The 57,671-nt window shown below is 36.4% G+C and carries 44 protein-coding genes and 1 riboswitch (1 of these 45 running past the window's edge); of the genes, 7 read left to right on the top strand and 37 right to left on the bottom strand.

Going from position 1 to position 57,671, the window contains the following annotated elements; genetic code table 11:
* From BBH99_RS05800 to BBH99_RS05745, 12 genes are all read right to left on the bottom strand, one after another.
* Positions 1–825: the 5' portion of an RtcB family protein gene (locus BBH99_RS05800; protein ID WP_066693221.1), read on the bottom strand. 567 nt of this gene lie to the left of the window's left edge; the window shows 825 of its 1,392 coding nt (coding positions 1–825); its start codon is at positions 823–825; the stop codon falls past the left edge of the window.
* A gap of 11 nt (positions 826–836) precedes the next feature.
* On the bottom strand, positions 837–1,586 hold the full coding sequence (locus BBH99_RS05795; protein WP_066693219.1) for a hypothetical protein: 750 nt from the start codon (positions 1,584–1,586) through the stop codon (positions 837–839).
* A 410-nt stretch (positions 1,587–1,996) separates the two neighbouring features.
* Positions 1,997–2,983, bottom strand: coding sequence for a M28 family peptidase (locus BBH99_RS05790; RefSeq protein WP_083188756.1), 987 nt, complete (start codon positions 2,981–2,983; stop codon positions 1,997–1,999).
* A gap of 44 nt (positions 2,984–3,027) precedes the next feature.
* Positions 3,028–5,148, bottom strand: coding sequence for a methylmalonyl-CoA mutase (gene scpA / locus BBH99_RS05785; protein WP_066693242.1), 2,121 nt, complete (start codon positions 5,146–5,148; stop codon positions 3,028–3,030).
* Positions 5,149–5,286: 138 nt separating this feature from the next.
* Positions 5,287–8,346, bottom strand: a complete 3,060-nt coding sequence (locus BBH99_RS05780) for a reprolysin-like metallopeptidase (protein WP_066693217.1) — start codon at positions 8,344–8,346, stop codon at positions 5,287–5,289.
* Between the two features lie 138 nt (positions 8,347–8,484).
* On the bottom strand, positions 8,485–10,587 hold the full coding sequence (locus BBH99_RS05775) for a prolyl oligopeptidase family serine peptidase (protein ID WP_066693214.1): 2,103 nt from the start codon (positions 10,585–10,587) through the stop codon (positions 8,485–8,487).
* Between the two features lie 104 nt (positions 10,588–10,691).
* Complete coding sequence (locus BBH99_RS05770) at positions 10,692–11,357, bottom strand: hypothetical protein (RefSeq protein ID WP_066693207.1); 666 nt, start codon at positions 11,355–11,357, stop codon at positions 10,692–10,694.
* 82 nt (positions 11,358–11,439) lie between these two features.
* Entirely contained in the window at positions 11,440–12,525 is a 1,086-nt protein-coding gene (prfA, locus tag BBH99_RS05765) for a peptide chain release factor 1 (RefSeq protein ID WP_066693205.1), read from the bottom strand.
* 148 nt (positions 12,526–12,673) lie between these two features.
* Positions 12,674–13,972 (bottom strand): APC family permease, encoded by a 1,299-nt coding sequence (locus tag BBH99_RS05760; RefSeq protein WP_066693203.1) that lies wholly within the window; start codon positions 13,970–13,972, stop codon positions 12,674–12,676.
* A gap of 7 nt (positions 13,973–13,979) precedes the next feature.
* Positions 13,980–16,433, bottom strand: coding sequence for a TonB-dependent receptor plug domain-containing protein (locus tag BBH99_RS05755; protein WP_066693200.1), 2,454 nt, complete (start codon positions 16,431–16,433; stop codon positions 13,980–13,982).
* A 94-nt stretch (positions 16,434–16,527) separates the two neighbouring features.
* Positions 16,528–16,633: riboswitch (SAM riboswitch) on the bottom strand.
* Between the two features lie 100 nt (positions 16,634–16,733).
* On the bottom strand, positions 16,734–19,568 hold the full coding sequence (locus BBH99_RS05750) for an alpha-amylase family glycosyl hydrolase (protein WP_066693240.1): 2,835 nt from the start codon (positions 19,566–19,568) through the stop codon (positions 16,734–16,736).
* Positions 19,569–19,768: 200 nt separating this feature from the next.
* Positions 19,769–20,800, bottom strand: a complete 1,032-nt coding sequence (locus BBH99_RS05745) for a T9SS type A sorting domain-containing protein (RefSeq protein ID WP_066693197.1) — start codon at positions 20,798–20,800, stop codon at positions 19,769–19,771.
* A 144-nt stretch (positions 20,801–20,944) separates the two neighbouring features.
* On the opposite strand from BBH99_RS05745, the gene BBH99_RS05740 reads away from it, so the two are divergent.
* Positions 20,945–21,817 carry a helix-turn-helix transcriptional regulator gene (locus tag BBH99_RS05740; protein ID WP_073300570.1) on the top strand — a complete coding sequence of 291 codons (873 nt, stop codon included), beginning with the start codon at positions 20,945–20,947 and terminating at the stop codon, positions 21,815–21,817.
* Positions 21,818–21,909: 92 nt separating this feature from the next.
* On the opposite strand, the gene BBH99_RS05735 is transcribed toward BBH99_RS05740, so the two are convergent.
* Together BBH99_RS05735 and BBH99_RS05730 are read right to left on the bottom strand one after the other, a co-directional pair.
* Positions 21,910–22,194, bottom strand: coding sequence for a hypothetical protein (locus BBH99_RS05735; RefSeq protein ID WP_174715423.1), 285 nt, complete (start codon positions 22,192–22,194; stop codon positions 21,910–21,912).
* A 171-nt stretch (positions 22,195–22,365) separates the two neighbouring features.
* Positions 22,366–23,973: a fumarate hydratase gene (locus BBH99_RS05730; RefSeq protein WP_066693187.1), complete on the bottom strand. Its 1,608-nt coding sequence runs from the start codon at positions 23,971–23,973 to the stop codon at positions 22,366–22,368.
* Positions 23,974–24,168: 195 nt separating this feature from the next.
* Between BBH99_RS05730 and fumC the strand changes: the two genes are divergently transcribed.
* A complete protein-coding gene (gene fumC / locus BBH99_RS05725) occupies positions 24,169–25,563 on the top strand; it encodes a class II fumarate hydratase (RefSeq protein WP_066693184.1) in 1,395 nt (464 codons plus the stop codon).
* A 194-nt stretch (positions 25,564–25,757) separates the two neighbouring features.
* Entirely contained in the window at positions 25,758–27,740 is a 1,983-nt protein-coding gene (locus BBH99_RS05720) for a T9SS type A sorting domain-containing protein (protein WP_066693181.1), read from the top strand.
* Between the two features lie 102 nt (positions 27,741–27,842).
* Here the strand turns inward: BBH99_RS05720 and BBH99_RS05715 are convergent, their stop codons facing one another.
* From BBH99_RS05715 to BBH99_RS05680, 8 genes are all read right to left on the bottom strand, one after another.
* Positions 27,843–28,559, bottom strand: coding sequence for an ABC transporter ATP-binding protein (locus BBH99_RS05715; RefSeq protein ID WP_066693179.1), 717 nt, complete (start codon positions 28,557–28,559; stop codon positions 27,843–27,845).
* 3 nt (positions 28,560–28,562) lie between these two features.
* Entirely contained in the window at positions 28,563–30,029 is a 1,467-nt protein-coding gene (locus BBH99_RS05710; RefSeq protein ID WP_066693177.1) for a DUF5687 family protein, read from the bottom strand.
* 50 nt (positions 30,030–30,079) lie between these two features.
* Complete coding sequence (locus tag BBH99_RS05705; RefSeq protein WP_066693175.1) at positions 30,080–31,729, bottom strand: DNA repair protein RecN; 1,650 nt, start codon at positions 31,727–31,729, stop codon at positions 30,080–30,082.
* A gap of 605 nt (positions 31,730–32,334) precedes the next feature.
* Complete coding sequence (gene porD / locus BBH99_RS05700) at positions 32,335–33,240, bottom strand: type IX secretion system protein PorD (protein ID WP_066693172.1); 906 nt, start codon at positions 33,238–33,240, stop codon at positions 32,335–32,337.
* Positions 33,241–33,276: 36 nt separating this feature from the next.
* A complete protein-coding gene (coaBC, locus tag BBH99_RS05695) occupies positions 33,277–34,482 on the bottom strand; it encodes a bifunctional phosphopantothenoylcysteine decarboxylase/phosphopantothenate--cysteine ligase CoaBC (protein WP_066693169.1) in 1,206 nt (401 codons plus the stop codon).
* A 123-nt stretch (positions 34,483–34,605) separates the two neighbouring features.
* A complete protein-coding gene (locus BBH99_RS05690) occupies positions 34,606–34,929 on the bottom strand; it encodes a DNA-directed RNA polymerase subunit omega (protein ID WP_039370228.1) in 324 nt (107 codons plus the stop codon).
* Between the two features lie 42 nt (positions 34,930–34,971).
* A complete protein-coding gene (locus BBH99_RS05685; protein WP_066693167.1) occupies positions 34,972–35,967 on the bottom strand; it encodes an outer membrane protein assembly factor BamD in 996 nt (331 codons plus the stop codon).
* Between the two features lie 103 nt (positions 35,968–36,070).
* Positions 36,071–36,700, bottom strand: coding sequence for a TetR/AcrR family transcriptional regulator (locus BBH99_RS05680; protein WP_066693165.1), 630 nt, complete (start codon positions 36,698–36,700; stop codon positions 36,071–36,073).
* 96 nt (positions 36,701–36,796) lie between these two features.
* Here BBH99_RS05680 and BBH99_RS05675 point away from each other — a divergent pair, with 96 nt between their 5' ends.
* The 4 genes from BBH99_RS05675 to BBH99_RS05660 all read left to right on the top strand — a co-directional run bounded on the left by BBH99_RS05675 (position 36,797) and on the right by BBH99_RS05660 (position 39,512).
* Positions 36,797–37,423 (top strand): TatD family hydrolase, encoded by a 627-nt coding sequence (locus BBH99_RS05675; protein ID WP_066693163.1) that lies wholly within the window; start codon positions 36,797–36,799, stop codon positions 37,421–37,423.
* The gene (locus BBH99_RS05670) at positions 37,416–38,141 is read left to right on the top strand and encodes a tRNA threonylcarbamoyladenosine dehydratase (RefSeq protein WP_066693161.1); all 726 of its coding nucleotides are present in this window, start codon (positions 37,416–37,418) and stop codon (positions 38,139–38,141) included. Before BBH99_RS05675 ends, BBH99_RS05670 begins: the two co-directional genes overlap by 8 nt.
* On the top strand, positions 38,141–38,512 hold the full coding sequence (rnpA, locus tag BBH99_RS05665) for a ribonuclease P protein component (protein ID WP_066693158.1): 372 nt from the start codon (positions 38,141–38,143) through the stop codon (positions 38,510–38,512). Before BBH99_RS05670 ends, rnpA begins: the two co-directional genes overlap by 1 nt.
* A gap of 394 nt (positions 38,513–38,906) precedes the next feature.
* A complete protein-coding gene (locus tag BBH99_RS05660; RefSeq protein ID WP_066693155.1) occupies positions 38,907–39,512 on the top strand; it encodes a DUF4126 domain-containing protein in 606 nt (201 codons plus the stop codon).
* Between the two features lie 52 nt (positions 39,513–39,564).
* Here BBH99_RS05660 and BBH99_RS05655 read toward each other — a convergent pair whose 3' ends face one another.
* From BBH99_RS05655 to BBH99_RS05585, 15 genes are all read right to left on the bottom strand, one after another.
* Positions 39,565–41,652, bottom strand: a complete 2,088-nt coding sequence (locus BBH99_RS05655) for a tetratricopeptide repeat protein (RefSeq protein ID WP_066693153.1) — start codon at positions 41,650–41,652, stop codon at positions 39,565–39,567.
* Between the two features lies 1 nt (position 41,653).
* On the bottom strand, positions 41,654–42,205 hold the full coding sequence (locus tag BBH99_RS05650) for an LptE family protein (protein WP_066693237.1): 552 nt from the start codon (positions 42,203–42,205) through the stop codon (positions 41,654–41,656).
* Positions 42,195–42,899 (bottom strand): hypothetical protein, encoded by a 705-nt coding sequence (locus BBH99_RS05645; RefSeq protein ID WP_066693151.1) that lies wholly within the window; start codon positions 42,897–42,899, stop codon positions 42,195–42,197. Before BBH99_RS05645 ends, BBH99_RS05650 begins: the two co-directional genes overlap by 11 nt.
* 16 nt (positions 42,900–42,915) lie before the next feature.
* Entirely contained in the window at positions 42,916–44,205 is a 1,290-nt protein-coding gene (locus tag BBH99_RS05640) for a sigma-54 interaction domain-containing protein (protein ID WP_066693148.1), read from the bottom strand.
* A 36-nt stretch (positions 44,206–44,241) separates the two neighbouring features.
* Positions 44,242–45,039, bottom strand: coding sequence for a tetratricopeptide repeat protein (locus BBH99_RS05635; protein ID WP_066693145.1), 798 nt, complete (start codon positions 45,037–45,039; stop codon positions 44,242–44,244).
* Positions 45,011–45,460 (bottom strand): hypothetical protein, encoded by a 450-nt coding sequence (locus BBH99_RS05630; protein WP_083188755.1) that lies wholly within the window; start codon positions 45,458–45,460, stop codon positions 45,011–45,013. The genes BBH99_RS05635 and BBH99_RS05630 overlap by 29 nt, the downstream gene beginning before the upstream one ends.
* 70 nt (positions 45,461–45,530) lie before the next feature.
* Positions 45,531–46,967: a tRNA (N6-isopentenyl adenosine(37)-C2)-methylthiotransferase MiaB gene (miaB, locus tag BBH99_RS05625; RefSeq protein WP_066693141.1), complete on the bottom strand. Its 1,437-nt coding sequence runs from the start codon at positions 46,965–46,967 to the stop codon at positions 45,531–45,533.
* Between the two features lie 170 nt (positions 46,968–47,137).
* Complete coding sequence (locus BBH99_RS05620; RefSeq protein ID WP_066693138.1) at positions 47,138–47,548, bottom strand: energy transducer TonB; 411 nt, start codon at positions 47,546–47,548, stop codon at positions 47,138–47,140.
* 18 nt (positions 47,549–47,566) lie between these two features.
* Positions 47,567–48,316 (bottom strand): hypothetical protein, encoded by a 750-nt coding sequence (locus BBH99_RS05615; protein WP_066693136.1) that lies wholly within the window; start codon positions 48,314–48,316, stop codon positions 47,567–47,569.
* Positions 48,317–48,325: 9 nt separating this feature from the next.
* Positions 48,326–48,805 (bottom strand): energy transducer TonB, encoded by a 480-nt coding sequence (locus BBH99_RS05610; protein ID WP_066693133.1) that lies wholly within the window; start codon positions 48,803–48,805, stop codon positions 48,326–48,328.
* A 136-nt stretch (positions 48,806–48,941) separates the two neighbouring features.
* Positions 48,942–50,675 carry a thiamine pyrophosphate-dependent enzyme gene (locus tag BBH99_RS05605; RefSeq protein ID WP_066693131.1) on the bottom strand — a complete coding sequence of 578 codons (1,734 nt, stop codon included), beginning with the start codon at positions 50,673–50,675 and terminating at the stop codon, positions 48,942–48,944.
* A gap of 226 nt (positions 50,676–50,901) precedes the next feature.
* Positions 50,902–52,104 (bottom strand): diaminopimelate decarboxylase, encoded by a 1,203-nt coding sequence (lysA, locus tag BBH99_RS05600; protein WP_185111048.1) that lies wholly within the window; start codon positions 52,102–52,104, stop codon positions 50,902–50,904.
* Positions 52,105–52,363: 259 nt separating this feature from the next.
* Positions 52,364–53,587, bottom strand: a complete 1,224-nt coding sequence (locus tag BBH99_RS05595) for a 3'-5' exonuclease (RefSeq protein WP_066693126.1) — start codon at positions 53,585–53,587, stop codon at positions 52,364–52,366.
* 153 nt (positions 53,588–53,740) lie between these two features.
* The gene (locus tag BBH99_RS05590; RefSeq protein ID WP_066693123.1) at positions 53,741–56,173 is read right to left on the bottom strand and encodes a delta-60 repeat domain-containing protein; all 2,433 of its coding nucleotides are present in this window, start codon (positions 56,171–56,173) and stop codon (positions 53,741–53,743) included.
* Positions 56,174–56,179: 6 nt separating this feature from the next.
* The coding region (locus BBH99_RS05585) for a T9SS type A sorting domain-containing protein (protein WP_123873024.1) at positions 56,180–57,671 on the bottom strand (1,492 nt) is incomplete at its 5' end.

Below are 57,671 nucleotides of genomic sequence, written 5' to 3'. Positions count from 1 at the left end.
GCATTGCTCTACTGCTACTCTTGAATAGTATTGGGCAATCTCAGCTCCCAATCCGCGTGAGCCGCTGTGTGAAAGAATTCCAAGGTATTTACCTTTCGGTAAGCCGATTTGTTCATCTTCCTCAGTAATTTCCACTTCTCCAAATTCCACAAAGTGATTTCCGCCTCCTGAAGATCCCATCTGTTTGATAGCTTTTCCTTTTAATCTTCTCAGAATAGGAATCATATCAAAGGTATCTCTCTCGAAGATTTCGTGGTCTATATGAGATTTATGGGTCTCATACATCCCGAATTTTGTATGTTCGGCAAGGGCTTTTTCATATTTATCCCTCGCCCCATTCAGATATGAAACGGGGGTATCCAAAATACTCAGGCTCATTCTACAGCCGATGTCCATTCCTACTCCATAAGGAATTACTGCATTTTCTACGGCTAAAACACCTCCGATCGGAAGGCCATAGCCGCTATGAGCATCAGGCATCAATGCGCCCTGAACAGAAACCGGAAGCTTTAGTGCGGTGTACAACTGATTTTTCGCTTCTTCTGAGATATTATTCCCGAAGATATGAAAGTCTGCACGCTGCGGATTCAGCATCCTTTTTTCTGTTTTTTTGGATGAAAGTAAGGTTTCTGCAATCTGTCCGAAAGTCAAATCTTTTTCGAATTGTTCCGGATTGATCAGAATTTCCTTTAAAAGAGATTTCACATAATGGATATTCTTAGTTGCAAAATTTCTCTTCATGACTTCCAGGGCTACGTTTACGCTTTGATTATTTGGATAGCCCAGTTTTAATATATCTTTTCCTTTTAGTTTTAAATTTCCCATTGTTTTTTGTTTTAAATGATGGACTTTTCGTCCAAAAAACTTTCTGCAATCTCTGTTGCAGACATTTTGTAGTGAAAGTATTTTTTACTTTTAATAAGAGGAGTATCTTCTTTTTTTGATTTCCATGAATATGATTTACCATGAATTGTTTTGTTGACAATTCCCACAACTTTATGCTGCCATAAATAAGACTCCAAATCTGCATACTCTTTTTCCAATGCTAAGTCTACCGGTTTGTAATGAGTAATCATATTAGGTCTTATCCGCAGGGTAAATCTCCACGGCTCAGTAAATTCGTAGTATATCTCAGATGTCTTTCTTTTCGGGCAATAGCTTTCGTGTTTCGCAAAGAACTGTCTTTCTCTTGCTGTGAACCCGTATTTTGGATGATCCCATTCCCATGAGTAAATGCGATCAAGCTTCTGTCTTTTTTCTACATATATTCTTCGCCCGAATTTTTTCTTCTTTTGCAAGAATTTTCGGGTCTCGGAAAACATGGAAGTATTTATTTTTTTCAAAATACTTTCAAAAAAATCTCCGTCTTTGGATCGTTTTACATCATCCCTTACGACAAAGAATCTAATAAATCCTTTCTGATAAGGTTGATCTAAGGGAATTAACGGAATGTTTCTTCTTATCTTCCAAAGTTCTTTACTACGTTGATACTTTTTTCTTATCTGTTTTTCTACATCTTTTCTTATTGTTCTTTTTCTGCTTCTCAGGCTTCTCAGCCGATAAGACAGAAGGTTATCATTTTCCATGTAAGACACAGGATATCATATACAAGATCCGGAATTCCAGATTTGTTCTAATCTATTTCCTTAATCAACTAAAATATTAGTTGAATGAATTAATAATGATGAACAGGTATAGTTTTAAGGTTATAGCCTCAACTATTTTGTTCTTAAAAACACTTAAAAAGATTTCGGGGAAACGTGGGTTTGAAATATTGCGCAATAAAAAACCCGAAATTTCTACGACTTCGGGTTTTGATATTGTATTGTACTATTATTCTAAGAATGTACCAAACCGCGAAGCCTTACCACCATAAGGGGTAATCCAACTGTAAAATTCTGATTAGTTCTGAACATTGCTTCGTTGTTTTTAAATGGTTAAACTTGATTTTCAGGTGCAAATATATTAATTTTTCTGATAATCCAAATATTTTTTTTCACTTAAGGTGAATAATACTGAGGAAAATAGCGTCTATAACCTTAGTCATTCTCTTGATATCAAGGGTTTCCAAAGTATCTGTAGTTTTGTGATAGTTTTTGTTTCTAAAGAAGGAGGTATCGGTAATCATGAGTGCCGGAAAATCAAACTTCCAATAATTCAAATGATCGGAATAGTCTACACCACCTACAAACTTTGGGGCCGGAAATGTTTCTGCCTTTATCTGATTTGATTCCTTAAAATGATCTATAAAGTTTCCTACGAACGGCCCTGCTCCACTGAACTTTTTCACTAAAGTAATAAAATCACCTTTGTTTCCATAAATCCAGGAAAGAACACTTATAGGAAAATCCTGAGATCCCTTTTCATCTTTAAAGTAACCGATCATTTCTACACTAGCCATTCCATATACATCAATATTGTTATCTTTTAAATATTTTGCATGAACATAGCTGCCCATGTTTTCTGTTCTGAAATAAGGCGGTTCTTCTAATGTATAAGCAACAAGATCCACTCTATACTGGAGTTTTTGATTTTGAAGCATTCTTGCCAGCTCCAGAAGTGCTGTAACTCCGGTAGCGTTATCGTCTGCTCCCTGCTGGTCTCCACAAACGTCATAATGAGCTCCGATTACTATTCTTTTACTGTTTTCAGTTCCAAAGGAACAGATTATATTTTTGTATTCATTTCCCTCCACCTTATATTTTTGAAAACCAACGCTGTCACTATACATCCCGAATGTTTGATGAATATAATCTGCAACAGCATTTAATTGATCTATATTTTTATGGTTCCGGAATTTTGGAGTCTGGGTAAGTGCTAATAAATGTTGCTTAACCTGTACGCTATCTGCAGGAACAGGTGAATTTTGTACAGTTCGATCCTCTTTCTTTCCAAAAACAAATATCAGAATCCCTGTAAAGAGAAAGCCTACGAAGAAAATCAGCTTTTTCTTCGTAGGCTTTAGTCTATTTTTTAAACCCATAGATATGCTTTTAATTTCCTGATGAAAATTAAAGTTTTTTGGGATTAGTTTTCTAAAAATCTTTCCAGGATTTCCACTGCACATTTTGGCAGATTGGTTCCAGGACCAAAAATGAAATCTGCCCCGTTGGCGTAAAGAAATTCATAATCCTGCTGTGGAATAACCCCGCCTACTACGATGGTAATATCATCTGCACCCAGTTTTTTGAGTTCTCCTACTACTTGTGGAACTAATGTTTTGTGCCCTGCAGCCAGTGAAGATACTCCCAGAATGTGAATATCGTTTTCTACAGCCTGTTTTGCCACTTCTTCAGGAGTCTGGAATAATGGAGCTACGTCAACATCAAATCCCATATCAGCAAATGCGGTTGCTACTACTTTTGCGCCTCTGTCGTGACCATCCTGTCCCATTTTAGCCACCATAATTCTTGGGCGGCGTCCTTCTTCTTCTTCAAACTTTTGAGTGAGATTAAGGGCTTTTTCAAAGTATTCATTTTTACCGGCATTCATAGCGTATACTCCAGAGATTGTTTTAATGTTTGCTTTATATCTTCCGAATGTTTCTTCCATGGCATCACTCATTTCACCAAGAGTAGCTCTTCTTCTTGCAGCTTCAATACAAAGTGCCAGCAGGTTTCCTTTTCCTGTTTTCGCGCTTTCGCGAATTTCGTTCAGGATTTCTGTTACAGCTTCAGAGCTTCTCTCTGCTTTGATGGTATTTAATCGTTCAATCTGCTTTCTACGAACTTCAGTGTTATCAATATCAAGAATCTCGATTTCATCTTGTTTTAAAGATGATTTGAATGAGTTTACTCCAATGATGAATTCTTCCCCACTATCGATCTTAGCCTGCTTTTTCGCGGCAGCTTCTTCAATTCTCATTTTCGGAATACCGGCTTCAATGGCTTTGGTCATTCCACCTTCCTGCTCCACCTCATCAATATACCTCATCGCTTCTTCAATCATCTGCTGTGTAAGGCTTTCTACAAGGCTACTTCCTCCCATCGGATCTACTACATCACAAATTCCGCTTTCCTGCTGAAGGATGATTTGCGTATTTCTTGCAATTTTAGCTGAATAATCAGTAGGAAGAGCGATGGCTTCATCCAGCGCATTGGTATGTAATGATTGTGTTCCTCCTAATGCTGAAGATAATGCTTCAATGGCAGTTCTTGTGATATTATTGAAAGGCTCCTGTTCTGTTAATGACCATCCTGAAGTTTGGGAGTGGGTTCTTAATGCTAAAGATTTTGGATTCTTGGGGTCAAACTGTTTTAAAAGGTTAGCCCATATATATCTTGCAGCACGCATTTTAGCAATTTCCATGAAGTGATTCATCCCGATTGCCCAGAAGAATGATAAACGTGGAGCGAAATCGTCTACGTTCATTCCTGCTTTAATTCCTGTTCTTACGTATTCAAGGCCGTCTGCAAGGGTATAAGCCATTTCCAGTACCGGAGTGGCTCCTGCTTCCTGCATATGGTATCCTGAAATGGAAATAGAGTTGAATTTCGGAATGTTCTGTGAAGTGTATTCAAAAATATCTGCAATGATCTTCATAGATGGTGCAGGTGGATAAATGTAAGTATTTCTTACCATGAACTCTTTCAAAATATCATTCTGGATCGTTCCTGAAAGCAGTTCTTGTTTTACGCCTTGTTCTTCTGCTGCTACGATGTAGAAAGACAAGATTGGAAGTACGGCCCCATTCATTGTCATGGAAACGGAAATCTGGTCTAACGGAATTTCGTTAAAAAGGATCTTCATATCTTCCACTGAATCGATGGCTACGCCGGCTTTTCCTACATCCCCTACAACTCTTGCGTGGTCGGAATCATATCCTCTGTGAGTCGCAAGGTCAAAGGCTACGGAAAGTCCTTTTTGTCCGGCGGCAAGATTTCTTCTGTAAAAGGCATTGGATTCTTCAGCTGTGGAGAAACCGGCATACTGACGGATCGTCCATGGCTTTTGAACATACATGGTGGAATACGGGCCTCTCAGGTAAGGTTCAATGCCTGGAGAAGTCTGTGTTAACGATTCATCTTTTACATCCTTTTTTTCATAAGATGATTTAAGTTCTAACCCGTCTTTTTCAAAGTTATAAATTTCTCTTTGCTGGGGAGATATACTAAAATCGGGCTTTTTCACAGAAATTGTTTTTCGCATTCCAATAATTTTTGTCTCCGTAAAGTTAATTTTTTTGAACGAAAAACGAAACATCTGTTAACATTCAGTTTTTCTGAAGTTTATCTAAAGAAAAAGGCCGGGCATTTGCCCGGCCTTTCTACAATTTATTTAGCTTTATTATTTTTTAATAAGCTTAGTATTGTAAGTGTTTTTGTCATCTTTGATCGTTACCACATACATACCTTTGATTAATGAAGCCACATTAATTCTCTGACCGTCAATCTGACCTTCCTGAACTAATCTTCCGTCAGCAGAGTAGATTTTGTAATCTGCCTTACCTTTAAGGTTTTTCACTTCTACGAAAGTATCTGCAGGGTTAGGATAGATAGAAATTTCTGATGAAGCTTTTGCTCCTTTTACTTCGTCTGTTCCTAATGTCTCTGTGATCTTAACTGAGAAATCTTTGAATGAGCCATAAGAATATGAACCTCCACCTTCTAAGTACACTGGGCTACCACATGGTCCACTAAATGGAACAAAAGAAGAACTCGCCACTCTCATTCTTAAAGTTTTATCACCTGAGTAAGCATCAGCCGGAACAGTAAAGGTTATTGTTCCTGCATGTAAAGAGTTCGGGTCAGGCACGCCACTTTTAGAACCAACTTTCTCTGTACTTTCAAAAACACCATTTCTGTTGTAATCAATCCATACTTCTACAATATCCGGATAGTTTGCATCTCCGATTTCGTTACCAATGTTGATATAAGATAAATTGTATTGTACTCCTTTAATCAGGTTAATCAATTTACTTGCATCTTCACTAAAATCTAAATAGGTTCTAAAAATACTCTTATAAGTAGCATCTAAATACGCTAAATTAGCTATATCCAGCTTAGCCAAACCACTGTTAAGAGCAAAGTTTGCAAAGCTGTTTCCACCACTGCTCATTAAGCAATAATCTGCTCCAGTTTTTAATCCCTTTGTCTTAAATGTATAATTAGGAGAGAAAGTTCCTGCAACGGTATTCACCACTGCTGCAACCTGAACCTCATAGTTGGTTTCATCTTCAAGAGAGCCTAATGACACTGAGTTAACAGGGCTTGTTACGTTCGTCCAGTTTGTAGTACCTGCCTTTCTATAATTAATAGAATACGTAGCACCAGGAACCGAATTCCATCCTATAACAGCTGAATTTTTAGATATCTCTGCAGCAGTAGCAGCCACTCCAGTTGGTGCAGCAGTAGTTGAAGTTGGTGCAGCACCAATAGTTACCTTAGGTGATACAGCATAGAATATATTTCCAATAGCCGAAATTCTCAATTTGATAGCCCCTGTTAAACCTGAAGGCATCTGAGCAGTATAACTTCCTGTATTAGGGGTAGAAGCTACAAGCTCTGTCCATGATGCTCCGTTTGTAAGATCTGTTGTATATTCAATTTTTACGTTAGCTACATTATACGGTGCATTATTTGTATTTACTACATCCCATGAAATGGTGTTGGTGGCATTGTTATATAATACGGAAGCATCTGTAAGACCTTTAAACTTGAAAGGTCCATCTTGCTTAACGTCTACTTTAGTTTCTGCCGAAACTAACATTGGAGTAACGTTTCCGTCTCTAACAGTTACTGCGTAATTTAATAGTCTAGGAACATAGGAAACACTTTCCCATTTGTCTTTATCTGTAAGTTTTCCAGACATTACACTAGGAAGGCTTGGGAAGTATCTTCTACCGCTAGTAGTTCCAAAATAAGATCTTGTTAATGCTCCGTGAGAATTATATCCCCAACCCGTATCTCCTGAAATAGAATGTACTCCATCAACGCTATCGTATTGCTCCCATGTATAATTAAGTGGGTCTGCATCTGTAGCTGTAGCATCTAAATAATATGCCGTTCCTTTAGGAATGCTGTAAGTAGCATTAAGAGGAGAAATTACAGGTGCTGTATTGGTTGTTATATCCTGCCATACTCCGCATGTTGTCTTACTATCCAACTTGTTTAATACCTGGTTTATGGATGAATAATGAAAATAAGCATCTGTGAAAGCCTGTACATTATCACCTGTAATTCCAGCATATCCCATTATAGTAGTACCCCCTCCCGGTTCAATATTTACTCCTGATCCTTCTGAAGTATGAGAGAATGTATGGTTTGCTCCCAGCTGGTGTCCCATTTCATGAGCTACATAATCAATATCAAAGGCATCACCTTTTGGAGTTGTATTCTGTGTAAATGCAGAACCTTTCGCTAAAGAGGTTGAAGTTGCAGGGTTAACACATGTTGTTCCTATTCCTCCAGCATTACCGTTACCTCCTGCGGCATTGAATACATGTCCCATATCATAGTTAGCATTGCCTACCTGTTGAGTCAATGTCTGCTGTAACTGTAGATTTAAGTTACCAGTATAAGGGTCAGAAGTGGGGTTTATAAAGATGATATTTGGAAGATCCTGAATAATTGCTTTAATTGCAAAATCTTTCTGAAAAATTCCGTTTACACGCGTCATTGTATTATTCATAGCAGCAAGTGCCGGAGCTCTTTTTTCATCATCTGTTGCTGTAGCAGGTACTCCTGCCTCGGTCATGAAATATTGAGTATATTCTCCTGTTGCGGAAAGAGCTAATCTATAAGTTCTATATTTTGTACTTGCCGGTCTGTTAGCAATACCTACGTTTATATTAGAAAGATTCTTTTTCCCGAAAGCTTCCAGAGATTTTATATCTATTGGATTCTTTTCTTCTGTTGTACATTCAAAACCATGTTCTCCCTCTGTTCTTTTTGTTTTATAGAAAACCCCATAAACCTGCTTATCAGTAGTAATAGGTTCAATAAATTCAAACTTTCCATCTTTGATAATCATGGATTGCATATCTCTTGGAGAAGTACTGAATCTTAAGTATTTAGAAGGGTCATCTATTCCTGTTCCGATATAAGAACCCAACTGATATTTATCCGCCATAGATTTCTCCATTACAGGATCACTATATACAGCAAATTTTTCAATTTTCCCCTCTGCTGTAGGTAAAGAAATGATCACTGCCTGAGCTCCTTTCCCTGTTTCTACAGCGTTTTTTAAAGTATTTCTAAGAGATTGTAAATCCAATCTGTAAGAATACTGAACTTCTACGTCTTTTCTTACTTCGGACGTTTTTTGTGAGGCTGGCGTCCACCTCTGTGCATTAAAGCTAGACAGCCCAGCTGCCAATGCACAAACTAGTAAAATTCTTTTTTTCATAATTACTTAATCAATATAAGATTAATAAACTTTAAATATCCGCGATAAAAATAAGAATTAAAAACAGAACAATACATAAAAAAAACGACTAATTTTCAACAAATTAGCCGTTCTATTAAAAATTTTACTTATTAACGTCTATTTACTTATTCCCATCTCATATAAAGCAAATGATATCAAATCTGCATTTTCGCCTATTACCTGATCTGTTGATCTTCCGGCTCCGTGTCCTGCATTTTTCTCAATTCTTAACAAAATAGGATTCTTACAGGCTTGTTTTTCCTGAAGTTCTGCTCCAAATTTGAAAGAGTGAGCGGGAACAACCCTGTCATCATGGTCGCTGGTAATGATCATTGTAGATGGATAACATGTTTTTGCTTTCACATTGTGTACCGGAGAGTATGATTTCAGATATTCAAACATTTCTTTACTGTCTTCTGCGGTTCCATAATCGTAAGCCCATCCTGCTCCAGCCGTAAATTTGTTATATCTCAGCATATCCAATACTCCAACTCCCGGGAATGCTACTCTTGCAAGGTCCGGACGTAAAGTCATTGTCGCACCTACCAATAACCCTCCGTTTGATCTTCCGGAAAGGGCCATATATTCTTTTGATGTATAGCCTTTACTCTGCAGGTATTCTCCTGCCGCAATAAAGTCTTCAAAAACATTTCTTTTCTGCATTTTTGTTCCTGCATCATGCCATTTTTTGCCATATTCACCACCTCCACGGATGTTTGGAACGGCATAGATCCCTCCATTTTCCATCCAGATGGCATTGATTACTGAGAAAGAGGGCTGTAAGCTGATATTGAAACCTCCGTAAGAATATAGGATGGTTGGATTTTTACCATCAAGCTTCGTCCCTTTCTTATAGTTAATCATCATAGGAATTTTTGTTCCATCTTTGGAGGTATAGAATACCTGTTCAGACACATAATCATCGGGGTTGAATTTCACTTTAGGTTTCTGATATACCTCAGACTTCCCTGAATCTACATTGAATTTATAAGTAGTTCCCGGTGTAATATAGTTGCTGAAAGAATAATACAATTCCTTCTCTTTTTCTTTTCCACCAAAACCTGAAATATTTCCTTTACCCGGAAGAGTAATTTCTCTGATCAGTTTTCCTGTTTTATCATATTGCTTTACCTGGTCTATAGCATCAACCATATAAGTAGCGAAGAAATATCCGCCTCCTGTAGAAATCCCCAATACGTTTTCAGTTTGCGGAATAACGTCTTTCCATGTTTCAGGAGCCGGGTTGCTGATTGTAGTTTTAACAAGACGCATATTCGGAGCATCTTTATCTGTAGAAATGAAAAGATCATCCCCCTGAGTGTCTACAATGTGGGCATTAATGTCAAATCCTTTGTTAATCTGCACAAAGTCTCCTCCTTTTTTCAAATCTTTGATAAACAATTCGTTTCCATTGGTAGCGTTGGCTGCTGAAATGATTAAATATCTCTGATCATCTGAAACACTCGCCCCCAGATATCTTCTTGGTGTTTTTTCTCCACCGAAGATCAGCTTATCTTCAGACTGCTTTGTTCCCAGTTTGTGAAAATAAACCTTATGCTTATCTGTCATTCCGGAAAGCACTGTTCCTTCTTTCGGTTTGTCATAGCTTGAATAATAGAAACCTTCATCTCCCTGCCATGAAATTCCGCTGAACTTTACATCTACCAGAGTCTCATCAATCTGCTTTTTGGTAATGGCATCAATGATAATGATCTTATTCCAGTCACTTCCGCCTTCGGAAATAGAGTATGCAGCCAGATTTCCTTTTTTGTTGAAAGAAAGATTTGATAATGAAGTGGTTCCTTTTTCTGAGAATTTATTAGGATCTAAAAATACTTCTGTAGCTTTGGTTTTATTATGGGTTCTGTATAAAACAGACTGCGCCTGTAAACCATCATTTTTAGAATAATAGGTGTAGTCTCCTTCTTTGAAAGGGGCTGAAATTTTTTCATAGTTCCAGATCTCCTTCAGTTGGTTTTTAATTTTATCCCTGAATGGAATTTTTGAAAGGTAATTCTGGCTGTACGCTACTTCTTCATCCACCCATTTTTTGGTAGCATCAGAATCATTTTCCAGATCTCTGTACGGATCAGAAACTGCAGTTCCAAAATAAGTATCGGTTTGAGAACCCTTTAATGCTTTTGGATAATTCATTGTTTGAGAATAAAAAGATGCTGAAAACAGAACTCCAGCAGTTAATAACATAGGTTTAAAATTCATACTGAACGGTTTTCTCAAAAATACATAAAGTATGTGAAATAAAAAAAGTCCCTATTTTGGGGACTTTTACTTATTCAATAAGCTATTAATCAGTTCTCCGCCAATTAAAAGCTGTCAAAATAGAAATCGGTAAGATTGGAAACAATTTCATCAGGGCTTCCGTTCCAGTAGTATATTTTACCTTCTTTTTTCAGTTCATATAGACTAAAGTTCTGATCTGTGGTTACTGTTTTATCTGCATTCTTAAAATCTTCAACTACCTGAATTAAATATTTTTTTAACTCTTCAGCCTTTACTTTCTTCGTATCTCCTTCAGGACCATGTGTCAATTTTGATGGCAGCTGAAAACTTACAGTATAGCTTATTTTTGCAATTTTTTCTCCTTTAAGATATTCATTAGGAGTAATTTTCACATTATTAACAGTTACTTTTGCTTTTTTAAAATTTCCGATCATTGCGATAAAATAGTCTTCCGCTTCTTTTTTACATGCTGCAGCTGTGGCTTTAGGAAAAGCAGCAAGGAAATTCTCTACACTGATATTGATCATTTCCTGCGAAGATTCTTTGAAATTGATCTGGTAAGAATCCTGTCCTTCAACGGTAGGTCTTAAATAATCATTAAGCTTATTTAAAGCTCCTTCATCGTTATTTACTAAAGTCTGGAAGAACAGCTCAAAAACTTCTTTAGGCTTTTTTACCTCTGTTTGTGCAGAAACATATTGCCCCATCATGGTAAGCAATAGCAAGAAAATAATTTTGTAGTTTTTCATAATTTATAATTTGAATAATTGTTGTGCTTAAAAGAAAAGCCCCTGAAAAAATCAGAGGCTTTGTAGTATATTTTTGAAACTCTTAGTAGTTTTCTTCTTCTCCCTTCATTTTTTCTGCATTCTCTGCCATAATTACGGCATCAATCATCTCAGAAATATCTCCGTTCATGTAAGCATCCAGATTATACATCGATTTGTTGATTCTGTGATCTGTTACTCTTCCCTGTGGATAATTGTACGTTTTGATCTTTGCGGAACGGTCTCCTGTAGAAACCATAGATTTACGTTGTGCGGCAATATCTCCCTGTACTTTTTGAAGTTCGATATCGTATAGCTTAGTTCTTAGCATTTCCATTGCCAGCTCACGGTTTGCCAGCTGAGAACGGGCCTGTTGACAAACGACTACTAACCCAGAAGGTTTGTGCGTTAACTGTACTTTCGTTTCAACCTTGTTTACGTTCTGACCTCCGGCACCTCCTGAACGGGAAGTCTGCATTTCAATATCAGCTGGATTCAGTTCGAAGTCTACTTCCTCCGCTTCCGGTAAAACCGCAACTGTAATAGCAGATGTGTGAACCCTACCCTGAGATTCTGTTTCCGGTACACGCTGTACACGGTGAACTCCGGATTCAAATTTCATGATTCCGTATACTCCTTCTCCTTCCACCTTCATAATCAATTCCTTGTATCCTTTTGCTGCTTCATTGGAATCTGTTACTTCATGTCTCCATCCTTTTGCTTTAAAATACATGGTATACATTCTGTACACGTCTTCCACAAAGATTGCAGCTTCATCACCTCCGGTTCCTGCACGTAATTCCACGATCACGTTTTTGTCATCGGCAGGATCTTTAGGAATCAAAAGAACTTTAAGCTCTTCTTCTAATGCAGGAAGTTTGGATTGTGCTTCCAGCTTTTCTTCTTTTGCAAGATCCACAAGATCTCTGTCTGAGCCATCCGCAATAATTTCGTCAGATTCTGCGATGCTGTCTAAAGCTCCTTTGTACTGATCGTAAACTCTTACAATTTTACCCAAATCACTATATTCTTTGTTCAAAGAAGAATATCTTTTTTGGTCTGAAATGACATCAGGCTGTATAATAAGGTCTGCAACCTCATTATATCTTTGTTTTATAGCTTCTAATTTTGGAATTAATGATTTAGACATTGTCGAATTTTTGTGGGTGCAAAGATAAGAATTATTAATTCAAAATTAAAGTATAAATTTTTGAGCACTAGGGTTCAAGGGAATAAATCTGTAAAAAGCTCCATTTACAAATTACCTCATCTGCTTTTTTATGTTTCCAATATCTGTTTTAAACTCCTTTGGAAAGTCTTCTGTCTATCCAATATAAGATAAGTCCTACCGCAATAATTCCTAATCCTATTAAGCTTTCTTTAGGATTATGGACAAAGGTAAAGTACAGAATATAAATACTGAACAGTAAGAAAACGGTCGGGAAAATATAAAAAGCATTGGATTTAAATATCTTTCTATCTTTCTTTTTAAGAAAATACACGGTTGAAATTGCTAAACTGGCAAATAACTGAAGGATAAATGCGGTATACACAAAGATTTCCTTGAAGCTTCCTGTTAAAATAATGATCGTAGCGATAATGGCATGAGCAAAGATCGCTCTTACAGGTATTCCTTTTTTATTCCCAACAGAAAGTGGTTTCCAGATGCGGGTATCTTTTGCAAAAGCTTGCGTAAGTCTTGATCCCACCCAAAGATATCCACTGATGGTCGCAATGAGCTGTAATGCAATAAAAATATTCACAATTTTCCCAAAAGAAATCCCCAACATATTCACAGCAGCTTCTCCCATTACATCTTCCTTTCCAGCCAATTGGCTTACAGGAGCATGTTTCAGCATAATATAATTCACAAGAATATAACTTACTGTCACAAAAACGGTTCCAATAATCAATGATTTAGGAAGATTTTTTTGAACATCCTTTATTTCACCGGCAATATAAGACGCTGAATTCCAACCGGTATAGGAATAAGTAACAAAGACCAATGAAGTAGCAAAGGCAGGAAGCATAATTTCATTCTGCCAGCTGTCACTGAAATTTAAACTGTTTCCAATTTCCGGAGAATCCGATAATTCAACCCCAAGAATCACCAGAACAATGATAAAGGCTATTTTGATAAAGGTGAAAAAGTTATGAAAGCGGCTTGAAGTCTTTAAACTGAATGATAAGGTTATTGCTACCAAAAAGATGGCTGCAATGGCAAAACCATTTCCAAATGAGTAATCAAATACGGAAAGGTATTTTGACATCGCCAGTGCTGCCAACGCTACAGGTGATGAAAATCCGATAATCAGGGAAATCCAGCTTATCAGATATCCGAATAAAGGATGATAAGTTTCTTTAAGATAGATAAAATCACCACCGTTTCCTTTAAAATGGGAACCTAATTCTGCATAACAGAAAGCTCCGAACAGAGCTAAAATTCCTCCAATGACCCATAACAGGAAAATACTGTAGGTATTGGTAATATCGGATAACTGAAATCCCAGGGTTGTAAAAATCCCTGTTCCTATCATATTGGAAACTACAATAGCGGCCGCTGTTTTCCAGCCGATCTGATGTGAAGCAGTACTCATTTACCTATTAAAAATTAAAATTAAGCCTTCCAAAGAAATAGCTTCCCAATGTTCCCATCTGAACCGGCGCATATTTAAATACTCCATAATATGAATTTTTATAGATCTGAAGATCAGGGAATACATCAAATACGTTGTTGGCACCTACTGTAAAGTTGATATTTTTTGTAATATCATATCCTACACTAATATCAGTAACCACTTTTGGAGCAAACTCCTGAACTTCTCCGAAAGGATAACCGTCTCTGATTACTTTACCAAAATAGGTATTTCTCACGAGAAAACTGAATTTTCCTATTCCATACGTAAGCCCCAATGATGCTTTTGTTTTAGGAGAAAGGGTTTCTATAATATTGATCTGATCCGGGCCAAAGAATTCTTTCTGCGGAGTTTTTATATTGTCCGGGAAGTGAAAATCTGTAATTTTTGTTTCAGTATAGTTTCCGGCAAGGTTGATATTTAAGTTTCCGCCAGCCAGCCTCCAATCATAGGAAACTACTACATCTATTCCTTTGGTTTCGGTATCAATGGCATTGGCAAAAAATCTGCCGCTTTCCACTGCATTTCCTTCTCCTACTACTTTAGGGTCTGATAATTGCTCATCTGTGATATTGCTGGTAATGACAATTCTGTCTTTTACTTTAATGATATATCCGTCTACCGTAATGAATAGTCCTTTAACGGGCTGTAAGGTAAATCCTGCACTTCCATTAACGGATGTTTCCTGCTTTAATTTATCAAATCCAAGAACCTGTGCAGCCTGGCTGTCATTATTAAAGATTCCTTTTCTTACAATTCCCTCTCCTGAGGTAGAAATATCTGCAAAAGAGTTATTAAAATACTGCTGCTGAAGCGATGGTGCTCTGAATCCAGTTCCGACTGCCGCTCTTACTGCATAATTTTTTATAAATTCATATCTTACCGCCAGCTTCCCGTTCAGGGTGCTTCCAAAGTCTGAGTAGTTTTCAAATCTGGCAGCGGCATCAATATTCAGTTTTTTATCTAAATCATAGGAAAGGTCAGCATATACGGCTGTTGAATGTCTGTCTTTTTTCAAAGCATTATCCGGTGAGAAACCAATAAATGATTGAGAACCTCCTGCTCCAATTACTTTAGAATCTTTTGTTGCCACATTTCCGTTCTCGTCATATTGGGTATAAGAAGCCTCGTCCCCAGCTTTGATCTGATATTGTTCAAATCTGAATTCTCCTCCGAATGCAATATTGAAGTTCTTTATCTTTTTTGAAACATCAAGATTAACGGTATTCTGTAAGAAACTGTGCGCACCAGCATAAAAACGGGTGGGTGATTTTACTCCCAGAGAAGCGTTATTGGTATTGCTTACGTTATAATTGAAAGTATTGCTCCCGAAAGTATTACTTAGATCAATTTGCCAATCATTTACATTATATTTTGCTCCAACAGCGTAAGAGATATCATAGATCTGAGAATTTAAGACTGCCTGAAATCCGTTAGGATAGATTTCTTTTACAATATTAAAGCTTTCACTTGGAAGTCTTCTGAAGCCATATCCTTTTCCTTCTTTAATGCTGAAACCTCCGAAAGAATAGAGTTTAAAGTTATCATTCAAAGGATATTCTGAATTGAAAAATAATTGTCCCTGTCTGATTTGCGCGTCTCCAATCTGGAAATTGAAATCATCTCTTGTTAATCCTCTTTCTTGAATCTTCGCATCATCTGCAGCTCTGGCAGCTTTTACAGCCTCAGCATCTCCTGCAAATTCATAGGCGAAATTGTCTCCGAAAATATCAAGGTCGTGATTTTGAGTTCTCGTTGTTTTCCCTCTGTGACTTAGCTGTAATGAAAGATTGATAAACCCGTCATTTTTCCCCAGAGAAGTTCCATAGTTTACCCCTGCCTGATAGGTATCACCGTCATTTCTTCCACTTAATCCATAGGTTAAGCTTGCAGAAGCCCCTGCATTCTTTTTTAAAATAATATTAATAACTCCTGCAATGGCATCAGAACCATATTGAGCTGCTGCCCCGTCTCTTAAGACTTCAATTTTCTCAATAGCAATTATGGGAATAGTACTTAAATCTGTTCCTACAGACCCGTTTCCTACGGTATTCTGATAGTTGACGAGAGAGGTTGTGTGTCTTCTTTTTCCATTAAGCAATACCAAAACCTGATCCGGCCCCATTCCTCTTAACGTTACGGGATCAATATGCTCCGTCCCGTCAGATGCAGATTGTCTTACAGAGTTAAATGAAGGAATAACATAATTCAATAGATCCTGGGCTGTCATTTGCGGGGAAGATCTCTGAACTTTATCGATATTGATAACATCCACAGGAACCGGAGTTTCCAGTTTTGTTCTTTTAATGTTACGGTTTCCGACGATGATAATATCTTCGATCTGTTTTCCTTTTTCCTCCTGCTCCTGGGCAGCGACCAAAATTGTCCCTAGCAGCAATACAGCTGTACTTAATTTTTTCATCTTTGTTCTTGCCAATTAAAACTATTCTTCCACAGATTATGCTGCAGATACACAAGACTTCAAGAAATGGAATTCATATAAGAAATATTGACTTCACTTATCTCCCCCATCGGGTTGGAATTAGCACCTTTACACTCCTGGAATTGTGTTGGTTGCTAAGGTTTCATTGGGCCAAATCCCTCCACCTTTCTTGATAAATCTAGTGCAAAGGTAGACTTATTTTTCAAATCTGCAAAAAAGTTATATACTTCCCCATAAGAAAAAAGGCAAATCTGCGGGGTTGCAGATTTACCTTTATATTTATTTTACGATCATCTTCTGAATTGCCATTCCGGTTTCTGATTTCAGATGAACCAGATAAGCTCCAGGTGGATAATTTATCTTTAGCTCATAAGTTCCATTTTCTTTATCAAGTTTAAATGAATCCAGCCTTTTACCGCTCATATCGAAGATAACAATCTCTCCGTTTTTAGCTTTGTTAAAAATTAATTTTGCCGAACCATTTCTGATCGGGTTATCTGCAATCTGAAGAGATAGTTTGTTTCCGGCATTTGCATCTGAAACAGACAAAGCTCCGGCATCATTTCCAAAAATCCTGAACTCTCCAGGCTGTAAAGTAATTGGAGCTATTGTAGAGCTAATATTTGAAACCGTATCATCCATCAGGTTCTTCCACTGCCCAACGTAAGGGAAATAGGGAACCACATTTTGTACAGAAGTGGAATAATTAGCAAGAACCACCACGTTTTTCATTCCGTTGATTGTATTGTCATACACATAAATCCTTGTAATCAATCCATCCGGATCATTCGCAAGGTTGTTTGACTCTATGGTGTAGGTCTTTGATTTGAATACCGGATAGGTATTTCTGATACCAATGATTCTTGCCCAAGTATCATAAACGGACTTTCTATTAGCATCCGTATCATATCCTAATGTAAAGGCTACAGGCTTTTCATCAGTTCTGCACCCGTTGTTGATGCTTCCATCTGCACATCTGTTGATGCTGAATTCATAGCCCAGTTCTCCAAACTGCCAGATCATTTTCGGACCAGGAATGGTAAAGAATGTCGCTCCAAATGTTTTCATTCTTTCTAATGCCGTATTCAGATTTTTTACACTGTAACTTCCATTCTCCGCTCCATAAGCCAGGTTTTTAAACATTAATCTTTCTTCATCATGGCTTTCCCCATATCCTACAGCACGCATTCCGGTAAATCCGTGAAGATTGTGATTCATACGGTCATAGTTACTGTTTTCCTTATATCCCATTGTATTCTGGTTGTAAGGTTCTGTCTGCTTGTTCCAAAGCATCACTCCTTTTCCTTCTGCTATTCTGAAATTAGCCCATTGCTGTTCTTCCTGATCTGTTCCCAGATGTTCAAATATCATATAAGAATTCGGATCAAGTGCCCATTGCTTGTCTGCATAGTTTTTCAAAATATCCACCCTGTCCTGCTGATAGGCATTGGTACAGTTTTCATCATTTTCAGAACAGTTTTGAGTGAAGCCTTTTGTTAAATCCCATCGGAACCCATCAATGTGATACTCTTTCAGCCATTGCTGAAGACATCTTTCAACGTAATATTGAGTTGAAGGGCTGGAATGGTTAAAATCATTAAACACATTGTATGAATGTTTCGGTACCTGGTTAAAATAAGGATTATTGGGAGCTACATCACCATAACCGTCCCCATCCGGATCTATATTCCAAAGCCTTACTAATGGAGAACGTCCTGTTGCATGGTTAAAAGCTACATCCAGGATCACAGCAATACCATTCTGATGGCACAGATCAACAAATTCTTTAAATTTTTCAGGAGTCCCATAAGCTTTATCTAAAGCGTAATGGAAAGAAGTATTGTATCCCCATGAAAGATTTCCGTCAAATTCCATTATAGGAAGCAGTTCAATGGCATTGATCTTCAGGTTTTTTAAATAAGAAATTTTATTGATCAAAGACTGCCAGTTTTTCTCTTGCGTAAAGTCTCTTAATAAAAGTTCATACACTATAAGATCTTCCTTTGCAGGCCTCTGGAAATTAGTTACCTGCCAGCTATAAGATGTTTGCCCGGTTTTAAATGTTGAAACCTCAAAACCCTGCCCCGCCGGAAATGCCGGAAGATTAGGATAGGTAGAAGAGGAAATCCACGGATCATCATAAGAAGATAAAATTTGAGGAGAATAAGGATCAGCCACTTTTCTCAGGTCATTAGTTCTGTATTGGAAGGTATACAGCTGTTGTGGAGTCAATCCATTCAGCTCAATCCAATAAAGATCTGGGTTAGCAGTATCTTTTTTCATTAAATAAGTGTCATTCACCGTCCAGTTATTGAAACTTCCGATAACATGAACAAAGTTTTTGTGGGGAGCATACAAAGCCAAGCCAACTTTAGTCGGATCTATAGAATCATAATTGATTCCTTGCTTAATCCAATTCGGAATAGCCTCTGAAATTACATTTCGAGGAACCTGTAGAATGAATGCTGCACTTTTTGAACTGCTTCCCTCTGTAGCAATGAGCTCCATATTGGCATCTTGTGAAACCGTATAATTGTAGGAATAAGATGAAGACGGTGTAGATGTGGAATTTACTACAATGCCATTCGCCTTAAGCTGAAAAGTGGCATTAACATTTGTAGTAGCGGTAATATTAATTGAATTTCCAACAGGAACTGTGGTAAGACTGTTCGGCGCAGGATTTGTCAAATTTAAGTTCAGGACTCCCACATTCACGAAAATATCCGGTGAACTCTGATGTGTTCCGGTTTTATCCTTTAATAAAAATCCAAACCTTCCGATTCCCGTCCTTCCGAAAAAGGTTGTTGGCGTCAATGTTATTGAGTATGTATCTGCTCCAGCGTTGTAGTTAAGTTTATTCAGATCATTAGAATTGTTCCAGCTTCCATTGGTAGGACAATCCTGACTGTTCTGATAATTGGTATCAAAAGACCAGGACCAGATATAAATTGCATTATTGGTTACTCCCCAGGCGGTTTCATCAATCTGATCTCCGGGAACTGTTAGGGTAATGGCATCTGTTTCATTAAACGGATTGGGTGAAATCGTATAGCTGATTTGCCCAAAAACAATCATTGTAATGAAAAGCAAAACAATAATATAGATTTTTTTCATGTCTTTATTTTTATCGAATATAATATTAATTTTTCTTCGTAGAATAGATTTCACTCTATTTTAGGTGAAGATTTATAGTTTGATTACAAAAAAGGCCCATGATAAAAATTTCATGAGCCTTTCGATAAAAGTAATTGTAATGAACTATACCGTATGTAACGGAAATCTACCGGATATATTGATTCAAATGTTAAAAAAATTTAATTTTTTATAATTTTCTTTACTATAGATTCTCCGTTATTTAATTTTAATTCTATGATATATAAGTCTGAAGGGAGGTTATTCATATTGATCTGAGTACCTGAAAATGAAGCCTCAACTCTTTGTCCGGCTGCATTGATAATCCTTACATGCTCAATCAAAGAATCACTTTTGAGCGTAAGTATTCCTTTAACGGGATTTGGATATACGTCAATCCTATTCTGCCTCGGATGAATATCTGCAGTACCCAATTGTTCCTGAGATTTCATACATCTTACTGATGCACCTTGTCCTCTTGGGCCGCCTGCTGATGCATTAGCCACTGTTGATCCTATGTATAAATATTTGCCTCCTGTTGTTGCTGCATTGGAACTCCAGAAATATCCCCTTTTCCCGACAAAAGTAAATCCTCCGTCTGAACTGCTACGATAGCCTCCCATTGGCAGTTTTAAATTTCCACCATAAGCTTTTACCGGAGAAATAATATTCTCGGCCTGAACAACATTTGCCCAATCTGCCTGAGAAGGGAGTTTCCATTCCAAGCCAATTACTCTGCACGGATCGGCACCCATCGTTTCTGTTACTTCTGCCAACCCTGTACCAGCCCATTTATCGTCTGCTCCGTTAGAAGACCACCATCCTGGTGAACCTATGATAAAAGATCCCGAGCCCGGTAATCCTTCCGGTGTATTGTCTGAGGGAGAAGATATCAAAGGAGAGTTTCTCAACTGATGCCCATCATCCCATCTTCCCCATTGAAACAGATCTCCATAAGACTCTTCGTCATCCAAAGCCTCTGCTACTCTTTCACTTCCTAAATTTTGCAGCAGCCAGACATTTCCATCAGCAGCCCTTACCGTAGTATAAACAACCGATTGCCCCTGATAACTAAAGGTTACACATCCCAAATCTCCGGAATTATTTCCCGGATCTGTATTATTACAACTTTGTTGTCCATTTAATGCAGCCCCTGCTACCAGTAATATTCCCAACCCCAAGCTTTTTATTGCAAAAAATAAATTTTCAGCCATTGTTATTATTTTTAATTATTCTAAATTTAATTTAAATTTGCGCAAAAGTAGCTTTCAAAATTAAATTCGGGTTATCATTTCCGAACTTTTAATTATCCCGGTTAAGGTGCTTTAAATGTTGTTATGATTGTAAAAAAACGTTGTATGGAGAGCCAACAGCAAAATGGGCCTATTTTCATATCGGAGAATATTGAAATTACTGTGCATAACCCGTTGGTTTCAGAAGGTTCTTCAAAATCATATATTCTTGAAGATCCATCGAAATTCAATCTTCTATTCTTGCTAAGTCCTGAAATTCATCTGAAGACTTATGATTGTGATACACCATTCATATTTAAAAAGTATCAATACATTCTTCATTATTCAATAAAGAAAAACAAAGCTGAATTGTGGACGGACAATGAGGAAAACATGAAATATGTTCATATTCAGCTTCATTACAAATATATTTCAAACCTTATTAATCCTTCATCTAACACAGAAGCATCGGAAATTCTGGAAAAGATGCTCCAAAATAATTTTATCTTCCTTCAAAAATCTACCCATCCAAACATGACGGTTGAAATGCATATTATTTTAAAAGAGATTTTAACCTATTATAAAAAAGGGGTGATGCAGAAATTGTTTATTGAAGCCAAGATTATCAAGCTATTAATTCTCATCTTTGAACAGTTTAATGAAAAAAATAATTTAGAAACGGCCTCAAAGACTCCTGAAATGATTAAACAATTTATTGATGAGAATTATCACCGGAATATTAAAGCGGAGGAAATCGGAAAATTGATAGGTATCAATCAAAACCTCATCAGAAAAGAGTTCAAAGCTGAATATCATACAACAATTAATCACTATATCTCCGAATTAAGAATGTTGAAAGCCAGGAAACTTATTACGGATAAAGACATTATGATTAAAGAAATAGCTATTGAATGCGGCTACGAATATTTACAGAATTTTACCCGGGCCTTTAAAAAGAAATTTGGAGTATCTCCGGAGTCCCTTAGGAATAATAAATAGAAAAACCGCTTAAAAAATTAAGCGGTTTATATATGTTGTTTTGCTTTGATATTACTTTTTCAGAATTCAGGTGAAAAAGCAATGACAATCAATTAATGATGATGTCCGTGATCGTGAATGAAAGGTCCGTTCCCTTTAGGTTGGCTGTAAATAGTTTCTACACCTTCCTGCTCAGTAATAAGCTTTCTTCTGATATCTTCAGGATCGAAAGGCTTCACTTTTCCGAAATACTCTTTCAAACCTTCAGTTAGCCACATTGGGATTACTAATCCGAAGAACATAAAAATACACCAGAATCCTACTAAGAACATAGTAATGAAAAATACAGTCCAAAGGAACTGGTAGAACGGCCAAAATGCTGATAAAATAGTTATCATTCTCTTAAAGATTTTAGGCAAAAATAAAGCTTTTTTCTTTTTTACACAAAAGATACAGGCTCTAATTTTTAATTTATTTTAATTCTATATAGATTTTAAAGCGATGAGAATGGGGATTTGAGATGTAAACTGACATCTCTTATCTCCACTCTCAGTGTCTTTTTTATCGGATTAATGAGCAAGATCTGCGAAGAAATCGTTCCCTTTATCATCCGTAATGATAAACGCAGGGAAATCTTTTACTTCAATTTTTCTTACTGCTTCCATTCCTAATTCCGGGAAGTCTACCACATCTACAGATACAATATTATCTTTTGCCAGAATAGCTGCCGGTCCACCGATAGATCCAAGGTAGAACCCTCCGTATTTGTTACAAGCATCAGTAACATCTTTACTTCTGTTTCCTTTTGCCAGCATGATCATACTTCCTCCATGGCTTTGGAACTCATCCACATACACGTCCATTCTTCCTGCTGTTGTTGGTCCAAAACTTCCTGAAGCCATTCCTTCCGGTGTTTTTGCCGGTCCTGCATAATAGATTGGGTGGTTTTTGAAATATTCCGGCATTGGTTTTCCACTGTCGATGATTTCTTTGATCTTCGCATGAGCAATATCTCTCGCTACGATTAATGTACCGTTCAGTTTTAATCTTGTTTTGATCGGATATTTTGAAAGTTCAGCCAGAATTTCAGGCATTGGCTTATTCAAATCCACTTCAACAGCTTCTTCAAGGTGTGGTGGTGTAGCTGGTAAGAATCTTTTTGGATCCTGCTCCAACTGCTCAAGGAAGATACCGTCTTTTGTAATTTTTCCTTTGATATTTCTGTCTGCTGAACAAGAAACTCCCATTCCTACCGGGCAAGAAGCTGCGTGTCTTGGAAGTCTGATTACTCTTACGTCGTGAGTAAGGTATTTTCCTCCAAACTGCGCTCCGATAGCACTTTCCTGGCAGATTTTCTGAACTTTAGCTTCCCATTCAAGGTCTCTGAAAGCCTGTCCGGCTTCATTTCCTTCTGTTGGAAGGTTATCAAAATATTTTGCAGAAGCTTTTTTAACAGCGGCAAGGTTGGCTTCAGCAGAAGTTCCTCCAATTACCAACGCTAAGTGGTAAGGTGGGCAAGCTGCTGTTCCAAGGTCAGAAATCTTTTCTTTAACGAATTCTTCAAGAGACTTCTCGTTCAATAAAGATTTTGTCTTTTGATAAAGGAATGTTTTGTTAGCAGAACCTCCTCCTTTTGTTAGAAATAAGAATTCATAAGAATCACCTTTTTTCGCATAGATATCAATCTGTGCAGGAAGGTTGGATCCTGAGTTCTTCTCATCAAACATTGTTAAAGGAACAACCTGAGAATATCTTAAGTTTCTTTTCTGATAAGTATTGTAGATCCCACGGCTTAAGAATTCACCGTCATCCACTCCTGTGTATACGTTTTCTCCTTTTTTTCCCATTACGATTGCCGTTCCTGTATCCTGGCAGGAAGGAAGAGCACCTTCCACCGCCACGGCAGCATTTTGTAATAAGTTATAAGCAACGAATCTGTCATTATCTGTAGCTTCAGGATCATCAATGATTCTTTTCAGGCTTTCAAGGTGGGAAGAACGCAACATAAAAGAAACGTCTGCCATAGCTTCTTCAGCCAATAATTCCAATCCTTTTGGATCAACAGTTAAAATTTCTCTGTCACCCAGTTTTTCAACCTTTACATAATCTGATGTAAGCTTTTTATACACCGTATCATCTTTCTGAATTGGATACGGATCCTGATATCTAAATTCCATTCAATTTTTTGTTTGTACAAAAATACGGCTTCCGTTAAAAAAAGATGAGTAAAATCAGTCATTAAAATTGATATTTATAATGATTATAAATTGCGGGTTTATGAGTTTATAAGTACCTTTATACTAATCAAATAATGAAGCGACGAAAGGTAAAATAGAGCTTCAGCATTTAAAATACTATAAATTTCAACCACAATGAATTACAGAATAGAAAAAGACACCATGGGAGAAGTGCAGGTACCTGCAGATAAACTTTGGGGTGCACAGACGGAACGTTCAAGAAACAATTTCAAAATAGGTCCTGAAGGTTCTATGCCTCACGAGATTATCGAAGCTTTTGCTTATTTAAAGAAGGCTGCAGCTTATACCAATACAGATTTAGGAGTGCTTTCAGCTGAAAAAAGAGATATGATCGCTAAGGTTTGTGATGAAATTCTTGAAGGAAAACTAAATGATCAGTTTCCTTTAGTGATTTGGCAGACCGGCTCGGGAACTCAATCAAATATGAACGTGAATGAAGTGGTTTCCAATCGTGCTCACGTTAATAATGGCGGAATTTTAGGCGAAAAATCTGAAATTCACCCGAATGACGATGTGAATAAATCCCAGTCATCTAACGATACTTATCCAACAGCTATGCACATTGCAGCCTATAAAAAAGTAGTGGAAGTAACCATTCCGGCTGTTGAAAAATTAAAAAATACCCTTGCAGAAAAAGCCAAAGCCTTCAAAGATGTAGTAAAAATTGGAAGAACTCACCTGATGGATGCCACTCCATTGACTTTAGGACAGGAGTTTTCCGGCTATGTCGCTCAACTAGAATTCGGATTAAGGGCTTTAAAAAATACCTTACCTCACCTTTCTGAACTTGCTTTGGGTGGTACGGCTGTAGGAACAGGATTAAATACACCTAATGGCTATGATGTAAAGGTGGCTGAATATATTGCAAAATTTACTAATCATCCGTTTATCACAGCTGAAAATAAATTTGAAGCACTGGCAGCTCATGATGCTATTGTTGAGAGCCACGGAGCTTTAAAACAACTTGCAGTTTCCTTATTTAAAATTGCTCAAGATATCAGATTACTGGCCTCAGGACCTCGTTCCGGAATCGGAGAAATTTATATCCCTGAAAATGAGCCGGGATCATCTATTATGCCAGGAAAGGTAAACCCTACTCAAAACGAAGCACTGACAATGGTTTGTGCTCAGGTGTTAGGAAACGATACTACTATTTCATTTGCCGGAACTCAGGGAAATTACGAGTTAAATGTTTTCAAACCGGTAATGGCTTACAACTTCCTTCAATCTGCACAATTGATTGCTGATGCATGCATCTCATTCAATGACCATTGTGCTGTAGGCATTGAGCCGAATCATGAGAGAATTAAAGAGCTTGTAGATAAATCTTTAATGCTGGTAACAGCCTTAAACACTCATATCGGATATGAAAATGCTGCAAAAATTGCAAAAACAGCCCATAAAAATGGAACAACTCTTAAAGAAGAAGCGATCAACCTTGGCCTTTTAACAGCTGAACAGTTTGATGAATGGGTAAAGCCTGAAGATATGGTGGGCAGCCTGAAATAGTTTTGATTTCCTCTCTGAATTAAATGATAAAAAGAGATTGTTCTAAGAGCAATCTCTTTTTTTGCATTTAGTTGTAGCCACGTAAAAAAGGCAATGTAAAAAAATCAAAAAACAATACTTAAAAAAATAAAATAAATAACATAATAAAATTATTTATAAATTTATATCAAAACTAAAAACCTAAATCTCAAGATATGAAAATTTATTTGCCAGCATGGTCTGTTCTTAGAAAAGCCATGTATCTGCCCCTCTTTATGTTCATGATGAACACTTTATTATATGCACAGAAAGTTTACATAAGCAGCCAGAGCTCACAAAAGTATGGGCCATGTGGTGCCTGTTCTGTTCTGAACCCTCAAAATGTTGTAGGGCCTGATGAAAGTGATTATACTTCCTTAGTAATTCCTCTGGGACTTGGTTCAAGAATTGAGCAAGATCTTATTTTTCCTTCTGTAAAAACCCATACAAAAGCTGTTATCGGCATAGGAACAAATATTTCCGGTTTATCAGTTCAACTACTTGCAGGGGTTTCTGTAGAGACCTTTAACGGAAATGTATCCAATAACGATTATAAGATTGTTAATAACGAAATACTCAAAATCGGGTTAATAGGCACTAATTCGGAAAAAGGGACTATTGAGTTTTTCACAACAAAGCCCTACGACCGAATACGGATAAGTTTAAATGCGGGATTATTAAACCTCAATGGAGGATTGAATTTATATTATGCCTATCAGCTGGATAACAGAGTTTATGCAAGTAGTGAAACCCACATCGCTTCTTCATTCGGCTGCAATAACTGCAGTGTTATAAACCCACAGAATGCAGTTGGCCCAAATGAAAATGACTATTCCACCTTAACAACAGGTTTCTACATGAATGAAACAGATATTCAGCAAACACTCTTATTCCCAAAAATCAGAACATTTACTAAACTTATAGTGGGCGTTGGCAGCGATAGTATGCCTATAGACCAAATGATAAACGATAGGGTTTATATTCAAACCATTAAAGATGACGATATGACCGCAGAACGTTTCCATGAAATTAAAAAAGATCCTCAAAACCCCAACCGCGGGACAATAGAAATTATCACAACTGTACCATATAAGGGAATCAATCTTAGATTACGCGGTGCCAATTCCAGTATGGCGCCCGCTGTTGACCTGAAAATCTACTATGCCTACCAGGAAGAAATCAGTCTTGACGCATGCAAAAATGTTCCTTATGATCCATTTTATTATTTTTCCTTTAATGGAAATACCAGCAGTACAAAATTCGGATTTAACCTTCACCCGTCAGTCCTTTTTCCTGAATTCAAAAACAATATAGCCTGCCAGCAAGGGCTTACCTCAACAAATTCACCTTACACCCTTGAAACTTCAGATATTTCCCCTTCCCTTTATACCGGAGACATTACTGTTTCATTCTGGGCAAATATAAGACCCGGCGATCCACTTATTCCAGATCCGAATGATCCTGACGAATACCTTCCTCCTACCAAACCACAACCTTTTCTTCAACTGGAAGCTTTTGGAGAGAAATTTCGTATGACTCCCAGAAGTCTTATGATTGGTGAGGATTTTGATGGTGGACAAATTTCCCAATCGGGAGGTTATGCTCATTATGTATTAGTATTAAAAGCAGATGATCTGGAAACTGAAAACGCCTGTATTTATATTAATGGAATACCAGGGGGCGGTTCTACCGATGAAGATGGAACTTGCACATCATGGACCCAACAAGAAAGAATTAAACATAAAAGGATTAAAATTGCACTTGACCGGGCAGATATTGATGAACTCATTATTTATAACAGAGCTCTTAATGAGAGTGAAATACGTTTGCTAGCCCATTCTTATAGCGCTATTACAAACACAACATTCACAAAACAGCATCAGCTTCTGACATCCAATAAAGTTAAAGCCAATCCTCAAGAAGAAATATTCACTGTATTTCCTAACCCAACCAAAGGACAGGTTACATTAAAAGGGAATATTCCTTTCGAAAACGCAAATATATCCATAAGAAACACCTTTGGCACTGAAGTTTACCGCTCTAAAGCGAAATCTAACATGATTGATTTGCCTGCAACATTATCAAATGGAGTCTATATTTTTACCCTACAAACCAGCAATAATAAAATATACAGCCAAAAGATTTACCTAACAAGGTAAAAGAAGCATAACTTCATTCCTGCCATAAATAAATCTGCCTTTATATAGGGCAGATTTATTTTATAGTATATTTATTTTTTACTTAAACCCATTATTGTATGATTACCCTATCGGATCTGAAACCTGATCCGCAAAGTATGTCTCAAGGTCTTTCAATGTCTCCGGGTTGGTCTGTATATCTTTTACAAGCAATCCTTTATTCACCACTACAATTCTATTGCAAACTTCCGTTGTATGGGAAAGATCGTGGCTGGAAATCAAGAAAGTAACTCCATCCTGTTTTGATAATTCCTTAATCAAATTTTTAAGCTTGATCTGCGTAGACGGATCCAGGTTAGCAAAAGGTTCATCTAAAATGATGATTTCAGGATCTCCAATAATAGCCCCTACAATTCCTACTTTTTTCTGATTTCCTTTTGAAAGGTCCCGGATATATTTATCGGATTTAAGGATTTCACCATTAAAAAAATCATGAAAAGGTTTTAAAAACTCATCTACAGAAGCTTTATTCCGCCCTCTTAATTCACCAATGAAATAAAAATATTCTTCAGGTGTAAGATAACCGATCAGAAAAGAATCATCTACAAAAGCTGAAACTTTGTTTTTCCAGATCTCCGATTCATTTACTTTGATCCCATCAATGCTTACAAAGCCTGTACTTGCCTGAATAAGATCCAGCATCAGACTGAAAAGAGTGGTCTTTCCGGCTCCGTTATTTCCTACCAAGCCAAAGGTTTCACCATTAGAAATTTCAAGATGTTCAATATTCAGAACCGTTGCTGTTCCGTATGTTTTTGATAAATTATTGATAGTAATCATAGCTTAGTCTTTATTTTTAAATGCCTCTAAAGTGCTGTATTTTTCTTTTTTATAATGCTTTACAATAATCTCAAAGATTTTTTCCCTCAGTAAAAATCCTATCAGTCCTAGGATCGCGATACTTATTACTCCTGCTGTAATCCCAAAAAGAGATTTTGCGCCGGCAAATACAGCCATAGGAAGCAGCATTTTAGGAATCATCAACAGCATCGACTTCAGGTTAAAACTATTCTTCTGTCCGAATCTTTTTTCTTTTGAATTAAGATCAATCTGAGTTTTATTAAAGGCTCCGGACCAAAGCGTAAATTGTGAATTGACTCCAATATTATATAATCCGGCGGCAAAGAACGTCACATAAATTTCCCAGCCAAAGTAAGTGTAAACTGAAGCCAAAATGATTGAAACACCGGTCACAATATTCATTAACCACCATTTTGCTTTTAAATATTCTTTGTACGGAACATTCAGAGTCATCATCAGAGGGTAATAAGAGCTGTCAAAAGCAGGAACTCTCTGCCCAAACAAAAACTGAAAGCCTCCTGTTACAAAAAGCCCCATGAACATTGTCATTGCAGGAGTTTTATATGCTTTAGAAGTATACATCAGTAATCCATAGAAAAGAAACATAAAACTTCCAAAAAGAATACCTCGGGTTACTTTATTGCGTTTCAGCATTTTAATATCATTGCTGATGAATGTTCCTATGACTCCATATTTATTCAGAAACGCAATATTTTCTGTTTTCCCTATTAATTTCTTAGCTTCAAGACCCTGATCCAGATAGAATTCTTTCTGGATATATTTAAAACAAAAAAACCATATTATCATAAACAGGATAACAGGAATCAGAGCAAAGTACGGTTTTTCATAAAGACTATAAAATGCTGTTTCTGAGTAAGAAAGTATTGGAATAATATGATAATACCCTAATGCTGACACTATTGCAACAATTATAGCTGCAGCAATGGCAACTTTTTCTGTACTGTTCAGGAAAATATTGATAAAGCTATTCAGGTAAAACAATGCAGAAATACCTATTAGCCATGATAAGATTCCAATGGGGTTATATCCATAGAACAGTGCAATGCCCGAAAATGTGATAAAAAAAAGAGAATTCAGCCAACTGAGAGCCGATAAAAAAGTTTTTACCAACAGATAGTTTACCAAGGTACTTTTTTTAATATTTAAGGTAAGGAAAGGCTTGATATTCTGCGTTGGAATTTCCTGCCAGAGGTATTTGATGGCTAAATCTGTAACCCAGCCTAAGAGTAAGAGCGTGGAAACAACCTTTAAAGGATCCTGATGCATTTCATTCTTTACATACATAAAGACCAGAAAAGCCACTCCTACAAGACATCCCATGAAATAAAGAATCGCAATGAATCTTAAAATTTTCATGGTAAGATTGATTCCTAAAGAGGTACCACGGAAAAAGCTTTTAATTTCAAGATTAAGGAACTTTAGCAGCATAGTTTAGTTTTTTACATTAGTAAATATAACGTAAAAAACGTTACAGCCTCTTAACCAATAAGTTCTTTCGCCTGCGCAAGAGCTGCTTCTGTTATTTTGCTTCCTGAAAGCAACTGGGCAATTTCATTCAGTTTTTCATCATCACTCAATGGGATAATGGTAGATTGGGTTTTCCCGGCAATGTCCTGTTTTACCACTTTATAATTATCATTTCCTTTTGCGGCAACCTGTGCAAGGTGAGAAATAACAATAAGCTGCATATCTTCGGACATTTCACGCATCAGATTTCCGATTTCTTCAGCTACCTTTCCTGAAACTCCGGTATCTATTTCGTCTAAAATTAATGTTGGTAATTCATCACTTTCTGCAATAATCTTCTTCACAGCAAGCATCACCCTTGATCTTTCACCACCAGAGATAGCTGTTTGGATCGGCTTTAAAGGAAAGCCTGAGTTAGCCTGAAATAAAAGCTGGATATTTTCTTTCCCGAATTGATTAAACTCGTCAGCATCCTGCAATTCTATATCTACTCTGGCTTTTTCCAGTCCTAATTTTTTAAGAAGCCCTTCCGCTTTTTTAATGAAAACAGGAACATTCTTTTTTCTGTTCTTGGAAAGCTTTTCGGCTAAAACCTGAAGTGATTTTTCTTTTTCAGCAATATTCTCTTCGGTTTCAATAATTTGAGCTTCCAATTCTGAGGCGCCTTTCTGATCTCCTGACAATTCATTTCTGATCCCAATCAATTCAGTAAGGTCTGAAACATTATGCTTAAGAAACAACGCATTAATTTTATTATTCAGTTCAGTAAGAACGAGAAGATTTTCCGGGTTGATCTCCAGTTTTTCAGCTTCATGTTCAAGTTCAGAGATAATATCCTTTAGCTCTACAAATGAGGTGTCAAGCCTTTGGTCAAGCTCTGCAAAATTGGTTGAAATCCCTGCAATTCTGGAAAGTTTAGCTTTTGCTTCGTTAAAAAATGAAAGAATTCCAATTTCCTCCTGATGAAATCTTGATAGGATCTGACCTACATTTTCAGAGATCATTCCCGCATTTTCCTGAACGGATAACTGGTTTTGAATATCCTCGTAGTCTATATCATCCAGTTTCAATTCTTCAAGCTCATTGAGTAAAAATTCTTTGTAATCACTTTCCTTATTGGTTTCTGAAAGCTGTGTTTTTAGCTTTTTCAATAAAGCTTTAAGGTTCTGAAATGCTAAAAACTCCTGCTGATAGTCTTCGATAATATTTTTATTTTCAGAAAGTCCGTCAATAATTTTAAACTGATATTCTGAGGTAAAAAGATTGGAAGTTTCAAATTGAGAGTGGATATCAATTAACTGAGATGAGAGTTCTTTCAATATATCCAGTGTTACCGGAACATCATTGATGAACGCTCTTGACTTACCGGATGGCAATATTTCTCTTCTGATGATGGTTTGCAACTCATAATCCAGATCATTTTCAATAAAGAATTTCTTGAACTGATTGTTTAATGCAAACTCTGTTTCTACAACGCTTTTTTCTTCTGCTTTTGAAATGGATTTTACATCTGCTCTTTCCCCCAGGATAAGACGCAATGCACCCAAAATAATAGACTTTCCTGCTCCGGTTTCTCCGGTAATTACCTGAAGACCGTTATTCAAAGATACTTCAAGAGTATCAATCAGGGCAAAATTCTTAATGTAAATTCTTGAAAGCATGGATAAACGACGGGTTACTTTAAATGCAAATATAGAACTTTCAAAGTCAGTATTCAATAGCTAAGACATAGCAGTCCAATGAAATTTTTAAATCCACTATTGAAAACAATTATTTCACTTACCTAAACGTATTAAAAAAAATAATCCTTAAAGTTATTTGAGAACTTTGAGGATTATTCTTAAAAAATTACATCCGCAAACGGATACAATTTCTGGCTTTATATGGCTTTATGTAATAGCATTTGAGATCAATTTCCTATCTGTCTCAATTACTATACAAAATTTTTACACCATGCAGGTACAATCTCTGTTTGGAGGATAATATCCTATACATGTTCTTATACCGTCTTGAGTTGCCCACATACAGCAACCACTGCATCCATAAGAAATAGGACCACTACCTAAAATGTCTTTTTGTTGATCTCTCGTTAGCTTTCGTGCTTTGATTTTTGATTTCATAATATTAAGATTTAGTGAGAATTAATTATGTACTATAGTAACAAATATAGAAAATAATATCAAATACACATAAAAAAACCAATTTTTTATAACATAAAACAATATAACGTTTCTTATTTCATACCCACACACTTATAACAGAAGTTTTATACCTTCCATTTATTCCACTTATTATCAATATTTTTCGGAGAAAGGATAATCATGGTTTGCTTCAGATCATTAAGGATAAGCCCGCCATTATTTCCGGAATTGAAAACATTGAAGATCTCATCACTCTTTGTATCCATAAAAAGGTTGAAGAAAAAGCCTTGCTGAAAAGAGTTTTCATACATTTTAAGCTGCATCAGGGCATCAAAAATCACTTTTTTACCCGGAGTCTGATCCTGATTAAAAAGATTATCCATACCGGATCTGTGATAGGTATATATGGTAGATCTCAACTGGCTCCAGTTAGGATTCAAAATTTCGTTAATTAAAATGGTACGGCTCCTAGGCTCATTGATGGTATTCCATCCGTCATAGTTTCTGTTTTGGGAATTTTGAGCAATCTGCTGCGCTTTTGAAAACCATTGTGTCCCTCCCATTGATTGGAAGCTATCTGCATCATAACCTAAAATAAGATAAATATAGAAACTGATTACGTCGGTAAGGTTTTTACCTGAAAACTGTCTCTCATTGAAAATAAGATTTTCGTTCTCAATATATTCAAAGCTGAATCTCTGATCCTGAAGATTGATTAAAGGTGACTCATACGTTGTGTTATAAACAGGGCGTACCGCCTGAACAACAATAGTTCCTTTGAATTTATTGACATCTCTTTCAGAAATAACAATGGAAAAACCACATTTGATTTTTTCAAAATTCTGTAATTTCTTGCCGGTCCAGCTGGTATTGTTGATAAAATCTCTAAGACTTTTCTCCAATGCTTTAAAAGCCTGTTGGTTACTTCCTCCTATCTGCTGGGAATTTACCTGGACAGTTGCCAGCAGCTCCTGGGAAAAACCAAGATTAAAGATCAATAACAGAAAAAATAAACTTATAATTTTTTTCATTGTCTATTAAAAATTGAGAACGGAAATTTATTAAAATTATTTTAAAAGCTGAGATTCAACAAAATTGAGAATATCTTTTGCCACATCATCTTTAGATTTCAGATCAAATTCTCTTTTCTCTGTTTTAGTGAATATCTTGATCTTATTGGTATCATTTTTAAATCCTGCACCTTCATCACGCAGAGAGTTTAGCACAATCATATCAAGATTTTTCTTTTCCAGTTTTCCTTTTGCATTTTCTTCTTCATTCTGGGTTTCCAAAGCAAATCCTACCAGAAACTGATGGGTTTTCTTTTCACCCATTGTTTTAAGAATATCTGGATTTTTCACCAGTTCTATGGTAAGGTTTTCATCATTCTTCTTGATCTTTTCCTTAGCCACATCCTTTGGAGCGTAATCTGCCACTGCAGCACTTGCAATGCCAATATCTATTGTATCATAAAATTCAAATACTTTGGCCAGCATTTCTTTTGCAGAGGTTACTTTATGCAGTTCTACACTTTTATCGGTAAGAACCTGAGAACTTGGCCCGGAGATCAGAATCACCCTAGCTCCTCTCTTTGAGGCTTCTTCAGCCAAAGAAAATCCCATTTTTCCAGAGGAATGATTTCCTATGAATCTTACCGGATCAAGGGCTTCATAAGTAGGACCAGCTGTAATTAAAACAGTTTTTCCTTGCAGGCTTTTTTCAATGATATGATCTGAAAAATAATTACTAACTGTATTAAAAATGGTTGCTGGTTCAGCCATTCTTCCTTGCCCGATCAACCCGCTTGCCAATTCCCCGTTTTCAGCAGGAATAATCTTATGACTATAACTCTCTGCCAGTTCTAAGTTTCTTTTCGTGGAAGGGTGTGCATACATATCCAGATCCATTGCCGGGGCAATAAATACCGGACATTTTGCAGACATATAAGTTGCAATCACCAGATTATCACACATTCCGTGGATCATTTTAGACAGGGTATTGGCCGTACATGGAGCTACAATCATTACATCTGCCCATAAAGCAAGCTCTACGTGGCTGTTCCAGGTTCCGTTATCATCATAAAAGTCAGAATAAACTGGTTTCTTTGATAGGGTAGCCAAACTTAATTTGGTTACAAAATGTTCTGCGTCAGGGGTCATAATCACCTGTACTTCGGCACCTTGTTTTACAAAGTCTCTTACTAAAAAGTGAACTTTATAGGCTGCAATTCCACCGGAAACTGCAATAAGGATTTTTTTACCGGAAACACTCATTTAGCTTTAATTTTTTTGAAATACTAAAATACTTATTTTTTCCCATAATCAGGGTTTAAAACAGCAAAGGTCATAAAAGAACCGAGTTCCTTTATGACCTTTGTTTATAAAAAACACAGATGATTACTTTCTGTCTTCTGTTTTTCTGAAATATACATCATCGTTTAACCATTCTTCAATAGCAATTGAAGTTGGCTTTGGAAGTTTTTCGTAATGTTTAGAGATCTCAATTTGTTCTCTGTTTTCAAAAACTTCTTCTAATGTAGAATTGTGAACAGCAAATTCATCTAATTTGTTGTGAAGTTCCGTACGGATCTCCGCATTGATTTGCTCTGCTCTCTTTCCCATGATAACAATAGCTTCGTAGATTGAACCTACTTTATCTTCAATCTTATCTTTGTCGTAAGTAATAGTATTTACTTCTGCTTTTGTATCTTTTACACTCATTTTGAGAAAATTATTTTTATTTTAAGATGGCAAATTTACGAATTATCTTTTAATTTTGAAAGTCGCTGCAGGTGGAGGGGTCTGAAGTGCCGCACTATCCCTCTGCATCTGCTTTGCCTGCTTTTCGTTGCTGATCTGATCTTTAATCTGCTGTTCTTTTTTATTCTGATTATCAAGCTTTTCTGCCTCTTTCTTTTGTTTAGCTGTTAAAGCTGCAATTTTTGCTTCAGTTTCTTTTTTAACCACCGCAAAATGCTCTTTCTCTTTTTCCAGCTTTGCTCTCAGATCAGATGCTGTTTTAGAATATTCTGTATTAGGAAGTTCTTTTTCAACCATTTTCGTGTAGGTTAAAGCACTTTCAATACGTTCATCTTTAAGATTATAAACAGATTTCATCGCCAATTCATAACGGGACTTCATGATATAATCATAAATTTTCGGGCGAAGTTTTGTACTTGGAAAGTCTTCCAATACATTTTCCAAAGCTACGTTAGCTGCTTTGTACTCTCCCATTTTAAAATATTGTCTTCCGTTTTCGTACGCTTTAAACTCTAGTTTATAAGTCAGTTCATCAATAAGCTGACTAATATTTTTTGATCGTTCCGAATTTGGGTAATTGTTCAGGAAGTCCTGAAGCTCATTAACCGCTAATTCTGTACTTGACTGATCCAGGTTGTAATCCATAGATCCCTCATAGTAGCATAACGCAGACATATAAGCTGCTTCTTCCGCTCTTGGATCTTTTGGGAAGTTTACTGCAAAGTTTTTAAACTGATGCCCTGCCAGTTTATAACTTTTATCATAGTAATTGGCATAAGCTGTATTGAAACCTACATTAGGGAAGTCATCCGTTCCTGCTACAAGGTTCGCTAGTCTGTCATAAAGAGCCAATGCGTTTTTCCACTTTTTCTTAGCGAAGTTTTCATTAGCAGCTTTTAAGATAAAATCTTTATCAGCACTCTTCATTGCTCTTTCTTGCTGGCTTACACATGATGCCACCACTGCTACAGCAAAAAGACCTAAAATATATTTTTTCATATAAAAAATTCAACAGTTTTCGGATTATACAGCCGATTTACTAATTTGCAAAAATATAACTTTTTTGTCAATAGATTTTTTTTTATGAATATTTAACGTAATTTTAGTCTGCAGCGTATCCTAAAATTGCAAAAACACTTAATAAAAGATTCATTCTTACTTTCTTTTCAGCCTCTTTTGCATAGGCTTCTTCGTTTTTACTTGGTACGTAAAGTTCATAAAAATTTTTATTCCGGATCACAAATAAGGTAGAGCCGATAATCATCGTAAGAATATCTTCCGGTTTTGGAGTAAACGTAAATACTCCGGAAGCTACTCCTTTTTTGATGACTTCATCCAGTTTTTTTACAAACAACTGGTAAAAATCAAGTAATTCATCTTTTAAATTCTCAGTATGACGGAGTTCCTGGGTAACAAACCCATGAAAATAGTTGTATTTGAACAGCTGGGAAACAATATACTTTATCATTTCACGCATCTGCATTTCCGGCTTTCCTTCTTTGATGGTATCAGCAAATTCTGAAAAATTTTCTCTGGTCTTCAGTACTCTATATTGATAAAGATAAGACATCATTTTCTCCTTAGAACCGAAGTAATAAGAGATCATAGCGACATTGATATTGGCTTTGGAGCAAATATCTCTAACAGAAGTTCCTTCGTACCCTTTCTTTGCAATTAATTCTTCCGCAATATCCAGTATGTGAATCTGCTTTTCCGTAAATTTTTTTTTCATGAAGTGCACTTTGAGTAAAGTTAAGAAATTTTTAACACATTTATAAACGATCGTTTAATAATTTTACATTAATTCCAAATAGTAGTATTTTTGAATATGGAATTTTTTGATTTTCACCATCATAAAAAATACATCAGAGACGGAATTTACAATTTGGACATTGAGCAAATTCCGCCAGATTCCCTTTATTCAATAGGAATACACCCCTATGACATTGACATTAACAACATTGATCACCAGTTAAGCTGGATAAAAAATATGATGTTTGAGAACTGTTTTGCCATTGGAGAATGTGGTCTGGATTCTCTGGTTTCTATTGATCAGAAAATACAGGAGGACGTTTTTTTAAAACAGATCAATATTTCCAATGAAGTAAAAAAACCCGTCATCATACATTGTGTGAGAAAATTTTATGAAGTAATTTCTTTTAAAAAAAAGGCGGAACAAGCTATGATTATTCATGGTTTTAATAAAAAACGAAAAATTGCAGAGGACCTTTTGGCTAATAATTTTTATCTGAGTTTTGGAAAAGCTGTTTTGTATAATTTATCTTTGCAGGATATTTTAAAAAGCACTCCCTTAGATAAATTCTTTTTAGAAACTGACAATGAAGATTTTAAAATCGAAGAGTTGTACCTGAAAGTTTCAGAACTAAAAGAAATTTCTCTGGAAGACCTCAATGAACAAATTTTAGAAAATTTACACACAATACAAAATGGATAAATACTGGCTGGAAAGAACGGAACTTTTGGTAAAGGAAGAAGGATTGGAAAAGCTTATTAAAGCCAATATTCTGGTGGTAGGACTTGGTGGAGTGGGTTCTTTTGCAGCAGAATTCCTAGCAAGAGCCGGTGTAGGAAATATGACCATTGTAGATGGTGATACAGTGGATATTACAAACATCAACAGACAGCTTCCGGCCCTGCATTCAACAGTAGGAAAACATAAGGTGGAAGTGGTTGCAGAAAGACTGCTTGATATTAATCCTGAGCTTAAATTATTCAAAATCAATGAGTTTTTGAATCCTGAAAGAATGGATGAAGTTCTTGATTCCGGAAAATTTGATTATGTTCTTGACTGTATTGACAGTGTAACACCAAAAATTTGCCTGATAAAGGCTGCCAGAAGAAGAAAGATCAAGATTGTAAGTTCCATGGGTGCCGGAGGGAAGACTGATCCGAGCATGGTAATGGTAAGAGACATTAGCAAAACCCACAATTGCTTCCTTGCCAAACAGGTAAGAAAAAGATTAAAAAAGGAAAAAATCAATAAAGGTTTCCGATGTGTATTCTCTAATGAAATTCAGAAGGAAGAGAGCCTGAAAATGACAGATGGAAGCAATTTTAAAAAATCATTTTACGGAACCATCAGTTTTATTCCTGCAATTTTCGGTTTATATGCTGCTGCTGAAGTGATTAATTATTTAGTGAAAAAAGATTAATGCAGAATTCCAAATATCCAAGAGCGGAAAAGCTCAAAAAAAATACAGAGATCAGTTTACTTTTTGAAAAAGGTAAATGGAGAACTTCCGGAAATCTGAGAATCATTATCCTAAAAGACAAACCTACAATCCCGATTGAAAGTGGAAAATTTGGAGTTTCTGTTTCTAAAAGATATTTCAAGAGAGCAGTTCATAGAAACCGAATTAAAAGACTGTTAAGAGAGTGTTATAGACTGAATAAAGGTTTATTTAAAGAAGCTTTCGGAGAAAAGACCATGGCTATGCTTTTTTGGGTTTCTTCTGAGATGCCGCCAAAGTTTCGGGATGTGGAAGCACAGTTTATCAAACTTTGTGAAACCCAGAAAAAATAATTTCTGATTAGGGAAAATAACAAATGAGTGATCATATTTAATTCTTCTGACGGTTTTTTCTCTCGCAGATTTTGCTGGTTATGCCATTTTTTTTCTTTTCCCCCAGATCACACAGATTAGCACAGATCAAACTGTAAAAATGTTCGTTTAAAAATCTGCAAATCTTTTAAAACATATATCAACCATAGCTGCCACAGATTGATACAGATGATTACATGTATATAGCCTTTTATAAAGTTTATATTGTAATAATTACTTTAGCTATCTTATTTATCACTTTTATCACCCTAAACTGCGCATCTTGTAACCTGAATCCTGACCTCATCACTCACTGCATTTCAAATCTCACATACTTTTTGTAATTTTATAGGAAACAATAAATCTGAAAATTAATATGTTGGATCAAGTTCCCTACCTTTCGTATATCATCAGTGCCTTTATTGGTATTGGGCTATCTGCAGCTACAGGCTTCAGGGTATTCCTACCTATGTTCGCCGTAAGTCTTGCATCCTATTTTCATTGGATTCCAATGAGTGAAAGTTTCGAGTGGCTGGCGGGCTTACCTGCACTCATCACAACAGGGATCGCAACGGTTGTTGAGATTCTGGCTTACTATGTTCCATTTGTAGATCATTTACTGGATACGGTTTCTATTCCTATGGCCACTGTGGCAGGCTCTATTTTATTTGCCAGCCAGTTTGCTGAATTGGGAACATTTCCTCAGTGGGCATTGGCATTAATTGCGGGGGGAGGAACGGCGGCCACTATAAGTTCCGGTTTTGCAGGAATAAGAGCTGCTTCTACAGCAACTACGGGCGGATTGGGAAATTCCGTGGTGGGAACTACTGAGACCGCAGGAGCTGGTATTATGGCTGTCCTCGCAATGGCTGCTCCTATTATTGCTGCAATTCTGGCCATTCTCTTATTAGTTGTGGTAATTGTATACGGAAGAAAAGCATGGAGGAAGTTACGGGGCAAAAAAACGCCTTCAACAGAATAAAAAACAAAAAAGGTACAGTCTTTCAAAGCTGTACCTTTTATATTATTATATCTTAGTTTTTACTTCTAAAATCTTTGATCTCTTTAATTCTGGTTTCGAAATATTCTTTCTTTTCCGGATGCTTTTTAATCAGTATTTCAAACGCTTTAATTGCTTTAGAATATAGTTTCTGTTCAAAATAGAGATTGGCTAAAGTTTCGGTCATCAGGTGAGAAATATCGTCATTCTTTTCTTTGACAACATAGGTGCTCTCCTCTTTCAGCTGGCTTATTCTAGGATTGTTTTCAATAAAGGTTTCAATGGCTTTTTCTTTGATATCTTCTTTTTCTTTCTCCGCCTCGTCTGTCCTGTCTATTTTCAGCCAGCTCTGCCATGTATTGATAAAACCAGGGACATTGCTGTTCACGGAAGCATGAGGAACACTTTCCTTTGTTGTTGTCTTCATTGATTCTTCTTTCGTTTCCTTTGATTCACCAACTTTCAAGCTTGAAATGTCTGTACCAAAGAACGAAACATTCATTACCGGAACTTCTTCATTTTTCTGAGCATCTTCTTCCGGAGTTTCCTGTGCCTGCTCTCCTTTTTCAGGTTGCTCTGCTATGACTTCTTCTACAAAAATATCTTCAGCTGGTTGCTCTTCTATCATTTCCTGCTCTTCAACAGCCTCTATATTTTCAATTTTTATTTCTGCTGATGGTATTTCTGTTATTACAGGGATATCTGTTATAGGAGCATTGGATATCACCGTTTTATTAATTAAAGAATCGGGTATATTGGATTCAATACTCATAGGTTTCCATGCTGCCTGAACTTCAGGAACACTTTCTTCTACAACTTCTTCTTTTATGGCTTGTGGTTCTTGTTCCTTGTGCTCAGATGGCTCTATCTGTCCTTCTTCTTTTTGTATTTCTTGCCCTTTTCCTGAACTTTCCTGGTCGGTTGACCAGAAATGGAAACTTTGAGTTTCTGCAAAGCTTATCTCATGATCTTCAGTTGCTTCCGGCTCTATCTGTTCTTCTTGCGCAACAGATTTAGCCTCCTTCATTTTCTTCTCAACCTCTTCTATCAGGCGTCTCATTTCCTCCTCATGCTTATTTACATTAAGCACAGGAGTTTCAAGAGCTTCAGTAATTTTTTTGTTATTCCCCTGAATTTTAACATCCGGTAAGAATGCTTCTGTTCCATGGAAACTTAATTCTGCTCCCGGCTCTTCTGCAATCTCTTCCTTCAGTTCAGAAACAGCTATTTCTTCATCAGCAATAGCTTCAGCATCTTCTGTTGAGACTTCAACTATATTTTCTTCTGCTTTTGCTTCTGGTAATATGGATTCTGTTTCCTCAATTCCCGGATTTTCCTCTTTTTCAGCTGGAGTCTCAGCTACATTTTCTTCAGCCTCTACTTCTGGTAATAAAGCTTCTGTCTCTTCAAAACTCAGGTTCTTCTCTTCTTCGACTTGTTCTTCTACTGTTTCTGAAGCAATCTGATCTTCATTCACTACAGTTTCCGGAGTGAATTTTTCTCCTGCATTTTCTTCTATATCCGGCTGTGTTTCCTCCTCTTTCTGTTGAACCGCCATTATAGTTTCTGGTTCGGATTTCTGGGTTACCAATGTTCCTGATTCTAATGTAGATTCAAGATCAATTGTTTCAGGATTTACCTCATTCAGGAAGTTTTCTTCGCCTTCAAACAGGATTCTGTTGCGCTCTCCGTTGATGTAGAGATGCTTCACTTCCTGTTCTGTCTTTAATGTGCATGTTTCATTTTCTTCTTCTGCTGCTTTTTCAGGAGCAGAAACGACTTCTTCTCTTCTGATTGGGAAACCTTTGACATTATAGTTGTATTTAACTGGTTTATCAGCAACAATTACAGAAGGTTTATCTTCAGTAACTACCGCTTTTACTTCTTGCTGAATTTTCCCGTTGATCAGTTGATAAAGAATTTTTTTATCAGTGGTATAAGCCGCTGTTATGGATAGTTCTTTCTGATAGTTCTCTTTTTCATACAGGTGTACTCCATACAGATGAAGTGCCCTGATATTTTGAATATAGGGAAATGCGTGAATCTCTTCCTTCAAAAGACTTAGATCTTCTGACTGAATATTTTTCGGATTTTTTATTAATTCTAAAACTCTGGGATTCATCTTACCAATTCGCTACAATGTCGTTAAAAATCTTGTTAATAATTCTCTCAGTCACAATTTTTACCTGTTGGCTTTCGATATCACTTTGTGACAAATTACTGTTAAAAGCAGCTTCATCCGAATAAGTTCTGTCAAAACTGGAATCCGGGTGTACTTTATTTTCATAATGTACTTTTACGGTAATTGTAAGTTTATTCTGAGCCTGCTGCACCACTCCACCTGCGGGGTTTGTCTGCGTATTGGAGCTGATTGTTGTAGGCGTAATGGAATAGTCTGAAATTTCTCCTTCTATCAAGATATCAGGATTTGATTTTGTTCCTTTCAGGGTAGTTCTTTGTAAAAACCTGTTTTGAATATCTGTTGAGAACTGTTGTGATAATGCCGGATTTACAAGAGAGGCATTGTTCGGAAACTCATTAATCTGAACCGTTTTTTCGTCTGTAAGAGATGATCCGGTAAAGCTATAGCATGAATTCAACACTCCCAGCAAAGCAAAGAGGGCCACTATTAGTAGTGGTTGTTTCAGGCTTATATTTTTAATTTTAAAATTCATTTTTAGATCCAATTTCAGTGATTTCATCAAACTCAATTTGTTGAATAGCATCTTCGTAAGCAAAATAATTAGCAGTATATACAAATGGAATGGTAAGAAAAAGGCCAATCCCACAGGCAAGAATTCCAATCTGAGCTAAAAGTCCTACTACGAATGCGAAAAGAAGAATTGATATAAGGTTTCCTTTCGTCATTACTTTTGAAATATTCCAGGCTGTTTTGATATCTTTAATTCCTTTAAGACTTATTAAAGGAACAATATAAAAGGCCTTTAAGGCAAAGTAATAGATTGCAATCATTACTACAAATAGATAAGGAAACATAAAAAATCCTGCCATCGGGTTAGGATCATCATTTCCAGAGAATGCTCCTGTTAATGCCAATACAATAATCAGTGGAATATAAACGATTAAAACAGCTCCAAAAATAATGAGTTGTAAAATAAAATAAGGCATAAAGTCTTTAAAGTCGAAAATATCTCCGGGACTTGCAGGCTGCTTTCTATTGAGTTTTTGAAGATATTTATACAAATTACCCATAGCCAGCATTCCGCAAAAAGGAATAATTGACATAACGATGCATACTAAAAATGCAACAAAAATATTTCCGAAATCCTTTTTTAAAAATTCGAAACCTCTGTTAATATATTCCCCTAATTTAAAATTAATCGGCTTAGGTGTTAAATTTACATTCATTATTTTTTGTGCTTTATTAATCTTCCAGATTATACTGTTTTATTTTTCTATATAAAGTTCTCTGCGAAATTCCTAATTCATCTGCAGCTCTGTTTCTTCTTCCTTTATGTTTTTCTAATGCTTTGATAATCAAATCTTTTTCATTATTCTGAAGAGAGAGGGATTCTGGTCTGTTTTCTTCTACTTCAATATCCTCAACATCTTCGTAACTGTCATCCGGATTTGAAATAATGGTAGGAGTCTGAACAGACGGAGTATCATTATTATTCTCAAAGTACAGTAAAGAGCCGGAATTGAGCTGTGATTGGTTTTCAGAAGTATAAATTCTGTTAATCAGATTTTTTTCATGATTGCTCAGATCTGCTGTTCCTCTGTTCTTTATTAGTTCCGAAGTTAAGGATTTTAAATCATTAATATCGTTTCGCATATCAAAGAGAATCTTATACATGATTTCCCTTTCGCTTCCGAAATCACTAGATTTTGGTGCACTCTGATTGTTTACCACCATCGGAAGGTGGGTTTCCATCGGAATATATTCTGCAAGCTTTTCAGCTGTGATATTTCTGTTCCTTTCCACCACAGTCATCTGCTCAACAAGATTTCTTAATTGACGGACGTTACCTGGGAAAGAGTAGTTTTCTATATAATGAACGGCGCTTGGCTCCAGTTCCAGCTCAGGCATTCTGTATTTTTCTGCAAAATCTATTGCAAACTTTCTGAACAGTAAATGAATATCTCCTTTTCTTTCTCTTAAAGGTGGCATATCAATCTGAACGGTATTCAAACGATAATACAGATCTTCACGGAATCTTCCGTCATGAATGGCCTTCATCATGTTAACGTTAGTGGCTGCCACGATTCTCACATTGGTCTTTTGTACCTGTGAAGAACCTACTTTCATAAACTCACCACTCTCCAGTACTCTTAAAAGACGAACCTGCGTTTGTAGTGGAAGTTCTCCCACCTCATCCAGGAAGATGGTTCCACCGTCTGCTACTTCAAAATATCCTTTTCTGGTGGCTGTAGCGCCTGTAAAAGCTCCTTTTTCGTGCCCAAATAATTCTGAGTCTATAGTTCCTTCAGGAATAGCTCCACAGTTTACTACAATATAAGGCTGATGTTTTCTTCTGGATTCTGAATGAATGATCTTTGGAATAAATTCTTTTCCTACTCCACTTTCTCCGATAACAAGGACAGAGATGTCGGTAGGGGCAACCTGTATCGATTTTTCCAGGGCCCTGTTGAGTGCCGGAAAATTCCCGATAATTCCGAAGCGGTTTTTTATGTTTTGTAACTCGTTGCTCATAAGTAAATTTTTGATTATTGACTGAATGTTACTATTCTACAGCTCTTCAATCTGCTGTCTGTAGACTTTGTTAAAATGATGAGTATAGACATCTTTCATAGTCTTTCCTTCATCGTAGGTTTTTAAGGCTAACATTTTCAAATCCAAATAATCTTTGTTCCTAATTTTAGAAACTTTACTTTTAAAGTATATATTCTCGGCAAAGTTGTATTCTTTGCTTTGTTTTTCAAAATTCTCAAGGGCTTTATCATATCTTCCCAGCTCAAAATAGGTAACTCCCAGCTGGTAATGATCGAACATTCCCTTCACATATCCTCTTGTAGCCAGTAATCTTTCGATAATTCCGGCTGCTTTTTCTTTCTGCCCTAAAGCACTATAGGACATAGCTTTCACTACATCCAGATTATAATCTCCGTTCTGCGACCTTCCCAAGTCTTCCGGATAGTATTTTTTAAGCTCCTCCAGATCCAGAATAGCTCCTTTATAGTCTCTTAAAAACTGAAACTTACACCAGCCCCTGTAGCCAAGATGCATTTTAGGATCTAATGCAACCGCTTTATCAATCAGGATTTTCCAGGTCGCAAAGTCTCCGTTTTTGAGATAAGGTACCGCTTTCTCCATATAAGCATTGGAGAAATCCGGACAAAAACCTATTGCTTTATCAAAGTCTTCCTGAGATTCCCGGGAACCCTGTAAATCTGAAGCTGTGTTGTAAAGTTCACAGGCTTTTTTACAGTCCTCACCCTCTATTGCATTACAGTTGACCTGTGCAATAGTATTGGTGTACACTATAAGTAACAAAAAGCTAAGGTAGTACCTCTGAAACTTTTCCATCTTCAATTTTATAGGTTAAATACTGATAGTAATCTACTTTTAAACCTTCTATCTCTTTTGGCATCCAGCCATTTAATGATTTTGTGAAATTCAACAGCTTATTTTCCAGTTCTTCATTTAAAACAGCATCTTTCAAATCCGAATCCATATGCTTAGATCTAAACAGCCCTGTTTTTCCTTCACAATTTACTAAAAATCTAACGGTAATATACCCGTTGACTTTCTTTTCTGAATATATATTTTCTTTTTTAAGTTTTTCTTCAATAGCAATTTTTTCTCCTTTATAACCGAACATCTTGGGTCCGTGATAATATTGAAAACTGAAATGCCTCTCTTTTCTGGCTCCACACTTTTTAAATCCTGCTTCATCCAACTTTTCATCAAAAGCTATATCGCCCACGGTATCCGGATATTTACTCATTTTTTTCTCTGCCTGACAAGAAAGCAGAACAAAATAAGGTAAAAAGGTAAACCGCTTTCAAAACTTATATTTATTCTGTGATTTTCCCTAAAAGTGTGCCCTGGGTATTATCATATACAAAAATATCCACAATGTCACCTATTTGCTGACCTTCAAGCTTATCGAAGACACAAACAGCATTTTGGGAGTTTCTTCCTTTCCATTGGTTTTCGTTCTTTTTAGAAGTTCCCTCGATCAGGATCTGATGAACTCTTCCTACATAAGACTGCATTCTCTTTCTGGAAAGTTCTCCCTGAAGGGCTATGACCTCAGCAAGACGTCTCTGCTTCACATCAGCCGGAATATTGTCTTCCATTTTCTTATGAGCGGGAGTTCCCGGTCTTTCGGAATAAGCGAACATATAACCGTAGTCATATTCTACTTCTCTCATCAGGCTTAATGTATCCTGGTGGTCTTCTTCTGATTCATTGCAGAATCCTACGATCATGTCCTGAGAGAAAGCTACTTCCGGAACAATTTCTTTCGCTTTTCTGATCAGTTCCAGATATTCTTCACGGGTATGCTGTCTGTTCATTGCCGCAAGCATATTATTGCTTCCACTTTGAACAGGAAGGTGTACATATTTACAGATATTATCGTGCTTCGCCATCATTCTGAATACATCAAGGCTCATATCCTGAGGATTTGATGTAGAGAATCTGATTCTCATTTCCGGAACGGCTTTGGCTACCAAATCTAATAACTGAGCAAAGTTAACGGCTGTTGCTTTCTGCATTTCAGATGCTTTGGCAAAATCTTTCTTAGGGCCCCCACCATACCATAAGTATGAGTCTACGTTTTGTCCTAAAAGGGTAATTTCTTTATAACCGCTATTCGCCAGGTCTTTACATTCTTCAATAATGGAGTGCGGATCACGGCTTCTTTCTCTTCCTCTGGTAAACGGAACTACACAGAAAGTACACATATTATCACACCCTCTCGTAATGGTAACGAACGCTGTTACTCCGTTTCCGCCTAAACGAACAGGGTTGATATCTGCATATGTCTCTTCTTTGGAAAGGATTACGTTGATAGCATCTCTACCATCATTCGTTTCCTTCAACAAGTTCGGTAGATCTCTATAAGCATCTGGCCCCACTACAAGGTCAACCAGTTGTTCTTCTTCTAAGAATTTGGTTTTTAATCTTTCCGCCATACATCCCAGAACTCCTACCGTCATATTCGGTTTTTCTTTCTTAAGATTTTTGAATTGGGAAAGACGCATTCTTACCGTCTGCTCAGCCTTTTCACGGATAGAACATGTATTTAACAGGATCAGATCAGCCTCTTCCACTTTCATTGTTGTATTATACCCCTGTTCGTTAAGAATGGAGGCAACAATTTCGGAATCTGAGAAGTTCATCTGACAACCATAGCTTTCTAAAAACAGTTTTTTAGAATTCTCAGGTCTTTCGGCAATAGCAAATGCTTCGCCCTGTTTTGTTTCGTCTATATATTTTTCCTGCACGATAATCAATTTAAGGTTCTCATTTAAAAACACAAGAAATTACTCCGTGAATTTTAAATTACGAACAGATGAGTCTGCAAAGATACAAAATATTGTGACAGAATGGCAGGAGGATTATTACGATCTGTTAAACTCGTAAAGAGCCATGATTTTCCTTTATCCAATAAGTATTAGTCTCCGTGATCAAAATGATCGGATGTAAAGTTGATTTTAATAATTTTCTTGGAAACTACAGGTTCTCCATTCTTCATTGCAGGCTTCCATTTCTTTTTTACTTTTTTAATAGCAAACTTCATGTCATCAATAAACATCTCACTATTCTTTACTTTGGGCAGCACATCCAGGTTTTCTGTTTTACCGTTTGTATTCACATCAAAGACAAAAACAAATTTTCCGTTTACGGCATATTTTCGCAAGTCAATATAGGAATGAATCATTTGTAGAAATTCTTTAGTAAAGGCTTCATCTCCGCCTGGAAATTCTGCATCTTGTGAAGTTGGTATATCTTCTTTCGGGGATGACTGTTGTGAATATCCTATGAATCCCAAAAGCAGAAACAGGATTGCAATGTGTTTTTTCATACTTATTAGTTAGTGCATTTAATAGTCAGTAAATTTGAGGTTTACCCGGGTGTTTACTTTTACCGGAACTCCTTTTTTTGTGGCAGGAATCCACTTTTGTTTCACTTTTTTAAATCCGTATTTTATGTCTTCAATCAATCCTTCGCTATTAGGGACCTTAGGTTCTACATCAATAACATTTGTAGAGCCGTCTGTATCAATAGTAAAGAAAACGGTAAAAATCCCCTTCACATTATAAAAATCATAATCTATGGATGAGCGTACATTTTTTTTGACTTCATCCCTGAATGAAAGCATTCCATTAGGAGGAAAAGAAGGTTTAGTAATGAAGTTTCGGGTGTCATAGTTCTCCTTGTAATTTTCAAAAAAATCTGAAGGAATAAATGGAAAGTCTGTATATGCTGTGATATTTTTACCATCAACTTTAGCAGGTTGCCAATCTTTAAGCGCTCCCAATGCTTTTACGATTAAATTATAAGCGCATTTGTTTTTTTCTGCACTTTCAATATCATTCTTTTTTCTTATTAATGCAGGTTTAACGTTTTCATCAATTCTCAGGGTTACCCAATACATTTCTTTTATGTTATTATTGTCACATCCTGAAAGCTTATTTTTAGTGAAATACTCCTGGATATCTTTAAACATCTGAATATTTCCGCCTTTATAAGCATCCTGACCAGGAGGATAATCAGTCATCGCCGGCCTTTGTGCCAGTGCAGCAAAAAACGTAAAAGTAAGTAAGAAAATGGTTAATAGTTTTTTATTCATGATTTTGGGTTACATATCTACTGATAATGATGAGAAGTTCATTTTTACCTTCATTTCTGATTTTACAGGTTGCCCGTTACAGGTTGCAGGTTTCCAATTTTTTTTGATTCTTCTCACTACATACTGCATATCATCGAAAAAGGCTTCACTATGCAAAACTTTTGGAGCTCCAACTGCATCTATTACCTTTCCTGATTCATCTATTATTAAAGTAAATGTAAAATCACCACTTAATGTATAGAAATCTGCATTCAGGTATGTATACATATATTTATTCAGGATATCTTTGTAAGCTGAAGCTCCTCCTTCAAAAGCTGCCGGCTTAAAATCATTACACTTTACAGCCACCTGCAGAAAAGGTTCTTTAATATCTATTTTAAAAAGATTTTTATTGTTTTCTACAATAAAGGAATCATCTCTGTCTTCAAGCTCTTGTGCAAAAGAAAAGTTCACAAAAAATAAGGCAAAAAATAAAAGTACCGTTCTCATAGCTTGATTTGTTCATTAAATTAATCAACAAAGGTAAATATTTAGATGTCTTACTAAAAAGAAAAACTTCACACAATGTATGAAGTTTTCTAAAATAGATTTCACATCTTGTTTACAGAAATTTTTAAAATCCCTGTTATAACAAACCTTTGATATGTTTATAATTACTTTTAACGGTTTCAAGCACCTCATCCATTTTGCCCCCCAACATAAGCTGAGCCATAGATTTGGTCATTCCCAGAACCTGATCCAACTCAATCTTTGGAGGAAGAGCCAATGCATTAGGATTGGTAAAAATATTGAGCAGGTAAGGCCCGTTATAATCCAGGCATTCCTTAATGGCATTTTCTACCTCTTCAGGTTGATGTACATTTTTCCCGGGATACCCCATGGCTTGGGCTACCAATGCAAAATCCGGGTTAATCATATCTGTTTCGTTATCCGGCATTCCACCCACTTCCATTTCCAGCTTTACCATTCCCAGTGTTCTGTTATTAAAGACGATCAGTTTTACAGGAAGTTTGTATTGAAAAATAGTTGCCATATCTCCCAAAAGCATCGATAAGCCGCCATCTCCACACATGGCAATAATCTGTTTATCCGGATGTGATAAAGCAGCTCCGATAGCCATTGGCATTGCATTAGCCATTGATCCATGGTTAAAAGATCCCAACATCTTCCGTTCCCCGGTTCCCGTAATGAATCTTGCTCCCCAAACGCAGCACATTCCCGTATCTACAGTAAAGATCGCATCTTTTTTAGCTAACCTATCTAATGTATGGGCTACATATTCAGGCTGAATAGCATCTTCTTTTCCCGGATCTTTTACATATTCAAATTGATTTTCTTTTACTTTATCATAAAAAGCCAGCTGCTCATTGAGAAAGTCAACATCTGTTTTCTCGTTCAGCAAAGGTAGCAAAGCCATAATGGTATGTTTAACGTCTCCTGTAAGACCTAATTCAAGCTTAGCCCTTCTTCCAAGCCTTTCCGGACTTTCATCGATCTGAACGATTTTATTTTTTACCGGCATAAACTTCTGATAAGGGAAATCTGTGCCCAGAAGGATCACAAGATCTGCTTCGTGCATCGCATGATAGGCAGAAGGAAACCCCAGCAAACCTGTAAGACCTATTTCATTAGGGTTATTAGGCTGAATGGCCATTTTTCCCCGGAAAGAATATCCTACGGGAGCTTTTAATAAATGGGATAACTTTATCACTTCAGCACTGGCTTCAGCGGCTCCTATCCCACAATAAAGGGTTATTTTTTTGCTTTCATTGATCAGTGCAGCCAGATTTTTCAGTTCATCATCTGATGGTCTTATGACAGGATTGGTTTTAAAGATCTGAGCAGAGGTAGTTGCCTCTTGTGCGTCCAGTTCTGAAACATCTCCCGGAAGACCAATTACAGCTACTCCTTTTTTGGAAATTGCATGCTGAATAGCCGTCTGTACAGTTCTCTGTACCTGTTCAGGCCGAGTAATCATCTGATTATAATAACTGCAGTCATCAAACAACTTTATTGTGTTCGTTTCCTGGAAATAATCCATGCCCATTTCATCACTGGGAATTGTAGAGGCAATCACCAGCATCGGAACATGAGATCTGTGTGCTTCATATACCCCATTAATCAGGTGAACGTGTCCCGGGCCACAGCTTCCTGCACATACTGCCAGACCATCAAGTTCTGCTTCGGCTGCGGCGGCATACGCCCCTACTTCTTCATGACGAACATGAATCCATTGGATGCTGCTTTTCTTCACCGCAATATTTAGGTGATTGAGACTGTCTCCTGTTACTGCATAAATTCTTTTCACATTGGCATTTTCGAGCATTTCAACAATTTGCTCTGCTATGTTTTTAGCCATAATTAATAGATTTGGTAGTTGTTTTCTATGAGTTGATCGGGATGTACATATCCTAAGTCTATCAAATTTAGCTAATTAATAGGAGAACTAATAAGGATATAGTATTAAAAAACTCGTAAATTTTCATAAAATCTATATCGCTTTTATTTTCACACAGAGTTCACAAGTTTTTTAAATAAAAACGGCTATCCAAAAGGACAGCCGTTCATTTATTATTTCATATTGATTAAATAACCACTTCAATCTGGTTTCTCAATAAATCTTCAAATTCGTCTCTTTTACGGATCAGGTGGGCTTTACCATCAAGGAACAGAACCTCAGCAGGCTTTAATCTTGAATTGAAGTTTGAACTCATTTCAAAACCATAAGCTCCCGCATTGTGGAATGCAAGGATATCTCCCTCTCTTACTTCATGTAATTTTCTGTCCCATGCAAAAGTATCCGTCTCACAAATGTTTCCCACAACAGTATAAATTCTTTCTGCTCCTTTTGGATTGGATAGATTTTCAATAGCATGATAAGAATCGTAGAACATAGGACGGATCAGGTGGTTAAACCCTGAATTCACCCCAACAAAAACGGTAGCTGTAGTTTGTTTGATTACATTGGCCTTTACTAAAAGGTATCCGCTTTTTCCTACTAAGAATTTCCCTGGTTCAAACCATAGCTCGAATTTTCTCCCGGTTGTTTTTGAGAACTCTCCTAAGACTTTTTCTACTTTTTTCCCCAGTGTTTTAACGTCTGTTTCTTCCTCACTATCCTGATAAGGAATTTTGAACCCACTTCCCATATCCAGATATTTCAGATTAGGAAAATGCTCAGAAAGCTCAAGCATGATATCCAACGCCTGAAGGAAAACTTCAGGATCTTTGATTTCACTTCCTGTGTGCATATGAAGTCCTTCAACATTAAGATTGGTACTCTTCATCACTCTTTCAATGTGACGAAGCTGGTGAATAGAAATTCCGAATTTACTATCGATGTGACCCGTTGAAATTTTATAGTTTCCTCCGGCAAAAATATGTGGGTTGATTCTAACAAAAATAGGGTAAGAATTTCCGTATTTATTCCCGAACTGTTCAAGAATAGAAATGTTATCAATGTTAATATGAACTCCGAATGTCATTGCTTCCTCTATCTCAGCTAAGTCAACACAATTGGGAGTAAATAATATTTTTTCTTTTGGAAATCCTGCCTTTAATCCTAATTTGACTTCATTAATAGATACACAATCCAAAGATGCACCCAGTTTCTTGACATACTTAAGGATATTAATGTTTGTTAATGCCTTCGCTGCGTAGAAGAACTTAGTATGTTTTAAAAAAGAAGATGTAAGTTTTTCGTATTGAACTTTGATGGATTCAGCATCGTAAACGTACACTGGTGTGCCAAACTCATTGGCGATCTTTAATAATTCTTGTGAATTCATAATTTCATTTTAACATAAAAAAAGGCAGATTCTTAGAAAAAGAGCCTGCCACATTGATTATTTTTTATGCAAGACAAGTCTTTTAAATATTCCAAACCTTAGAGAACTTAACAGCTCCCTTTTTTCCAGTTTTTATTTGTTTAAAAATTTGCATTGCTTCTATTTATTTTTTGCAAAAATACTATTTATTTTTTATTCTGAGAAAATTGATTTGAAAAGCATCTTCTTTCTAATCAAAATCTAAGGCTTACATTTTCTATTATTTAGGCAGTGGCAACGTTTCAAAATCACCACGCAGAAGGGCTAACTGCAGCTCATTGTTCAAATCTGCTGACGACAGCTGGAGGTCAATTTTTAATTTGGCAAGCTTACTGAGTGTTTGTATCTGTGTAAACAGCTCATAAAAGCCAAAAGAGACGACCTTTCCATTTTCAATAATTAAAAATAATTTTTCGCCTAACTTTCTTCCTGCACCGAGCCAGAGTTCATTTCTTTTTCTGAATTCTATTTTCTGTTTCAATACTGCCGCATCATTATATTCTTCGTGAGCTCCAATAAACTGAACGGCTTTTGTTCCCTGGGTAAATGACCGGAATTTAAGGATCGGCTTTTCTGTTTTATTAAGCTTATTCTTTTCAACAACATATTTATTGTTTCTGTAATAAAGCCCGAAAGGCAGCACTTCTTTTTTCTTAATATTTTTAGAATTCAGGATTAGTTTAGCGATAATATCCGTTCCGGTAAGCTCAAAGTTGACCTGTTCAGCATCTTTCTGAACCTGTTCCCATTTTTTGGACTTTGAGTTGAATACTTTTTTTGAAAACTTATTGATATCCTGAACATAATCTGAGAAGATAATTCTTCCTGCCTCATCCTGAAAATACACAAAGCCTTTATCATTTGGAAGATCCTGTGTGAGTTCTTTAATCTTATTGATATAGGTTTTTGCATTGGTTTCTTCGTGTTGCTTCTGGATAATTTCGTTCTCAGTATCTTTTGATATTAAAAGTTTGAAAAGTTCCAAAGTTGCCCTTGCATCCCCATCGGCCCTGTGATGATTAGTCAGAGGAATTCCCAGTGATTTCACCAATTTTCCTAGTGAGTAGCTTACCTCATCAGGAATCAATTTTTTAGCTAATGGAATAGTATCTAATGTATTGATTTTAAAATCATACCCCAGCCTTTTAAATGATTGACGAAGCATTCTGTAATCAAAATCAATATTATGCCCTACCAATGTTGTATTTTGGGTAATTTCAATAACTCTTTTAGCTATTTCATGGAACTTGGGAGCCGTTTTTACCATCTTAGGGGTAATACTGGTCAGCTTCTGAACAAAGGGGGTAATATCACCTTCCGGATTGACAAGGGATATAAACTGATCTGTAATTTTCTGCCCATCATATCTGTAGATGGCGATATCTATAATGCATTCATTTCTATAACCTGCACCATTACTTTCTATGTCTATAATTGAATACATTTATTTTCGTTAACTGCTGTGTTTATTATTAAAAATTTTAGCTCTTCCATCAGATATTATTTCCCATCAGTAAGGATAACCTGCTAAAATAGTAAAAAATATATCAAAACAGGCAACTCAAAAAGCCTACCACTTAACCACTAATATATAAATTTATTTCAATTTTTTTATTTTAGCGGTATAAGTTATTATATTTCCAGTACTTCTGTTCTTATTAAGTCCACCTATAATTATCTCATTATTGGGAGTGATTCCCATAGCGCTGATATCTTCAAAGAAATCATTGGGATTACCATCTTCCATATCAGAGAATACCCCATCATTCTGGACACTGAAAGTGGTATCTAAAGTTCCATTGGTATTTAATCTTATCGTATATCCGTTACTGTCTGTAAATAATTTTGTGCGTTTTCCTGAAATCAACAGTTTATTATCACTCTGAACCGTAATGGAGTAAAATGTTGCATCAGAATCCGAAGAATTGTATGCATATTCAAAAATACCTCCATTTCCGTAAGATGTATCCAGTATCCCTGAAGAATTATATTTTTCTACGAGCAGAGTGGTATTAAAGTTTTCACTTTTACTTTTAAGAATATAGACATTATTTAAATTGTCCAGTACAATTTTTTTGAACCCAGAAGCTGGATTTGGATCAGCAATTTCAGCTGTCCCCACATTACCGAAACTTGCAATTGGATCACCATCAAGACTATATTGTTTTATAATTTTTTTATCTGTCGTAAAATCAACAGTTACAATTCTTTGGCTGTTAACATCTACTTTATCCAAGTCTGCATCATACGAACCATATCTCTGGGTAACAGAAATATATTTATTGTTATTGGCAAAAGATCCATCGATGGTTCCGTCTAAATTATACCGGCACATCACAGAACTTGAAAACTGGGTTCCAAATGAAGAATAATAGGCATACATTTTATTCTTGGCTGCAGAATAAATGATTTTATTGATATACCTCTGGTGTGCTCCCGGCAGGTTTTCAAACTCGAAGTTGTCTATAATTTTACCATTATCATCTAAAATAACACTATACCTCTGGGTATTGGTTCCATAAATGTAAACATTAGCTACTACTTTATTATTAGGCAGCAAATCAAATTCGCTGGTTGCCATGCCGGTAAAGGTTCCATTATTTCCAAAAGATACATCAGGAGTTCCGTTGTTCAGATATCTTTTCAGCTGATTCTGATACAGTACATATATTTTACCATCCGCTCTTACTTTAATATTACTTATTGAACTAGCATAAGAAGCCCCACATTCAGGTGATACCATTGTCATAGTATTGCCAAGCTTGTTAAACTGAATATAATTTCCCGTAGCTTCCCTGCAAAACCAATTGCCATACATTGTCAGCGGACTCGTAAAACTCCCAGCAGGCAAAACACCAAATGCTCCTGCAACCAGATAATCATCATAATTACTCAAATTGTTAACCGCAGGCCCATTGGGCAATGTACTTCCATCTGAATCAAATTCTCTGTACAATACATCTTTATATACTCCGGGCTTTTTATATCCTATAGCATAAATAATCTCCTGATTACTTGCATTTACTTTAGCATCCACATCATTCACTACATCCTCCTGCGTTCCTTCATCATAAGTTACTTTTCCAGCTCCACCAAAAGAATTATCATAACTTCCATCTGCATTAAGCTTTACCAATGCTATATCAATATTGTTAATTGTTCTGGTACAAGAGCCACCCAGCATAATTTTACCGTTGTATAAAATTTTCATCACATTCAGATGATCATTTTGTCCAAAGAAATCTATAGTTTTAATACCGTTTGTTCCAAAAGAAGAATCGTAAGTACCATCAGGATTCAGCCTTGTAATAAAGAAATCCGTTTGAGTTCCGTTATTTGTAGTTCCTGCAATCAGTATTTTATCATCCGCAAGAATTTTAAGGCTTTTAATCTCAGACTGGGTTCCAATAGGATAAAACATAAATCCTTTTTGGTTAAAAGTTTTGTCTACATAACCGTTAGCTAGATTATAACGGACAATTACAGACTTATCCCCAGCCCTGCCGGCTACCCAGATTTTATTATTTTTAATATCAATAGCATTGCCCTCATCGTCATCTGTGAAATCAGTAATCACCTTACTGTCTCTGTTAAAATTTTGTGACATATCAAGCTTTGCATCTTTTGAAAGAAGCTTTACTACAGCAATACTTTTATTGTTTTTATCCTTTGAATAGCCAGTTAGATAAACATATGCTCCATAATGTTTGATAGCATTAGCCCTGGAACCTCCATCACCAATAGAAATATAAGCTTTATTATGATTTTTACCATTATAATAAAAGAACCGGTCTTTATGGACAAAATTTCCTTCTGCATTAGGTAAGGAGGCGTCTACTCCCGGACCTGTGTAACCTGCAGCAAAAAGAGTATCATTTGCATATTCAATAGCTGTCAAAATCTGTTTTTCGTTATCATTTTCAACATAACTGAATGGTCCAAGGCCAAAATTGGCATCAAGAACTCCCTGTTGAGAAAAACCCAGCTGGGAAAATCCTAAAAAAAGAAGAAATATTATATTTTTTTTCATGCTGTGTTATTTTTTTATAATCCTTACAGATTGAGAAAAGTTTTTAGCTTCATATTGTACTACATAATTACCGGATATCAGGTCAGAAAGATCAACAGAAACTTTTTCACTACGGGAATCTACACTTTGTTTTTTTACCAATTTTCCAGACATATCATAAACAGAAATCTGAATACTTCCTGTAAGATTCTTATTTTCAGCGAACAAAAGGTCTTTTACAGGATTGGGATATACTCTGAGAATATTGGTTTTATCTGATTTCGCTTCGTTTACATCCAACGTAAGCGATTTTAAAATTTTAAAAACCAGAAAATCATTATTTAATCTTCCACCGCCATAAAGGCTTCCATCTGAGGCCAACTGTATGCTTTCCAGGTTTACAATATCATCTACGGGAGAGTTCGGATTTCCTGTGTAAGTAAAATAATTGAATTTCCCCTGGTTAGCAAAAGCTGTATCCATAGTTCCGTCTAAATTATAACGTGTCAGCCACATAGAGTTATTGGCGTTTACTTTTTCAGTTCCGGCAATATAGATCTTATTTCCATCAAGGATAATATCATTTATAACATATTTAGGGTTTAAGTTGCTGCATAACCAAGGAGTTCCACTAGGATTTATAAAAATATTTGAAGACACCAATGTTTGTAAGTTAACTTTTAAAACTCTGTGGTCACATTCACTTACTTTATTAATAATATAAGCATAAGTATTAGAATCATCTACGAGCATTTTTTTGAAGTATCCCGGATTATCATACATACTTGGAATATTATCATAATTGAAAGCAGGGTCAAGCGTTCCGTCCTGATTTATTTTTTTTATAAAATTGTATCTCGTATTTCCTGAAGAGTTGTTATTAACCTGTTTTTGGCTGTATCCTGTAATCAGAATCTTGCCGTCATTCAACAGTTTAGCATCATTAATAATATCAAGGGAACCTACATCTAGTGTAAGGGTACCCTGATTTCCGAACGAGAAATCAAAAAATCCGTCAGGATTGTATCTTTCAATATACAGATCATCTCCTTTTTGTCCGAAAACATAAATTTTATTGTTGGGTAGAACCAATAAACGGGTATATTTTTTCTGTCCATATTCAAATTCCTGCTTTCCGTTAAAGGCAAAACCAGGATCCAGCACCCCATTCTGATTTATTTTAGTTAGCCCCAGGTCTGAAAGAATTAAAAATGATCCGTCAGCATAAGGATATACATCCCTTGTAGAATTGGCTGAATGATAAGAATCAAAGTAATAATGCCCTTTCCCCTGATTTCCAAATGTAGGATCCAATCCTGAAGTAAGATTATGTTTAAGGACTCCAAAACCACTTTCATAGAACTTATAATCCTCTATTGCTACTCTTCCGAATGCGTACAAGGCATTGTTAGAAAGCTTAATATTAGACAGCTCATCGTAGCTTTTAGATTTGTAGTCAGTTTGTAAGTAGCCTGCACCATTAAAGTTTGAGTCCAGATATTGACTCTGCCCATACGCT

The organism is Chryseobacterium contaminans, assembly GCF_001684955.1.
In the GTDB taxonomy this organism is placed as follows: domain Bacteria; phylum Bacteroidota; class Bacteroidia; order Flavobacteriales; family Weeksellaceae; genus Chryseobacterium; species Chryseobacterium contaminans.
The sequence above is the reverse complement of the archived record's forward strand: the minus strand, read 5'-3'. Positions and strand labels throughout refer to the sequence as shown.

Coding starts and splice junctions, on each gene's coding strand:
- rnpA (WP_066693158.1), top strand. CDS start 38,141: ATGCAGAATTCCAAATATCCAAGAGCGGAAAAGCTCAAAAAAAATACA.
- BBH99_RS05660 (WP_066693155.1), top strand. CDS start 38,907: ATGTTGGATCAAGTTCCCTACCTTTCGTATATCATCAGTGCCTTTATT.
- BBH99_RS05645 (WP_066693151.1), bottom strand. CDS start 42,899: ATGAATGTAAATTTAACACCTAAGCCGATTAATTTTAAATTAGGGGAA.
- BBH99_RS05720 (WP_066693181.1), top strand. CDS start 25,758: ATGAAAATTTATTTGCCAGCATGGTCTGTTCTTAGAAAAGCCATGTAT.
- BBH99_RS05655 (WP_066693153.1), bottom strand. CDS start 41,652: ATGAATCCCAGAGTTTTAGAATTAATAAAAAATCCGAAAAATATTCAG.
- BBH99_RS05650 (WP_066693237.1), bottom strand. CDS start 42,205: ATGAATTTTAAAATTAAAAATATAAGCCTGAAACAACCACTACTAATA.
- BBH99_RS05685 (WP_066693167.1), bottom strand. CDS start 35,967: ATGAAAAAATATATTTTAGGTCTTTTTGCTGTAGCAGTGGTGGCATCA.
- BBH99_RS05615 (WP_066693136.1), bottom strand. CDS start 48,316: ATGAATAAAAAACTATTAACCATTTTCTTACTTACTTTTACGTTTTTT.
- BBH99_RS05740 (WP_073300570.1), top strand. CDS start 20,945: ATGGAGAGCCAACAGCAAAATGGGCCTATTTTCATATCGGAGAATATT.
- BBH99_RS05745 (WP_066693197.1), bottom strand. CDS start 20,800: ATGGCTGAAAATTTATTTTTTGCAATAAAAAGCTTGGGGTTGGGAATA.
- BBH99_RS05780 (WP_066693217.1), bottom strand. CDS start 8,346: ATGAAAAAAAGAATTTTACTAGTTTGTGCATTGGCAGCTGGGCTGTCT.
- BBH99_RS05705 (WP_066693175.1), bottom strand. CDS start 31,729: ATGCTTTCAAGAATTTACATTAAGAATTTTGCCCTGATTGATACTCTT.
- BBH99_RS05680 (WP_066693165.1), bottom strand. CDS start 36,700: ATGAAAAAAAAATTTACGGAAAAGCAGATTCACATACTGGATATTGCG.
- BBH99_RS05630 (WP_083188755.1), bottom strand. CDS start 45,460: ATGAGTAAATATCCGGATACCGTGGGCGATATAGCTTTTGATGAAAAG.
- BBH99_RS05710 (WP_066693177.1), bottom strand. CDS start 30,029: ATGCTGCTAAAGTTCCTTAATCTTGAAATTAAAAGCTTTTTCCGTGGT.
- BBH99_RS05605 (WP_066693131.1), bottom strand. CDS start 50,675: ATGGCTAAAAACATAGCAGAGCAAATTGTTGAAATGCTCGAAAATGCC.
- lysA (WP_185111048.1), bottom strand. CDS start 52,104: ATGAATTCACAAGAATTATTAAAGATCGCCAATGAGTTTGGCACACCA.
- BBH99_RS05795 (WP_066693219.1), bottom strand. CDS start 1,586: ATGGAAAATGATAACCTTCTGTCTTATCGGCTGAGAAGCCTGAGAAGC.
- fumC (WP_066693184.1), top strand. CDS start 24,169: ATGAATTACAGAATAGAAAAAGACACCATGGGAGAAGTGCAGGTACCT.
- BBH99_RS05595 (WP_066693126.1), bottom strand. CDS start 53,587: ATGTATTCAATTATAGACATAGAAAGTAATGGTGCAGGTTATAGAAAT.
- BBH99_RS05635 (WP_066693145.1), bottom strand. CDS start 45,039: ATGGAAAAGTTTCAGAGGTACTACCTTAGCTTTTTGTTACTTATAGTG.
- prfA (WP_066693205.1), bottom strand. CDS start 12,525: ATGTCTAAATCATTAATTCCAAAATTAGAAGCTATAAAACAAAGATAT.
- BBH99_RS05755 (WP_066693200.1), bottom strand. CDS start 16,433: ATGAAAAAATTAAGTACAGCTGTATTGCTGCTAGGGACAATTTTGGTC.
- BBH99_RS05620 (WP_066693138.1), bottom strand. CDS start 47,548: ATGAAAAAACACATTGCAATCCTGTTTCTGCTTTTGGGATTCATAGGA.
- BBH99_RS05775 (WP_066693214.1), bottom strand. CDS start 10,587: ATGAATTTTAAACCTATGTTATTAACTGCTGGAGTTCTGTTTTCAGCA.
- BBH99_RS05760 (WP_066693203.1), bottom strand. CDS start 13,972: ATGAGTACTGCTTCACATCAGATCGGCTGGAAAACAGCGGCCGCTATT.
- porD (WP_066693172.1), bottom strand. CDS start 33,240: ATGAAAAAAATTATAAGTTTATTTTTTCTGTTATTGATCTTTAATCTT.
- BBH99_RS05640 (WP_066693148.1), bottom strand. CDS start 44,205: ATGAGCAACGAGTTACAAAACATAAAAAACCGCTTCGGAATTATCGGG.
- BBH99_RS05790 (WP_083188756.1), bottom strand. CDS start 2,983: ATGGGTTTAAAAAATAGACTAAAGCCTACGAAGAAAAAGCTGATTTTC.
- coaBC (WP_066693169.1), bottom strand. CDS start 34,482: ATGAGTGTTTCCGGTAAAAAAATCCTTATTGCAGTTTCCGGTGGAATT.
- BBH99_RS05675 (WP_066693163.1), top strand. CDS start 36,797: ATGGAATTTTTTGATTTTCACCATCATAAAAAATACATCAGAGACGGA.
- BBH99_RS05715 (WP_066693179.1), bottom strand. CDS start 28,559: ATGATTACTATCAATAATTTATCAAAAACATACGGAACAGCAACGGTT.
- BBH99_RS05735 (WP_174715423.1), bottom strand. CDS start 22,194: ATGATAACTATTTTATCAGCATTTTGGCCGTTCTACCAGTTCCTTTGG.
- BBH99_RS05690 (WP_039370228.1), bottom strand. CDS start 34,929: ATGAGTGTAAAAGATACAAAAGCAGAAGTAAATACTATTACTTACGAC.
- BBH99_RS05730 (WP_066693187.1), bottom strand. CDS start 23,973: ATGGAATTTAGATATCAGGATCCGTATCCAATTCAGAAAGATGATACG.
- scpA (WP_066693242.1), bottom strand. CDS start 5,148: ATGCGAAAAACAATTTCTGTGAAAAAGCCCGATTTTAGTATATCTCCC.
- BBH99_RS05610 (WP_066693133.1), bottom strand. CDS start 48,805: ATGAGAACGGTACTTTTATTTTTTGCCTTATTTTTTGTGAACTTTTCT.
- BBH99_RS05590 (WP_066693123.1), bottom strand. CDS start 56,173: ATGAAAAAAAATATAATATTTCTTCTTTTTTTAGGATTTTCCCAGCTG.
- BBH99_RS05770 (WP_066693207.1), bottom strand. CDS start 11,357: ATGAAAAACTACAAAATTATTTTCTTGCTATTGCTTACCATGATGGGG.
- BBH99_RS05670 (WP_066693161.1), top strand. CDS start 37,416: ATGGATAAATACTGGCTGGAAAGAACGGAACTTTTGGTAAAGGAAGAA.
- BBH99_RS05750 (WP_066693240.1), bottom strand. CDS start 19,568: ATGAAAAAAATCTATATTATTGTTTTGCTTTTCATTACAATGATTGTT.